General features: G+C 66.6%; 63 protein-coding genes and 2 riboswitches (2 of these 65 only partly in view). Of the genes, 48 read left to right on the forward strand and 15 right to left on the reverse strand.

Annotated elements, in window-relative coordinates; all coding sequences use genetic code 11:
• The 32 genes from rpsL to rplQ all read left to right on the forward strand — a co-directional run.
• Positions 1-235: the 3' portion of a 30S ribosomal protein S12 gene (gene rpsL / locus ACFQ4G_RS05540; protein WP_018044234.1), read on the forward strand. It extends 137 nt beyond the left edge of the window; 235 of the gene's 372 nt are visible here — the last part of the coding sequence; its start codon lies off the left edge, out of view; it ends in the stop codon at positions 233-235.
• A gap of 105 nt (positions 236-340) precedes the next feature.
• Positions 341-811 carry a 30S ribosomal protein S7 gene (gene rpsG / locus ACFQ4G_RS05545; RefSeq protein WP_238208805.1) on the forward strand — a complete coding sequence of 157 codons (471 nt, stop codon included), beginning with the start codon at positions 341-343 and terminating at the stop codon, positions 809-811.
• 30 nt (positions 812-841) lie between these two features.
• Positions 842-2,917 (forward strand): elongation factor G, encoded by a 2,076-nt coding sequence (gene fusA, locus ACFQ4G_RS05550; RefSeq protein ID WP_238208806.1) that lies wholly within the window; start codon positions 842-844, stop codon positions 2,915-2,917.
• A 63-nt stretch (positions 2,918-2,980) separates the two neighbouring features.
• Positions 2,981-4,171, forward strand: a complete 1,191-nt coding sequence (gene tuf / locus ACFQ4G_RS05555) for an elongation factor Tu (RefSeq protein WP_238209109.1) — start codon at positions 2,981-2,983, stop codon at positions 4,169-4,171.
• 85 nt (positions 4,172-4,256) lie between these two features.
• Positions 4,257-4,565 (forward strand): 30S ribosomal protein S10, encoded by a 309-nt coding sequence (gene rpsJ / locus ACFQ4G_RS05560; RefSeq protein WP_018044230.1) that lies wholly within the window; start codon positions 4,257-4,259, stop codon positions 4,563-4,565.
• 51 nt (positions 4,566-4,616) lie between these two features.
• Positions 4,617-5,360: a 50S ribosomal protein L3 gene (rplC, locus tag ACFQ4G_RS05565; RefSeq protein ID WP_018044229.1), complete on the forward strand. Its 744-nt coding sequence runs from the start codon at positions 4,617-4,619 to the stop codon at positions 5,358-5,360.
• Positions 5,360-5,980, forward strand: coding sequence for a 50S ribosomal protein L4 (rplD, locus tag ACFQ4G_RS05570; protein WP_238204517.1), 621 nt, complete (start codon positions 5,360-5,362; stop codon positions 5,978-5,980). The genes rplC and rplD overlap by 1 nt, the downstream gene beginning before the upstream one ends.
• Positions 5,977-6,273 (forward strand): 50S ribosomal protein L23, encoded by a 297-nt coding sequence (locus tag ACFQ4G_RS05575; protein WP_056091577.1) that lies wholly within the window; start codon positions 5,977-5,979, stop codon positions 6,271-6,273. The genes rplD and ACFQ4G_RS05575 overlap by 4 nt, the downstream gene beginning before the upstream one ends.
• A gap of 25 nt (positions 6,274-6,298) precedes the next feature.
• Positions 6,299-7,135 carry a 50S ribosomal protein L2 gene (rplB, locus tag ACFQ4G_RS05580; RefSeq protein ID WP_238204518.1) on the forward strand — a complete coding sequence of 279 codons (837 nt, stop codon included), beginning with the start codon at positions 6,299-6,301 and terminating at the stop codon, positions 7,133-7,135.
• A 5-nt stretch (positions 7,136-7,140) separates the two neighbouring features.
• On the forward strand, positions 7,141-7,419 hold the full coding sequence (gene rpsS / locus ACFQ4G_RS05585; protein WP_018044225.1) for a 30S ribosomal protein S19: 279 nt from the start codon (positions 7,141-7,143) through the stop codon (positions 7,417-7,419).
• A 1-nt stretch (position 7,420) separates the two neighbouring features.
• Positions 7,421-7,807, forward strand: a complete 387-nt coding sequence (gene rplV / locus ACFQ4G_RS05590) for a 50S ribosomal protein L22 (RefSeq protein WP_018044224.1) — start codon at positions 7,421-7,423, stop codon at positions 7,805-7,807.
• A gap of 10 nt (positions 7,808-7,817) precedes the next feature.
• A complete protein-coding gene (rpsC, locus tag ACFQ4G_RS05595) occupies positions 7,818-8,558 on the forward strand; it encodes a 30S ribosomal protein S3 (RefSeq protein WP_018044223.1) in 741 nt (246 codons plus the stop codon).
• Positions 8,559-8,607: 49 nt separating this feature from the next.
• Entirely contained in the window at positions 8,608-9,021 is a 414-nt protein-coding gene (gene rplP / locus ACFQ4G_RS05600) for a 50S ribosomal protein L16 (protein WP_018044222.1), read from the forward strand.
• A 14-nt stretch (positions 9,022-9,035) separates the two neighbouring features.
• Positions 9,036-9,251: a 50S ribosomal protein L29 gene (rpmC, locus tag ACFQ4G_RS05605; RefSeq protein WP_238204519.1), complete on the forward strand. Its 216-nt coding sequence runs from the start codon at positions 9,036-9,038 to the stop codon at positions 9,249-9,251.
• A 10-nt stretch (positions 9,252-9,261) separates the two neighbouring features.
• Positions 9,262-9,528 (forward strand): 30S ribosomal protein S17, encoded by a 267-nt coding sequence (rpsQ, locus tag ACFQ4G_RS05610; protein WP_238204520.1) that lies wholly within the window; start codon positions 9,262-9,264, stop codon positions 9,526-9,528.
• 462 nt (positions 9,529-9,990) lie between these two features.
• Complete coding sequence (rplN, locus tag ACFQ4G_RS05615) at positions 9,991-10,359, forward strand: 50S ribosomal protein L14 (protein ID WP_018044219.1); 369 nt, start codon at positions 9,991-9,993, stop codon at positions 10,357-10,359.
• Entirely contained in the window at positions 10,359-10,676 is a 318-nt protein-coding gene (gene rplX / locus ACFQ4G_RS05620; protein ID WP_238204521.1) for a 50S ribosomal protein L24, read from the forward strand. The genes rplN and rplX overlap by 1 nt, the downstream gene beginning before the upstream one ends.
• On the forward strand, positions 10,669-11,235 hold the full coding sequence (gene rplE, locus ACFQ4G_RS05625) for a 50S ribosomal protein L5 (RefSeq protein WP_238204523.1): 567 nt from the start codon (positions 10,669-10,671) through the stop codon (positions 11,233-11,235). Before rplX ends, rplE begins: the two co-directional genes overlap by 8 nt.
• A gap of 39 nt (positions 11,236-11,274) precedes the next feature.
• Positions 11,275-11,580, forward strand: a complete 306-nt coding sequence (gene rpsN / locus ACFQ4G_RS05630; protein WP_019904478.1) for a 30S ribosomal protein S14 — start codon at positions 11,275-11,277, stop codon at positions 11,578-11,580.
• A gap of 12 nt (positions 11,581-11,592) precedes the next feature.
• Positions 11,593-11,988 (forward strand): 30S ribosomal protein S8, encoded by a 396-nt coding sequence (rpsH, locus tag ACFQ4G_RS05635; RefSeq protein WP_056427374.1) that lies wholly within the window; start codon positions 11,593-11,595, stop codon positions 11,986-11,988.
• A 22-nt stretch (positions 11,989-12,010) separates the two neighbouring features.
• The gene (gene rplF, locus ACFQ4G_RS05640) at positions 12,011-12,544 is read left to right on the forward strand and encodes a 50S ribosomal protein L6 (protein WP_238204524.1); all 534 of its coding nucleotides are present in this window, start codon (positions 12,011-12,013) and stop codon (positions 12,542-12,544) included.
• A gap of 12 nt (positions 12,545-12,556) precedes the next feature.
• On the forward strand, positions 12,557-12,919 hold the full coding sequence (gene rplR, locus ACFQ4G_RS05645) for a 50S ribosomal protein L18 (RefSeq protein ID WP_238204526.1): 363 nt from the start codon (positions 12,557-12,559) through the stop codon (positions 12,917-12,919).
• Positions 12,920-13,013: 94 nt separating this feature from the next.
• The gene (gene rpsE / locus ACFQ4G_RS05650) at positions 13,014-13,601 is read left to right on the forward strand and encodes a 30S ribosomal protein S5 (protein ID WP_238204528.1); all 588 of its coding nucleotides are present in this window, start codon (positions 13,014-13,016) and stop codon (positions 13,599-13,601) included.
• A 12-nt stretch (positions 13,602-13,613) separates the two neighbouring features.
• The gene (rpmD, locus tag ACFQ4G_RS05655) at positions 13,614-13,805 is read left to right on the forward strand and encodes a 50S ribosomal protein L30 (RefSeq protein WP_238204530.1); all 192 of its coding nucleotides are present in this window, start codon (positions 13,614-13,616) and stop codon (positions 13,803-13,805) included.
• An 11-nt stretch (positions 13,806-13,816) separates the two neighbouring features.
• Entirely contained in the window at positions 13,817-14,314 is a 498-nt protein-coding gene (rplO, locus tag ACFQ4G_RS05660) for a 50S ribosomal protein L15 (protein ID WP_238204538.1), read from the forward strand.
• A gap of 150 nt (positions 14,315-14,464) precedes the next feature.
• Positions 14,465-15,802, forward strand: coding sequence for a preprotein translocase subunit SecY (secY, locus tag ACFQ4G_RS05665; RefSeq protein WP_238204540.1), 1,338 nt, complete (start codon positions 14,465-14,467; stop codon positions 15,800-15,802).
• A gap of 120 nt (positions 15,803-15,922) precedes the next feature.
• Positions 15,923-16,525 (forward strand): adenylate kinase, encoded by a 603-nt coding sequence (locus tag ACFQ4G_RS05670; RefSeq protein ID WP_238204542.1) that lies wholly within the window; start codon positions 15,923-15,925, stop codon positions 16,523-16,525.
• A gap of 210 nt (positions 16,526-16,735) precedes the next feature.
• Complete coding sequence (gene rpsM / locus ACFQ4G_RS05675; RefSeq protein ID WP_238204544.1) at positions 16,736-17,104, forward strand: 30S ribosomal protein S13; 369 nt, start codon at positions 16,736-16,738, stop codon at positions 17,102-17,104.
• Between the two features lie 169 nt (positions 17,105-17,273).
• A complete protein-coding gene (gene rpsK / locus ACFQ4G_RS05680; protein ID WP_238204546.1) occupies positions 17,274-17,663 on the forward strand; it encodes a 30S ribosomal protein S11 in 390 nt (129 codons plus the stop codon).
• A 41-nt stretch (positions 17,664-17,704) separates the two neighbouring features.
• On the forward strand, positions 17,705-18,580 hold the full coding sequence (locus ACFQ4G_RS05685; protein WP_238204547.1) for an MBL fold metallo-hydrolase: 876 nt from the start codon (positions 17,705-17,707) through the stop codon (positions 18,578-18,580).
• 102 nt (positions 18,581-18,682) lie between these two features.
• The gene (locus ACFQ4G_RS05690; protein WP_238204689.1) at positions 18,683-19,720 is read left to right on the forward strand and encodes a DNA-directed RNA polymerase subunit alpha; all 1,038 of its coding nucleotides are present in this window, start codon (positions 18,683-18,685) and stop codon (positions 19,718-19,720) included.
• A 238-nt stretch (positions 19,721-19,958) separates the two neighbouring features.
• The gene (gene rplQ / locus ACFQ4G_RS05695; RefSeq protein WP_238204549.1) at positions 19,959-20,369 is read left to right on the forward strand and encodes a 50S ribosomal protein L17; all 411 of its coding nucleotides are present in this window, start codon (positions 19,959-19,961) and stop codon (positions 20,367-20,369) included.
• Between the two features lie 257 nt (positions 20,370-20,626).
• Here rplQ and ACFQ4G_RS05700 read toward each other — a convergent pair whose 3' ends face one another.
• The 8 genes from ACFQ4G_RS05700 to ACFQ4G_RS05735 all read right to left on the reverse strand — a co-directional run bounded on the left by ACFQ4G_RS05700 (position 20,627) and on the right by ACFQ4G_RS05735 (position 31,984).
• Entirely contained in the window at positions 20,627-22,492 is a 1,866-nt protein-coding gene (locus ACFQ4G_RS05700; protein WP_238204551.1) for a response regulator, read from the reverse strand.
• Between the two features lie 2 nt (positions 22,493-22,494).
• Positions 22,495-24,231: a response regulator gene (locus ACFQ4G_RS05705; RefSeq protein ID WP_238204553.1), complete on the reverse strand. Its 1,737-nt coding sequence runs from the start codon at positions 24,229-24,231 to the stop codon at positions 22,495-22,497.
• Between the two features lie 8 nt (positions 24,232-24,239).
• Complete coding sequence (cheB, locus tag ACFQ4G_RS05710; RefSeq protein WP_238204691.1) at positions 24,240-25,313, reverse strand: chemotaxis-specific protein-glutamate methyltransferase CheB; 1,074 nt, start codon at positions 25,311-25,313, stop codon at positions 24,240-24,242.
• A gap of 65 nt (positions 25,314-25,378) precedes the next feature.
• A complete protein-coding gene (locus ACFQ4G_RS05715; RefSeq protein WP_238204556.1) occupies positions 25,379-27,682 on the reverse strand; it encodes a hybrid sensor histidine kinase/response regulator in 2,304 nt (767 codons plus the stop codon).
• Between the two features lie 26 nt (positions 27,683-27,708).
• Entirely contained in the window at positions 27,709-29,379 is a 1,671-nt protein-coding gene (locus ACFQ4G_RS05720; RefSeq protein ID WP_238204558.1) for a methyl-accepting chemotaxis protein, read from the reverse strand.
• A gap of 54 nt (positions 29,380-29,433) precedes the next feature.
• Positions 29,434-30,009, reverse strand: a complete 576-nt coding sequence (locus tag ACFQ4G_RS05725) for a chemotaxis protein CheW (protein ID WP_238204560.1) — start codon at positions 30,007-30,009, stop codon at positions 29,434-29,436.
• The gene (locus tag ACFQ4G_RS05730; RefSeq protein WP_238204561.1) at positions 30,006-31,475 is read right to left on the reverse strand and encodes a CheR family methyltransferase; all 1,470 of its coding nucleotides are present in this window, start codon (positions 31,473-31,475) and stop codon (positions 30,006-30,008) included. Before ACFQ4G_RS05730 ends, ACFQ4G_RS05725 begins: the two co-directional genes overlap by 4 nt.
• 8 nt (positions 31,476-31,483) lie before the next feature.
• Positions 31,484-31,984, reverse strand: a complete 501-nt coding sequence (locus tag ACFQ4G_RS05735) for a chemotaxis protein CheW (protein WP_379039883.1) — start codon at positions 31,982-31,984, stop codon at positions 31,484-31,486.
• A gap of 734 nt (positions 31,985-32,718) precedes the next feature.
• Here ACFQ4G_RS05735 and ACFQ4G_RS05740 point away from each other — a divergent pair.
• From ACFQ4G_RS05740 to ACFQ4G_RS05770, 7 genes are all read left to right on the forward strand, one after another.
• On the forward strand, positions 32,719-34,494 hold the full coding sequence (locus tag ACFQ4G_RS05740; protein WP_238204573.1) for an acetolactate synthase 3 large subunit: 1,776 nt from the start codon (positions 32,719-32,721) through the stop codon (positions 34,492-34,494).
• Between the two features lie 25 nt (positions 34,495-34,519).
• Positions 34,520-35,062: an acetolactate synthase small subunit gene (ilvN, locus tag ACFQ4G_RS05745; protein WP_238204582.1), complete on the forward strand. Its 543-nt coding sequence runs from the start codon at positions 34,520-34,522 to the stop codon at positions 35,060-35,062.
• A gap of 127 nt (positions 35,063-35,189) precedes the next feature.
• Complete coding sequence (locus tag ACFQ4G_RS05750) at positions 35,190-35,417, forward strand: MazF family transcriptional regulator (protein WP_238204583.1); 228 nt, start codon at positions 35,190-35,192, stop codon at positions 35,415-35,417.
• A complete protein-coding gene (locus ACFQ4G_RS05755) occupies positions 35,404-35,772 on the forward strand; it encodes a type II toxin-antitoxin system PemK/MazF family toxin (RefSeq protein WP_238204585.1) in 369 nt (122 codons plus the stop codon). The genes ACFQ4G_RS05750 and ACFQ4G_RS05755 overlap by 14 nt, the downstream gene beginning before the upstream one ends.
• On the forward strand, positions 35,769-36,407 hold the full coding sequence (locus ACFQ4G_RS05760) for a glutathione S-transferase family protein (protein WP_238204587.1): 639 nt from the start codon (positions 35,769-35,771) through the stop codon (positions 36,405-36,407). The genes ACFQ4G_RS05755 and ACFQ4G_RS05760 overlap by 4 nt, the downstream gene beginning before the upstream one ends.
• 137 nt (positions 36,408-36,544) lie before the next feature.
• On the forward strand, positions 36,545-37,564 hold the full coding sequence (ilvC, locus tag ACFQ4G_RS05765) for a ketol-acid reductoisomerase (RefSeq protein ID WP_238204589.1): 1,020 nt from the start codon (positions 36,545-36,547) through the stop codon (positions 37,562-37,564).
• Between the two features lie 216 nt (positions 37,565-37,780).
• Complete coding sequence (locus ACFQ4G_RS05770) at positions 37,781-38,434, forward strand: pyridoxamine 5'-phosphate oxidase family protein (protein WP_238204591.1); 654 nt, start codon at positions 37,781-37,783, stop codon at positions 38,432-38,434.
• Between the two features lie 147 nt (positions 38,435-38,581).
• Here ACFQ4G_RS05770 and tam read toward each other — a convergent pair whose 3' ends face one another.
• Positions 38,582-39,364 (reverse strand): trans-aconitate 2-methyltransferase, encoded by a 783-nt coding sequence (tam, locus tag ACFQ4G_RS05775; protein ID WP_238204593.1) that lies wholly within the window; start codon positions 39,362-39,364, stop codon positions 38,582-38,584.
• 100 nt (positions 39,365-39,464) lie between these two features.
• Positions 39,465-40,535 carry a tryptophan--tRNA ligase gene (gene trpS, locus ACFQ4G_RS05780; protein ID WP_238204595.1) on the reverse strand — a complete coding sequence of 357 codons (1,071 nt, stop codon included), beginning with the start codon at positions 40,533-40,535 and terminating at the stop codon, positions 39,465-39,467.
• A 213-nt stretch (positions 40,536-40,748) separates the two neighbouring features.
• Here trpS and ACFQ4G_RS05785 point away from each other — a divergent pair, with 213 nt between their 5' ends.
• Positions 40,749-41,006, forward strand: coding sequence for a type II toxin-antitoxin system Phd/YefM family antitoxin (locus ACFQ4G_RS05785; RefSeq protein ID WP_238204597.1), 258 nt, complete (start codon positions 40,749-40,751; stop codon positions 41,004-41,006).
• Entirely contained in the window at positions 40,996-41,280 is a 285-nt protein-coding gene (locus tag ACFQ4G_RS05790) for a type II toxin-antitoxin system RelE family toxin (protein ID WP_238204599.1), read from the forward strand. Before ACFQ4G_RS05785 ends, ACFQ4G_RS05790 begins: the two co-directional genes overlap by 11 nt.
• 55 nt (positions 41,281-41,335) lie before the next feature.
• Here the strand turns inward: ACFQ4G_RS05790 and ACFQ4G_RS05795 are convergent, their stop codons facing one another.
• On the reverse strand, positions 41,336-42,097 hold the full coding sequence (locus ACFQ4G_RS05795) for an endonuclease III domain-containing protein (RefSeq protein ID WP_238204601.1): 762 nt from the start codon (positions 42,095-42,097) through the stop codon (positions 41,336-41,338).
• A gap of 133 nt (positions 42,098-42,230) precedes the next feature.
• A riboswitch (glycine riboswitch) is annotated at positions 42,231-42,345 on the forward strand.
• A gap of 1 nt (position 42,346) precedes the next feature.
• Positions 42,347-42,442, forward strand: a riboswitch (glycine riboswitch).
• Positions 42,443-42,498: 56 nt separating this feature from the next.
• On the opposite strand from ACFQ4G_RS05795, the gene gcvT reads away from it, so the two are divergent.
• From gcvT to gcvP, 3 genes are all read left to right on the forward strand, one after another.
• Positions 42,499-43,629, forward strand: a complete 1,131-nt coding sequence (gene gcvT / locus ACFQ4G_RS05800; RefSeq protein ID WP_238204602.1) for a glycine cleavage system aminomethyltransferase GcvT — start codon at positions 42,499-42,501, stop codon at positions 43,627-43,629.
• Positions 43,630-43,678: 49 nt separating this feature from the next.
• The gene (gcvH, locus tag ACFQ4G_RS05805; protein ID WP_238204604.1) at positions 43,679-44,041 is read left to right on the forward strand and encodes a glycine cleavage system protein GcvH; all 363 of its coding nucleotides are present in this window, start codon (positions 43,679-43,681) and stop codon (positions 44,039-44,041) included.
• 174 nt (positions 44,042-44,215) lie between these two features.
• The gene (gcvP, locus tag ACFQ4G_RS05810) at positions 44,216-47,062 is read left to right on the forward strand and encodes an aminomethyl-transferring glycine dehydrogenase (protein WP_238204606.1); all 2,847 of its coding nucleotides are present in this window, start codon (positions 44,216-44,218) and stop codon (positions 47,060-47,062) included.
• 101 nt (positions 47,063-47,163) lie between these two features.
• Here gcvP and ACFQ4G_RS05815 read toward each other — a convergent pair whose 3' ends face one another.
• A complete protein-coding gene (locus ACFQ4G_RS05815) occupies positions 47,164-47,703 on the reverse strand; it encodes a helix-turn-helix domain-containing protein (protein ID WP_238204608.1) in 540 nt (179 codons plus the stop codon).
• A 346-nt stretch (positions 47,704-48,049) separates the two neighbouring features.
• Complete coding sequence (locus ACFQ4G_RS05820; RefSeq protein ID WP_238204610.1) at positions 48,050-49,051, reverse strand: helix-turn-helix domain-containing protein; 1,002 nt, start codon at positions 49,049-49,051, stop codon at positions 48,050-48,052.
• A 333-nt stretch (positions 49,052-49,384) separates the two neighbouring features.
• On the opposite strand from ACFQ4G_RS05820, the gene ACFQ4G_RS05825 reads away from it, so the two are divergent.
• Complete coding sequence (locus ACFQ4G_RS05825) at positions 49,385-49,942, forward strand: methylated-DNA--[protein]-cysteine S-methyltransferase (protein ID WP_238204612.1); 558 nt, start codon at positions 49,385-49,387, stop codon at positions 49,940-49,942.
• Positions 49,943-49,950: 8 nt separating this feature from the next.
• On the opposite strand, the gene ACFQ4G_RS05830 is transcribed toward ACFQ4G_RS05825, so the two are convergent.
• Entirely contained in the window at positions 49,951-50,661 is a 711-nt protein-coding gene (locus tag ACFQ4G_RS05830) for a GyrI-like domain-containing protein (protein WP_238204615.1), read from the reverse strand.
• A gap of 254 nt (positions 50,662-50,915) precedes the next feature.
• On the opposite strand from ACFQ4G_RS05830, the gene dapF reads away from it, so the two are divergent.
• Both dapF and mtaB read left to right on the forward strand, forming a co-directional pair.
• On the forward strand, positions 50,916-51,803 hold the full coding sequence (dapF, locus tag ACFQ4G_RS05835; protein ID WP_238204619.1) for a diaminopimelate epimerase: 888 nt from the start codon (positions 50,916-50,918) through the stop codon (positions 51,801-51,803).
• Positions 51,804-52,027: 224 nt separating this feature from the next.
• Complete coding sequence (gene mtaB / locus ACFQ4G_RS05840; protein WP_238204627.1) at positions 52,028-53,275, forward strand: tRNA (N(6)-L-threonylcarbamoyladenosine(37)-C(2))-methylthiotransferase MtaB; 1,248 nt, start codon at positions 52,028-52,030, stop codon at positions 53,273-53,275.
• Between the two features lie 138 nt (positions 53,276-53,413).
• Here mtaB and ACFQ4G_RS05845 read toward each other — a convergent pair whose 3' ends face one another.
• Complete coding sequence (locus ACFQ4G_RS05845; protein ID WP_238204629.1) at positions 53,414-54,127, reverse strand: RluA family pseudouridine synthase; 714 nt, start codon at positions 54,125-54,127, stop codon at positions 53,414-53,416.
• Between the two features lie 41 nt (positions 54,128-54,168).
• Here ACFQ4G_RS05845 and ftsY point away from each other — a divergent pair, with 41 nt between their 5' ends.
• Positions 54,169-54,425, forward strand: the start of a protein-coding gene (gene ftsY, locus ACFQ4G_RS05850) for a signal recognition particle-docking protein FtsY (RefSeq protein ID WP_238204631.1). Its footprint extends 1,111 nt past the window's final position; the window shows 257 of its 1,368 coding nt (coding positions 1-257); its start codon is at positions 54,169-54,171; its stop codon lies beyond the right edge, outside the window.

A 54,425-nucleotide genomic window follows, 5' to 3' on the forward strand; every position in this document is an offset into this window, starting at 1 on the left:
CTCGGCACTTCGTAAGGTCGCCAAGGTCCGTCTCACCAACGGCTTCGAAGTGATCGGTTACATCCCGGGTGAAGGCCACAACCTTCAGGAACACTCCGTGGTGATGATCCGCGGCGGCCGTGTGAAGGATCTTCCGGGCGTTCGCTACCACATCCTGCGCGGCGTGCTCGACACGCAGGGCGTCAAGGGCCGCAAGCAGCGTCGTTCGAAGTACGGCGCCAAGCGCCCGAAGTAAGACTGATATTCGCGCACCCCGCAAGGATGTCGCCGGCCTCCATGAGGCTCAAGGCGGCCTGCGTGGGGTGGTTTCAAGAAGTGACGACCCAATACGGAGCGCGCGATGTCCCGCCGCCATTCTGCCGAAAAGCGTGAGATCATCCCCGACGCCAAGTACGGCGACATCGTCCTGACCAAGTTCATGAATTCGATCATGTACGAGGGCAAGAAGTCGATCGCCGAGAGCATCGTCTACGGCGCTTTCGACATCGTCGAGAACCGCGCTCGTGCGAACCCCATCGAGGTGTTCCGCGCCGCTCTTGAGAACGTCGCTCCGGCGATCGAGGTCCGGTCCCGCCGCGTCGGTGGTGCCACGTATCAGGTCCCCGTCGAGGTGCGTACCGAGCGTCGCCAGGCACTGGCCATCCGTTGGCTAATCCAGGCCGCCCGCGGCCGCAACGACCGGACCATGATCGAACGCCTTTCGGCCGAGCTCCTCGACGCTGCCAACAACCGTGGCAACGCAGTCAAGAAGCGGGAAGACACCCACCGGATGGCGGAAGCCAACCGCGCCTTCTCGCACTACCGCTGGTAAGCGGCCCCGGACCCTTTCAGGAGCAATCCGATGCCACGCACGCATGCGATCGAGGACTACCGCAATTTCGGCATCATGGCTCACATTGATGCCGGCAAGACCACGACCACTGAGCGGATCCTCTACTACACCGGCAAATCCCATAAGATCGGCGAAGTCCATGACGGCGCCGCGACGATGGATTGGATGACGCAGGAGCAGGAGCGTGGCATCACGATCACCTCCGCCGCGACCACCTGCTTCTGGCGCGACAAGCGCCTGAACATCATCGACACCCCCGGCCACGTGGACTTCACGATCGAGGTGGAGCGCTCGCTCCGCGTGCTCGACGGTGCCGTCTGCGTGCTCGACGGCAACCAGGGCGTCGAGCCCCAGACCGAGACCGTCTGGCGTCAGGCCGACAAGTACGACGTGCCGCGCGTCGTGTTCGTCAACAAGATGGACAAGATCGGTGCCGATTTCTTCAAGTGCGTGGCCGACATCATTGACCGTGTTGCCGGCAAGCCGGTCTGCCTCCAGCTGCCGATCGGCGCCGAGACGACCTTCAAGGGCGTCATCGACCTCATCAAGATGAAGGCCATCGTCTGGACGTCCGAGAAGCTCGGCGCCGATTTCTCGGAGACCGAGATCCCGGCCGACCTCGCCGACCAGGCTGCGGAATACCGCATCAAGCTCGTCGAAGCCTGCGTCGAGATGGATGACGATGCCATGTCGGCCTATCTCGACGGTGTCGAGCCGGATGCCGAGACGATGCATCGCCTCGTCCGCACCGCCGTCCAGCGCCGCGCCTTCCACCCGGTGCTCTGCGGCTCGGCCTTCAAGAACAAGGGCGTGCAGCCCCTGCTCGACGCGGTCGTCGATTACCTGCCCTCTCCCGCCGATCGCGGCGAGATCAAGGGTCTCGACTTCAAGACCGAGGAAGAGACCGTCCGTCATCCGTCGGACAGCGATCCGTTCTCCATGCTCGCCTTCAAGATCATGGACGACCCGCATGTCGGTACGATCACGTTCTGCCGCGTCTATTCCGGCAAGATCGAGTCGGGCGCCAACGTCATCAACTCGTCGCGCGACAAGAAAGAGCGTGTCGGCCGCATGCTGCTCATGCACGCCAACAACCGCGAGGACGTGAAGGAAGCTTTCACGGGTGACATCGTCGCCTTGGCCGGCCTCAAGGAGACCCGCACGGGCGATACCCTGTGCGATCCGAAGGACGCCGTCATCCTCGAGAAGATGGAGTTCCCGGAGCCCGTCATCGAGATCGCCGTCGAGCCGAAGTCGAAGGCCGATCAGGAGAAGCTCGGCATCGCCCTTGCCAAGCTCGCTGCGGAAGATCCGTCCTTCCGCGTCTCCACGGATCAGGAATCCGGCCAGACCATCCTTCGCGGGATGGGCGAACTCCATCTCGACATCAAGGTCGACATCCTGCGCCGCACCTACATGGTCGACGCGAATATTGGCCAGCCGCAGGTGGCGTATCGTGAGAAGCTCACGAAGCGCACCGAGATCGACTACACCCACAAGAAGCAGACCGGCGGTACCGGTCAGTTCGCACGGGTGAAGTTCGTCGTGGAGCCCAACGAGCCAGGCAAGGGCTTCGAGTTCTCCTCGAAGATCATCGGCGGCACGGTGCCGAAGGAGTACATCCCGGGCGTCGAGAAGGGCCTCAATTCGGTCCTCGGCGCCGGTATCCTGGCGGGCTTCCCGGTGGTCGACATCAAGGTCGAGCTCATCGACGGCGCCTACCACGACGTCGACTCGTCGGCTCTCGCCTTCGAGATCGCCTCTCGCGCCGCTCTCCGCGAAGCCCTTCAGAAGGGTGGGTCGGTGCTGCTCGAGCCGGTGATGAAGGTCGAGGTCGTGTCGCCGGAGGAATATACCGGATCGGTGATCGGCGACCTCAACTCCCGCCGCGGCCAGATCCAGGGCCAGGACATGCGTGGCAACGCGAACGTCATCAACGCGATGGTGCCGCTCGCCAACATGTTCGGCTACGTGAACCAGCTGCGCTCCTTCTCTCAGGGTCGCGCGAACTTCACGATGCAGTTCGACCATTACGAAGAGGTGCCGCGCGGCGAGGCCGAAAAGGTCGTCGCGAAGTACGCTTAAGGCTTCCCGCCTTTTCCGGACCGCAGCAGCATCACCTGAAACACGAAGATTACGGAGGCTAAGATGGCCAAAGAGAAATTCGCGCGCACGAAGCCGCATTGCAACATCGGCACGATCGGTCACGTCGACCACGGCAAGACGTCGTTGACGGCGGCGATCACGAAGGTTCTGGCCGAGACGGGCGGAGCGACGTTCACGGCCTACGACCAGATTGACAAGGCGCCTGAGGAGAAGGCCCGCGGCATCACGATCTCGACGGCGCATGTCGAGTACGAGACCGCCAATCGCCACTACGCCCACGTCGATTGCCCGGGTCACGCCGATTACGTGAAGAACATGATCACCGGTGCGGCGCAGATGGACGGCGCGATCCTGGTGGTCTCGGCCGCCGACGGCCCGATGCCCCAGACCCGCGAGCACATCCTGCTCGCCCGTCAGGTCGGCGTGCCGGCGCTGGTGGTGTTCCTCAACAAGGTCGATCTCGTCGACGACGAGGAGCTCCTCGAGCTCGTCGAGATGGAGGTGCGCGAACTGCTCTCCAAGTACGACTTCCCCGGCGACGACATCCCGATCACCAAGGGTTCGGCCAAGGTGGCGCTGGACAACGGCGACAAGGCCGTCGGCCACGACGCGGTCATCGCCCTGATGGCCTCGGTGGATGCCTACATCCCGCAGCCCGAGCGTCCGATCGACAAGCCGTTCCTGATGCCGATCGAGGACGTGTTCTCGATCTCGGGCCGCGGCACCGTGGTGACGGGTCGCGTCGAGCGCGGCATCGTCAAGGTCGGCGAGACCGTGGAGATCGTCGGCATCCGCGACACCCAGACCACCACGGTCACGGGCGTCGAGATGTTCCGCAAGCTGCTCGACCAGGGCCAGGCCGGCGACAATGTCGGCGTGCTCCTGCGCGGCACCAAGCGCGAGGACGTCGAGCGCGGCCAGGTCGTGTGCAAGCCCGGCTCGGTCAAGCCCCACACCAAGTTCAAGGCCGAGGCCTACATCCTCACCAAGGAGGAGGGCGGCCGCCACACCCCGTTCTTCACCAACTACCGCCCGCAGTTCTACTTCCGCACAACGGACGTGACCGGTGTCTGCGTCCTTCCCGAGGGCACCGAGATGGTGATGCCCGGTGACAGCGTCACCATGGACGTCACCCTCATCGTCCCCGTCGCCATGGAAGAAAAGCTGCGCTTCGCCATCCGCGAAGGCGGACGCACCGTCGGCGCCGGCGTCGTCGCCGCCATCAACGATTAAGTTCAGAACGCTCAGTCTGCTGGGATCGACAGAGGGGCGGGTCCTCGCGCCCGCCCCTTACTAAGTCCCGCCAAGGTTTCAGGTCATGAACGGTCAGAATATCCGCATCCGCCTCAAGGCGTTCGATCATCGCATCCTCGATGCGTCGACCCGTGAGATCGTGTCGACGGCCAAGCGCACCGGTGCGACCATTCGTGGTCCGATCCCGCTGCCGACGCATATCGAGAAGTTCACCGTCAACCGCTCGCCGCACATCGATAAGAAGTCGCGCGAGCAGTTCGAGATGCGCACCCACAAGCGCGTGCTCGATATCGTCGATCCGACGCCACAGACCGTGGACGCGCTGATGAAGCTCGACCTCGCCGCCGGCGTGGACGTGGAGATCAAGCTCTAAGTCCCGCGGGGATTTAGAGCTTACCGTAGAATCGCGCGAGGGGAGACACCTATGCGCTCAGGCGTCATCGCACAGAAGGTCGGCATGACCCGCATCTTTACGGATGCAGGCGAACATGTGCCCGTCACAGTGCTTAAAATCGATCAATGCCAGGTGGTTGCCCACCGTACCGTCGAGAAGAACGGCTACGTCGCCCTTCAGGTCGGCGTCGGCAAGGCCAAGGTGAAGAACGTGTCGGCCGCCGAGCGCGGCCGGTTCGCGGTCGCCAAGGTCGAGCCTAAGCAGAAGCTCGCCGAGTTCCGCGTGTCCGAGGATGCGCTGATCCCGGTCGGCGCCGAGATCACCGCCGACCACTTCATCCCGGGTCAGTTCGTCGACGTGACGGGCACCACCACGGGTAAGGGTTTCGCAGGCGGCATGAAGCGCTGGAACTTCGGCGGTCTGCGCGCCACCCACGGCGTGTCCATCTCGCACCGTTCGATCGGTTCGACCGGTGGCCGTCAGGATCCGGGCAAGACCTTCAAGAACAAGAAGATGCCCGGTCATATGGGTGTCGACCGGGTCACCACCCAGAACCTGCGCGTCGTGCGTACGGATCCCGAGCGTGGCCTCATCCTCGTCGAGGGCGCCGTTCCCGGTGTCGCTGGCGGCTGGATCCAGATCCGCGACGCGGTGAAGCGCAAGCTTCCCGCCGACGTGCCGCAGCCGGGCAAGTTCCGTGAGAACGGTTCCTCCGCTGCTCCCGCCACCGAAGCTCCGGCTCCCGAGGCTCCCGCTTCCGAGGAGAACGCGTGATGAAGCTCGATATCACCACTCTCGACGGCGCCGGCGCCGGGTCGATCGACCTGGACGAGACCATCTTCGGTCTCGAGCCCCGCGCCGACCTGCTCCAGCGCATGGTGCGCTGGCAGCTCGCCAAGCGTCAGGCCGGCACCCATGCGGTGAAGAACCGCTCGGACGTCAACCGGACCCGCAAGAAGCTGTACAAGCAGAAGGGCACGGGTAACGCCCGTCACGGCGCCGCCTCCGCTCCGCAGTTCCGCGGTGGTGGACGTGCCTTCGGTCCGGTCGTGCGCAGCCATGCTCACGATCTGCCGAAGAAGGTCCGAGCGCTGGCGCTCCGTCACGCTCTCTCCGCGAAGGTGAAGGCCGAGACCCTCATCATCGTTGACGACGTGACGCTCGCCGAGGGCAAGACCAAGAACCTGGTCGAGCGCTTCGAGAAGATGGGCCTGTCCAGCGCGCTGATCATCAGCGGTGCCGAGGTCGACGTGAACTTCGGTCGCGCCGCTCGCAACATCCCGCAGATCGACGTCCTGCCGGTTCAGGGCATCAACGTCTACGACATCCTGCGTCGCGACAAGCTCGTGCTGACGCGCGCAGCGATCGATGCGCTGGAGGCGCGATTCAAATGAGTGCCGATCCGCGCCACTACGACATCATCGTCTCTCCGGTCATCACCGAGAAGGCGACGAACCTCACCGAGCAGAACAAGGTCGTCTTCCGGGTTGCCCCGAAGGCCACCAAGCCGCAGATCAAGGAAGCGGTCGAGAAGCTGTTCGACGTCAAGGTCACGGGCGTGAACACGCTCGTCACCAAGGGCAAGAAGAAGATTTTCCGCGGGCTTCGCGGACAGCGTTCGGACGTGAAGAAAGCGATCGTGACCCTCGCCGAGGGTGAAACGATCGACGTCACGACCGGCCTCTGACACGAAAAGCGTTAGGATCAAGCCGATGGCCTTGAAGACATTCAAACCGGTCACGCCGAGCCTTCGCCAGCTCGTGCTCGTCGACCGCCGTGAGCTCTACAAGGGCAAGCCGGTCAAGAAGCTCACCGAGGGCAAGTCGTCGTCCGGCGGCCGCAACAACCTCGGTCGCATCACCGTCCGTTTCCGCGGCGGTGGACACAAGCGCACCCTGCGCAACGTCGATTTCAAGCGTCGCGAGCAGCTGGGCGTCGCCGCCACCGTGGAGCGGATCGAGTACGATCCCAACCGCACGGCGTTCATCGCGCTGATCACCTACCCCGACGGCGTGCAGAGCTACATCCTGGCTCCCCAGCGCCTTTCGCCGGGCGACAAGGTGATCGCGGCCGAGCAGGTCGACATCAAGCCGGGTAATGCCGGTCCGGTCGGCAACATGCCGGTCGGCACTATCGTGCACAACGTCGAGCTCAAGATCGGCAAGGGTGGCGCGATTGCCCGCTCGGCCGGCAACTACGCTCAGATCGTCGGGCGCGACCAGGGCTACGTGACTCTGCGCCTGAATTCGGGCGAGCAGCGTCTGGTCCACGGCCAGTGCTTCGCCAGTGTCGGTGCGGTGTCGAACCCGGACCACATGAACATCTCGCTCGGCAAGGCCGGCCGCAATCGCTGGCTCGGCAAGCGTCCGCACGTTCGCGGCGTTGCCATGAACCCGGTCGATCACCCGCACGGCGGCGGTGAGGGTCGTACCTCGGGCGGCCGGAATCCGGTCACGCCCTGGGGCGTGCCCACCAAGGGGAAGAAGACCCGCTCGAACAAGCGGACCGACGTCTTCATCCTCGCCAGCCGTCACAACCGCAAGAAGTAACCCTCATGGCACGCTCGCTCTGGAAGGGGCCGTTCATCGACGGCTACCTCCTCAAGAAGGCTGAGACCGCTCGCGGATCCAGCCGCAACGAAGTCATCAAGATCTGGAGCCGTCGCTCCACGATCCTGCCGCAGTTCGTCGGGCTCACCTTCGGTGTGCACAACGGACAGAAGCATATCCCGGTCTACGTGTCCGAGGAGATGGTCGGCCACAAGTTCGGCGAGTTCTCGCCGACGCGGACCTTCCACGGCCACGCAGCCGACAAGAAGGCGAAGAGGCGCTGAGATGGGCAAGCAAGCCACCCCCCGCGCGCTCCCCGAGAACGAGGCGAAGGCCGTCGCGCGCATGCTGCGCGTGAGCCCTCAGAAGCTCAATCTCGTTGCGCAACTCATCCGCGGTAAGAAGGTCGAGTCGGCTCTGGCCGACCTGGAATTCTCCCGCAAGCGGATCGCCCGCGAGGTCAAGAAGTGCCTCGAGAGCGCCATCGCCAATGCCGAGAACAACCATGACCTCGATGTCGACGATCTCGTCGTCTCCGAGGCCTTCGTCGGTAAGGCGCTCGTGCTCAAGCGGTTCCACGCCCGTGCGCGTGGCCGCGGCGCCCGCATCCTGAAGCCCTTCGCGAACCTCACCATCGTGGTGCGCGAAGTCCCGACCGCCGAAGCGGCGTGAGGAGGACCTGATGGGCCAGAAAGTCAATCCGATCGGTCTGCGGCTCGGTATCAACCGGACCTGGGACTCCCGCTGGTTCGCCCAGAAGGGTGAATACGCCAAGTTGATGCACGAGGACGTCGCCATCCGCGCCGCACTCATGAAGCAGCTCAAGCAGGCCGCTGTCTCGAAGATCGTCATCGAGCGTCCGCACCGGAAGTGCCGCGTCACCATCCATTCGGGTCGCCCCGGTGTGGTGATCGGCAAGAAGGGCGCGGATATCGAGAAGCTGCGCAAGCTCGTCGGCACCCTCACGAAGGCCGACGTGACCATCAACATCGTCGAGGTGCGCAAGCCCGAGATCGATGCGACCCTGGTGGCCGATTCGATCGCCCAGCAGCTGGAGCGTCGCGTCGCCTTCCGCCGTGCCATGAAGCGTGCGGTCCAGTCGGCCATGCGCCTCGGTGCCGAAGGCATCCGGATCAATTGCTCGGGTCGTCTCGGCGGGGCCGAGATCGCGCGCCAGGAATGGTACCGCGAAGGTCGCGTTCCGCTGCATACCCTGCGTGCGGATGTCGATTACGGCGTGGCGACTGCCTTCACGACCTACGGGACGTGCGGAATCAAGGTGTGGGTGTTCAAGGGCGAAATCCTCGAGCACGACCCGATGGCGCAGGACAAGCGCGCTCAGGAAGAAGGCGGCCGTTCGGGCGGACGTCGCGAGCGCGATGGCGAGGGTGGCCGCGAGCGCGGCCGTCGCGAACACGCCTGAGGCGTGATCGCGTACGCCCATTAGCCAGAGAAGGTGTTGAGAGGCTGCCATGTTGCAACCCAAGAAGACCAGGTTCCGTAAGCAGTTCAAGGGTCGCATCCACGGTGCGGCCAAGGGCGGCTTCGACCTCAATTTCGGGACGTTCGGCCTCAAGGCCATCGAACCGGAGCGTGTCACCGCGCGGCAGATCGAGGCGGCTCGCCGCGCGATCACCCGCGAGATGAAGCGCCAGGGCCGTGTCTGGATCCGGATCTTCCCGGATGTGCCGGTCACGGCGAAGCCCACCGAAGTCCGCATGGGCTCCGGTAAGGGCGCACCCGAGTTCTGGGCTGCCCGCGTGCATCCCGGACGTATCATGTTCGAAGTCGACGGCGTCGCCGAGGACATCGCCAAAGAGGCTCTCCGCCTCGGTGCGGCGAAGCTCCCGATCCGCACGCGCGTCGTTCAGCGCATCGCTGATTAAGGGAGGAGGGGATCATGAAGTCGTCGCAAAGACAGTCGGATCTGTCCGCCCTGTCGCCGGATCAACTGAACGACGAGCTGCTGAACCTGAAGAAGGAGCAGTTCAACCTGCGCTTCCAGGGCGCGACCGGTCAGCTCGAGAACGTCGCCCGGGTCCGTGAGGTCCGCCGCGATATCGCCCGCGTTCGCACGCTTCAGCGTCAGAAGACGCTGAAGTCCGCGCAGGCTTGAGGAGTACATCATGCCGAAGCGCGTATTGCAGGGCGTCGTCGTCAGCGACAAGGGCGAGAAGACCATCGTCGTGAAGGTGGAGCGTCGCTTCACCCATCCGGTGATGAAGAAGACCGTCCGTCGTTCGAAGAACTACCACGCCCATGACGAGACCAACGTCGCCAAGGTCGGTCAGACAGTGTCGATCGAGGAATGCCGTCCGTTCTCGAAGACCAAGACCTGGAAGCTCATCGAAGGCGGCGCAGCCGCTCCGGAAGCGACCGCCGCCGAAGCGTGAGCGGGATGCGGGTTTTTTAGAGCGGGCGCAGCTTCTGCGCCCGCTTTTTTGTGCCTGGTCCATCCTCGGCCGGATCTGCCGCCAGGCCGCGGAATTCGCTTGCGAATCGGACTTGCGAATCGATCCGCTCGAATCGTTGCCTGCTCTTCGCAGTAGCGGGGCGTAGGAATGCGGGTCCTCGCTCCGTAAAAGTCCGTCGCGATGATGGTCACCGAGCCGGGAATGCATCGTCCGGTCTGATTTCTCTTGCGCATGTCCGCTACCCATAGTATCGGACCGTCCTTCGCGACATTTGAGAGGGGTGCTCGCACCCTTCGTACGCGGCGACCGCGCCGGTGTTCAAAACACCGATTGCGCGGTGCTTCATATGAGCCGGGGACATCAGATCCCCATCAGGCGTCGTCCGCCGGACAATACCGTCCGTGTGCGGAAACCCGCCTGAAACAAGGAAAGGTCACTCTCGTGATCCAGATGCAGACGAATCTGGACGTCGCCGACAATTCTGGTGCGCGTCGCGTGATGTGCATCAAGGTTCTCGGCGGGTCGAAGCGCAAGTATGCCGGCGTGGGCGATATCATCGTCGTGTCGGTGAAGGAGGCCATTCCCCGCGGCCGCGTGAAGAAGGGCGACGTCATGAAGGCCGTCGTCGTTCGCACCGCCAAGGAAGTGAAGCGCGCCGACGGATCCGTGATCCGGTTCGACAAGAACGCCGCCGTTCTGATCAACAATCAGAAAGAGCCGATCGGCACCCGTATCTTCGGACCCGTGCCGCGCGAATTGCGCGCCCGGAACCACATGAAGATCATCTCGCTCGCTCCGGAGGTGTTGTGATGGCTGCCAAGGTCAAGAAGGGCGACAAGGTCGTCGTTCTCACGGGTCGCGACAAGGGTCGCTCCGGCGAGGTCATCTCGGTGATGCCGAAGGAAGATCGTGCGCTCGTGCGCGGGATCAATCTGGTCAAAAAGCACCAGAAGCAGACGCAGAACCAGGAAGGCGGCATCGTCTCCAAGGAAGCCGCAATTCATCTGTCCAATATCGCGATCGCCGACCCGAAGGACGGTCAGCCGACGCGCGTTGGTTTCCGCATTCTCGACGACGGCCGCAAGGTCCGGTTCGCCAAGCGCTCGGGGGATCAGATCGATGGCTGAGAAGAACAACGACGCGTACACCCCCCGTCTGCGCAAGCATTACGACGAGGTCGTGCGCCAGAAGCTGATCGAAGAGTTCGGCTACAAGAACCCCATGCAGGTTCCGGTCATCGAGAAGATCGTGATCAACATGGGCGTGGGCGAGTCCACCGCCGATTCCAAGAAGGCCTCCGTCGCCGCCGGCGACCTTGCGCTGATCGCCGGCCAGAAGCCGGTCATCACCAAGGCCCGCAAGGCCATCGCGACCTTCAAGGTCCGCGAAGGTATGCCGATCGGCTGCAAGGTGACGCTGCGCAAGCATCGGATGTACGAGTTCATGGACCGCCTCATCACCATCGCGCTCCCGCGCGTGCGTGACTTCCGCGGCCTGAACCCCCGTTCGTTCGACGGCAACGGCAATTACGCGTTGGGCCTCAAGGAGCACCTGGTGTTCCCGGAGATCTCCTACGACAAGGCCGACGCCACGTGGGGCATGGACATCGTCATCCAGACGTCCGCCCGCACCGATGCCGAGGCGCGCGCGCTCCTCGCGCAATTCCGATTCCCGTTCCGGCAGTAAGTGCTGAAAAGCTCTTAGACGCGGACACCGGAGAGAGACATGGCAAAGAAAAGCTCAGTCGAGAAGAATAATCACCGCAAGGAGTTGGTGAAGCGGTTCGCCGCCAAGCGTAAGGCCCTCCTTGCTACCGCCAACAACGAATCCCTCGAGATGGAGGAGCGCTTCGAGGCGCGCCTCAAGCTCGCGGAACTGCCCCGCAACTCGTCTGCGACCCGTATCCGCAATCGTTGCGGCATCACGGGACGTCCCCGCGCCTTCTACCGCAAGATGGGCATCTCGCGCGTGGCGCTTCGGGAACTTGGCAACCGGGGTCTCATCCCCGGCCTGGTCAAGTCGAGCTGGTAAGGAGCAGGCACCATGGTCAACGATCCCGTGGGTGATATGCTCACCCGCATCCGCAACGGTCAGATGCGCCGCCGCAACGTCGTTCAGACGCCTGGCTCGCGTCTCCGTGCAAGCGTTCTCGACGTCCTCAAGGCCGAGGGCTACATCCGCGATTACGCCACGACCGATTTCGGCAACGGCCGCACCGAGTTCTCGATCGAGCTGAAATACTACGACGGCCAGCCCGTCATCCGCTCGATCCAGCGCGTCTCGAAGCCCGGCCGCCGCGTCTACTCGGCCGTGAGCGAACTTCCCCGCGTCGCCGATGGCCTCGGCGTCACCATCGTGTCCACCCCGCAGGGCGTTATGGCCGACCACGAGGCGCGTGAGCGCAACGTCGGCGGCGAAGTGCTCTGCAAGGTGTTCTGATCTCGGACTTGGAGGAAAGGCAATGTCTCGCGTAGGCAAGAAGCCCGTTCCCGTCCCGTCCGGCGTGACGGCCACGGTGACCGGTCAGACGGTGAAGATGAAGGGCTCCAAGGGAGAGCTCCAGTACGTCGTTCCCAACGTGGTCGACGTGAAGTTCGAGGACGGTGCCGTCTCGGTACAGCCCAGGAACCAGACCAAGGAGGCCCGCTCGCTGTGGGGCACCTCCCGGGCCCAGGTGGCGAACCTCGTCGAGGGCGTCTCCAAGGGGTTCGAGAAGAAGCTCGAGATCACCGGCGTCGGCTATCGTGCCGCCATGGCCGGCAAGGCCCTCAAGCTCTCGCTCGGCTACAGCCACGACATCGAGTACGCGATCCCGGTCGGGATCACGATCGCGGTGCCCAAGCCCACCGAAATCGTCATCTCTGGTATCGACCGGCAGGTGGTCGGCCAGGTGGCAGCCGAGATCCGCGACTATCGCGGTCCCGAGCCCTACAAGGGCAAGGGCGTGAAGTACGCGGGCGAGTTCATCTTCCGCAAGGAAGGCAAGAAGAAGTAAGGGCCGGCCATCATGTCACGCAAAATCGATGCACTCGACCGCCGCAAGGCGCGTGTGCGCCGCGCGCTGCGGGCGGCGGCGAATGGACGGCCCCGGCTTTCGGTGTTCCGTTCCTCCAAGCAGATCTACGTCCAGGTCATCGACGACGCAGCGGGCAAGACCCTCGCTGCCGCCTCGACCCTCGACAAGGACCTGCGTTCGGGCCTGAAGACCGGCGCCGATGCGGCCGCTGCGGCCGCCGTCGGCAAGCTCGTCGCCGAGCGCGCCAAGGCCGCCGGAGTCACCAAGGTGATCTTCGACCGCTCGGGCTACATCTACCACGGGCGCGTCAAGGCGCTCGCCGATGCCGCCCGTGAGGGTGGCCTCGAGTTCTAAGACCAGGCGGGGAGGGACGGCGTCTGCCGTCCCTCGGACAAGCTATCAAGCGAGCGGGCTCCGCCGCCCGCGTCAGTGAGACAGGATTTCAGATATGGCACGTGAACGGGAAGGCGGTGGCCGCGGCCGCCGCGACGAGCGCGAGGAGCGCGACAGCGAATTCGTGGACAAGCTGGTCCACATCAACCGTGTCGCCAAGGTGGTGAAGGGCGGCCGTCGCTTCGGCTTTGCTGCCCTCGTCGTCGTCGGCGACCAGAAGGGCCGCGTCGGCTTCGGCCATGGTAAGGCGCGCGAAGTGCCGGAAGCCATCCGCAAGGCGACGGAAGCCGCCAAGCGTGGTCTCGTCCGCGTAGCGCTCCGCGAGGGCCGCACCCTCCACCACGACGTCTACGGCCGTCACGGTGCCGGCAAGGTCATCCTCCGCGCTGCGCCCCAGGGTACTGGCATCATCGCCGGCGGCCCGATGCGCGCCGTCTTCGAGACGCTCGGCATGCAGGACGTGGTGGCCAAGAGCCTCGGCTCTTCGAACCCCTACAACCTCGTGCGCGCGACCTTCGAGGCGCTGAAGAACGAGGACAGCCCGCGCTCGGTCGCTGCCCGCCGCGGCCTCAAGGTCTCGGCCCTGCAGAGCCGTCGTCGCGACGCTGATCCGTCCGACACGTCCGAAGCCGCAGTCGCGTAAGGGGAGGGTGCAATGGCAACGAAGACTCTCCGCATCGAGCAGATCGGTTCGCCGATTCGCCGTGAGGGCGACCAGCGCGCGACGCTGATCGGCCTCAAGCTGAACAAGCTGCACCGGGTCTCCACGCTGGAGGATACTCCCTCCGTCCGTGGCATGATCCGCAAGGTGCATCACCTCGTGCGCGTCCTCGACGACGCGGCCTGAGGGAGGGCATCATGAAACTGAACGAACTCCACGACAATCCAGGCGCAACCAAGAACCGGATGCGCGTCGGCCGAGGCATCGGCTCCGGCAAGGGCAAGACCGCTGGTCGCGGCGTCAAGGGTCAGAAGGCCCGTACCGGCGTCTCAATCAAGGGCTTCGAGGGCGGCCAGATGCCGCTTCACCGTCGTTTGCCCAAGCGCGGCTTCAACAACCTGTATTCGACGGACCTGAACGAGGTGAATCTCGGCCGCGTCCAGCAGGCTGTCGATGCCGGTCGTCTCGACGCCGCGGCCGTCGTCACGGTCGAGACCCTCGTTACCGCCGGTGTCATCGCCCGTCCCCGCGACGGCGTGAAGCTGCTCGGCGTCGGCGAACTGACCGCGAAGCTGTCCTTCGAGGTCACCCGCGCGTCGAAATCGGCCGTCGAAGCCGTCGAGAAGCTCGGCGGCACGGTCAGTGTCGCCTACGGCGCCGGCGTTTCCACCCGCGGCAAGTCCGCCGAGGCATAAGTCTTCCGACGCCGCTGTTGCGTAGCGTCGGGGCAGACTTTAAGTCGAAGCTCTGAGCGGCGGCCCGTGCGACCTGCGCGCGGCCGCCGTTTCAGTTTTTTCCGGGGGTGCTTCGGCCCTCCATCTGGATCGATCTCAGGAACCGGTGCCATGGCCTCAGCCGCCGAGCAGCTTGCCGCGAACCTCAATTTCGGGGCCATCGCCAAGGCCGACGAGCTCAAGAAGCGCATCTGGTTCACGCTGGGTGCGCTCGTCGTGTTCCGGCTCGGTACCTACATCCCGATTCCCGGCATCGACCCCGAACAATTCGCGCGGAACTTCCAGCAGCAGGCCGGCGGCGTACTCGGCCTGTTCAACATGTTCTCCGGCGGTGCCGTCGAGCGCATGGCGATCTTCGCGCTCAACATCATGCCGTACATCTCGGCCTCGATCATCATCCAGCTCCTGACCTCGGTGATCCCGAGCCTCGAATCCCTCAAGAAGGAAGGCGAGTCGGGCCGGAAGGTCATCAACCAGTACACCCGATATCTCACCGTGGTGCTGGCCCTCGTGCAGAGCTGGGGCATCGCCTTTGGCCTCCAGAGTTCGAGCGCCGCGATCGACCCTGGCCCGTTCTTCATCCTGTCGACGGTCATCACGCTCACCGGCGGCACCCTGTTCCTGATGTGGATCGGCGAGCAGATCACCTCGCGCGGCATCGGAAACGGGTCGTCGCTGATCATCTTCGCCGGCATCGTCGCCCATCTGCCGACCGCCATCGTCGGCGCGCTCGAACTGAGCCGGACCGGCGCGCTCTCCGCCGCCGTCATCCTCGGCGTCGGCATCGCCGCCATCGGCCTCGTCTACTTCATCGTCTTCATGGAGCGGGCCCAGCGCCGGCTGCTGATCAACTATCCCAAGCGCCAGGTCGGCAACCGCATGTACGAGGGCCAGACCTCGTTCCTGCCGCTGAAGCTCAACACCGCCGGCGTGATCCCGCCGATCTTCGCCTCGTCGCTGCTGCTGCTGCCCGCCACCGTGGCGAGCTTCTCGGCCAATAACGGTGGCACCGGCGTGCTCGCGACGATCACCACCTATCTGGGCCACGGGCGGCCGCTCTACATGGTGCTCTATGCGGCCCTGATCATCTTCTTCGCGTTCTTCTATACCGCGGTCGTGTTCAATCCGCAGGAGACCGCCGACAACCTGAAGAAGCAGGGTGGCTTCATCCCCGGCATCCGGCCAGGTGAGCGCACGGCGGCGTTCATCGACAAGGTCCTGACCCGGATCACGCTCATCGGCGCGCTGTATTTGACTTTTGTCTGCCTTGTGCCGGAGATCCTCGCCTCGTACGCCTCGGCGAGCCTCGGATTCGGCGGCACGTCCCTGCTCATCGTCGTCTCGGTGACGATGGACACGGTGGCGCAGGTCCACGGGCACCTGATGGCGCACCAGTATGAGGGCCTCGTCAAGAAGGCCAAGCTGCGCGGCGCCACGCGGCGTCGCTGACGACGCGCCGACACCAACCGAACGAGCAGGGCGATGTCGGGGAGAAGCATCGTCTCCACCGCGCCCTGAACGCCCGACCCTCAACGCCTGAAGCGGCCACCGGACGAGGACAACGACGCTATGCGGATCATTCTGCTCGGACCACCTGGAGCCGGTAAGGGAACCCAGTCGGCCCGGATCGTCGAGCGGTTCGGAATACCGCAGCTGTCGACGGGCGACATGCTCCGCGCCGCTGTGGCCGCCGGTACGCCGGTAGGCCTGGAGGCGAAGTCGATCATGGAGAGCGGCGGGCTGGTGCCCGATTCGGTCGTGGTCGGGATCGTCGCCGATCGGATCGAGGAGCCCGATGCCCGTGGCGGCTTCATCCTCGATGGCTTCCCCCGCACGGTGGAGCAGGCTGCGGCTCTCGACAGGATGCTGGCCGACAAGAACCTCTCGCTCGATACGGTCATCGAGTTCGCCGTGAACGAGGAGATCCTCGTGGACCGCATCGCCAAGCGCGCGGCCGAGACGGCGGCCCGCGGCGAGCCGGTCCGCAAGGACGACACGCCCGAAGTGTTCAAGACCCGCCTCGCTGCGTTCCGCGCTCAGACCGCTCCGCTCTCCGCCTATTATTCGAGCCTCGGGATGCTGAAGACCATCGATGGGATGAATCCCGTCGACGAGGTCACCAACGAGCTGATGGGCGCGCTCGAACCGTTCGCGAGCGCGCCCGCCTCCTGAAGCCGCCGTCCGGCTTGGGTTGACATCACCGGCGGCTCGCGCTAGCAGGCCGTCATTCGTCCATGCGTGATGGGTCTGGAGCGCCTCGGTTCAAGGGGCGCTGCGGGCCGATTTGTCGTTATGGGCGGCGCGCAAGGGCCGGCCTCCACCGGACGCGCGTGACACAGCAGGGCCGGACCGACGCGTCCGAGCGCCCGATGGAGAGTGACCTTGGCCCGTATCGCAGGCGTAAACATCCCGACCAACAAGCGCGTCGTCATCGCGCTCCAGTACATCCACGGCATTGGCTCGAAGAAGGCCGAAGAGATCATCGGCAAGGTCGGCATTCCCGCCGAGCGCCGCGTGAACCAGCTCACCGATGCCGAGGTGCTGTCGATCCGCGAGACGATCGATCGCGATTACATCGTCGAGGGCGATCTGCGCCGCGAAGTGTCGATGAACATCAAGCGCCTGATGGATCTGGGCTGCTACCGGGGCCTGCGTCATCGCCGCAATCTTCCCGTCCGCGGCCAGCGCACGCATACCAACGCACGCACCCGCAAGGGCAAGTCCAAGCCGATCGCCGGCAAGAAGAAGTAAGTTTCTGTCTTCGGGAGGCCGTGTTTCGCTCGGTCTCCTGACTTCGCTCCGGATGTCCTGATCAGGGGTTCGGTTTGAAGGCGCCCCGTCCGCGGACGGGCCGCAAATTTCCAGAGAAATCCCGAGCGCCTGGAATGACGGGCGCGCCTGAAGGACGAGACGAAAGACAATGGCCAAGGAAGCAACCCGCGTTCGCCGTCGCGAACGCAAGAACATCGTGTCGGGCGTCGCCCATGTGAACGCCTCGTTCAACAACACGATGATCACCATTACCGATGCCCAGGGCAACACCATCTCGTGGTCGTCGGCCGGCGCCATGGGATTCAAGGGTTCCCGCAAATCGACCCCTTATGCCGCCCAGGTGGCTGCGGAAGACGCGGCGCGGAAGGCCTCCGAGCACGGCATGCGTACCCTCGAAGTCGAGGTCTCCGGCCCCGGTTCGGGCCGTGAATCGGCGCTCCGGGCACTCCAGGCAGCAGGTTTCACCGTGACCTCGATCCGCGATGTCACCTCGATCCCGCATAACGGCTGCCGCCCGCGCAAGCGTCGTCGCGTCTGAGTCTGGTCATCCATCGGCCTGTGTCGAATGCGGAGAAGCGTGTGTCCGATGCCGTGAAGGCGCTCCCCGGCGTGCTGCGCTGGAGCCTTGGCGATCTGACCGTCACCGTTCTGAATGACGGTTACCTTCAAGGCTCCCTCGATCTCGTCACCGGGATCGAGGCGGGCGAGGCCGGCTCGCTTCAGGCGGCCGGCTTTCGTGCGCTGGCCCCTCGGATCACGCTGAACGCCTACCTAATCGAGGCGCCCGGCGCGAAACCGATCCTGATCGATTCGGGAATGGGCCATTTCGGCGGCGATACCCTCGGCCGCGTACCCGTCGCGCTCGCGGCGACGGGTGTGAAGCCGGAGGATATCGGGACGGTGCTGCTCACGCATCTCCATCCCGACCATGCCGGCGGGCTGATCCATGACGACGGGTCGGCCGCCTACCCGAATGCGGAACTCGTTCTCCATGAGGCCGAGACCACCTATTGGCTGGCGGACGACGCGGTATCTCGGGCTCCGGAAGGGGCCCGTCCGTATTTCGTGAACGCGCAGAAGGCGGTCGCTCCCTATTCCGGTCGGGTTCGGAGCATGACCGTCGGTGAGGTTCTGCCGGGCATCACGGCGGTTCCGTTGCCGGGACATACGCCGGGGCATACCGGCTTCCGCATCGTATCGGGCTCCGCATCGCTCCTGATGTGGGCGGACATCGTCCATCTGCCGGCGATCCAGTTCAAGCGCCCGGAGGCCACGATGGTCTTCGACGTCGACGCGGATCAGGCGAGGGCGGTGCGCAAGCGCATGCTGGACGAGGTGTCCGCCGAACGGACCTTCGTGACCGGAGGCCATCTGGAATTCCCGGCGCTCGGCTACGTTGCACGGGACAATGGGGCCTACAGCTTCGTCCCGGAGCTCTGGGTCGCGGCTAACTAACCGCCCGCGGCCATCGCGGGCATATGATTTTCGAGGTCGATCCACGCAAGGCGATGCGGGGAGCGGGCTCAAGGACCAGCCACTGCAGTGGCTCGTGTCAGAATTGCGAGAGGTAGGACCGTGGTCATACAGAAGAACTGGCAAGAGCTCATCAAGCCGAACAAGCTCCAGGTCTCGACCGGGCACGACCCCAAGCGGGTCGCCACCGTCGTCGCCGAGCCTCTCGAGCGCGGCTTCGGCACCACCCTCGGCAACTCCCTGCGTCGGGTTCTCCTCTCGTCGCTCCAGGGCGCGGCCGTCACCTCGGTGCAGATCGACGGCGTGCTGCACGAGTTCTCGTCGATCCCCGGCGTGCGCGAGGACGTGACCGACATCGTCCTCAACATCAAGACCATCGCCATCCGTTCGCAGACGGAGGCGCCCAAGCGCCTCACCCTGCGCAAGACCGGACCGGGTACCGTGACTGCCGGCGACATTGCCGCCGTCGGCGACATCCAGATCCTCAATCCCGAACTCGTCATCTGCACCCTCGATGACGGCGCCGAGATCCGGATGGAATTCACGGTCGCCACCGGCAAGGGCTACGTCCCAGCCGAGCGCAACCGTCCCGAGGACGCCCCCATCGGCCTGATCCCGGTGGACGCCCTGTTCTCGCCCGTCACCAAGGTGTCCTACCGCATCGAGACCACCCGCGAGGGCCAGGATCTCGACAAGGACAAGCTGACGATGACGATCGAGACCAACGGCGCCGTGTCGCCGGAAGATGCCCTGGCCTATGCTGCGCGCATCATCCAAGACCAGCTCCAGGTGTTCGTGAACTTCGAGGAGCCCCGCAAGGAAGAGGCGCAGCCGCTCGCCCCGCAGCTTCCCTTCAACCCGGCCCTGCTCAAGAAGGTCGACGAGCTCGAACTGTCGGTCCGTTCGGCGAACTGCCTGAAGAACGACAACATCGTCTATATCGGCGACCTCATCCAGAAGTCCGAGGGCGAGATGCTTCGCACCCCGAATTTCGGCCGCAAGTCGCTCAACGAGATCAAGGAAGTCCTCGCGGCGATGGGTCTCCATCTCGGCATGGACATCCCCGGCTGGCCGCCGGAGAACATCGAAGACCTCGCCAAGCGCTTCGAAGAGCATTACTAGCCGATCGGACGTCCATTCTGGGGCTGCGCAGCAGAGCCCGGAATACAGAAACGCCCGGGGTGCCGACTGGATCGGAACCTGAGTGTCTGGATCCCGGACTCGCCGTCGGCGCCCCGGGATGACAGGGCGATAGATATCCCGCCGCGGGGTCATGCGGAATCAACAGCCCCGATGAACAGGTCATCCGGGCGCTTGGCCGTACCGTGGCACGGCGGCCATCAGACAAGGAAAAGCCATCATGCGTCATGGATTTCGCGGTCGCCGTTTCAACCGCACCACCGAGCACCGCAAGGCGATGTTCGCCAACATGTCCGCCGCGCTGATCAAGCACGAGCAGATCATCACCACCCTGCCGAAGGCCAAGGACCTGCGTCCGGTCATCGAGAAGCTGATCACGCTCGGCAAGACCGACAGCCTGCATGCACGTCGCCTCGCCATGTCGCAGATCCGCGACGAGGCCATGGTCCGCAAGCTCTTCGCTGTGCTCGGCCCGCGCTACAATGCCCGTCCGGGCGGCTATTGCCGCATCATGAAGGCCGGCTTCCGTTACGGGGACAATGCTCCCCTCGCGGTGATCGAATTCGTCGATCGCGACGTCGATGCCCGCGGCCAGGATTCGGGCCCCTCGCAGGTCGCCGACGCCGCGTGAGCTTCGGTTTCCGGTAACCAACGGTGATGAAGGCGGCCGAGAGGTCGCCTTTTTTCATGGTCGCTTCCGAGAGTGGGAGAGCCCGGCGCCTCCGCTTCGCGGATATCGCCGGTGAAGCGGAAGGTCCCCGGACCGAGCGACGTCCGTCGCCCCTATGGGCGGCCCGACGGATGCGGATGCCTCGCGGCCTTCCGTGTCGAGGATTGGGTAGCGTTTCATCGTCGTGGCGGTCGGCCCTAGGGTGCCGACCGCCGGGTTCACGCGGCAGGCGCGAGCATCTCCGACACCAATGCCGCAAGATCGGCGGAGTCGAACGGCTTGCGCAGGACCGGCAGGTCGTCGGGGATCGGGATCGCCTCGGCATGGCCGGTGACGATGAGGATCGGCACGCCCGACCAGCGGCGCCGGACGATCTCCGCAAGTTCGACCCCGGTCATGCCGGGCATGGCGAGATCGGCCACGATGAGATCGAAGGACGAGCCCTCCATCATGGCGAGTGCCGCCGCGCCGTCGGCCGCTTCCGTCTCGGAATAGCCGAAGGTGTTGAGAAACGACGCGGTGACGTGGCGGACCTCGGCGTCGTCGTCGACCACGAGGATGCGCGCCGGACTGGCCGCGCCGGTGGTCATGCCGGCAGGAAGCGGTGCCTTCTCCTCGGCCGCATCGGCACGGGGGAGAAACAGGTCGACGCGGGTGCCCTTGCCCACTTCGCTCTCGATACGAAGCTTGCCCTGCGATTGCTGAGCGAGGCCGAACACCATGGCGAGACCGAGACCGGTGCCCTGACCCACGGACTTCGTGGTGAAGAACGGCTCGCAGACGCGTGCCAGGATTTCGGGCGGGATCCCCATGCCGGAATCGGCGATCGAGACGGTGACGTAATCGCCAGACGGCAGGTCGGGATCGTCGGCGACCGTCACCGTGCCGGTGGAGACGAGGATCGTACCGCCCTCGGGCATGGCATCGCGAGCGTTGATGCAGAGATTGAGGATCGCCAGTTCGAGCTGGTCCGGGTCGACGAGGGCCGCCGGATCGGCCGCGACGAGATCGGTGGCGATGGTCACCAGCCCGCCTAGGCTGCCGCCGAGCAGCGCGTCCATTCCGGCGACGAGGGCATTCACGTCGACGGAGCGGGGACGCAGGTCGCGTGCACGACTGAAGCTGAGGAGGCGCTTCGTGAGGGACGCCCCGCGCTGCGCCGCCTGGGCCGCGTTGGTGACGAGACGCTGGACCCGTGGCTGATCCACGATCTTGGGGCCGACGAGTTCGAGGCTCCCGAGGATCGCGGTGAGGAGGTTGTTGAAATCGTGGGCGATGCCGCCGGCCAGGGTGCCGAGCGCCTGCATCTTGTCGGATTGGCGCAGGCGCGCCTCGAGATTCTTCTGTTCGGTGACGTCGCGCTCGATGGTGGCGAGGTGGGTGATGATCCCCGCCGCACCTCGAATGGGCACGCGGGTGACGTGGCTCCACCGCTCCGCCCCGATCGGACCTTCCGCCGTCACCGTCTCGGAAATGACCCCGCTGGCGATGGCGGCGCGGTCGGCGATCCGCGCAGGACTCTCGACCTTCGGCCCGCCCTCGATCTCCTCCCTCGTCCGCCCGAGGCACTCGGCGACGGTATGGCCGAGCCGTCCGGCCTTGCGCGCGTTGAGGCGCACGAAGCGACCCTCGACATCCTTGAAGGCGATGGCGTCCTCGGCATTGTCGAGAAGCCCGAGCAGAAGAGCGCGTTCGGTGGCGAGATCGCGGGCGAGACTGTGGCGCTCGAAGGCCTGGCGCACGGTGGAGCGCAGCAGGACCGGGTCCCAGGGCTTGGTGACGTAGCCGGTGATGCCGCCGCGGTTGAGCGCGGCGATGACGGCGCTCATATCGGCATAGCCGGTGAGCAGGATCGCCTGCGCTTCGTGAAAAGCCCTCGCCTCGGCCAGCATGGCGTCGCCGGTCATGCCGGGCATCCGCTGATCGGACAGGATCACAGCGATGTCCGGGGTCGCTCTGAGGATGTCGAGCGCCTCGGACGGCTTCGTACTGGTGACGATCGTGTATTCGTCCTCGAACAGATCTTCGAGGGCGATCAGGATGTCGGGCTCGTCATCGACGGCGAGGATCGTGCCTTTGACCATATCTACGCCGCCTGCCGCGGAATACCGATCACGAAACAGGCTCCACCCCCTGCGGCCGTCTCTACGCTGAGCGAGCCGCTATGCGCTTGAACCACGCTGTACGCAATCGCGAGACCGAGGCCCGTGCCCGATCCGACGGGTTTCGTGGTGAAGAACGGCTCGAATATCCTCTCCCGCAACGCTTCGGGGATACCCGGTCCGGTATCGCTGATCCGGATTACATCGGTCTCGGGCAGGCTCTGCGTGACGATGGCGATCGTGCCGGATTCCGGCATGGCGTCGGCCGCATTGCCGAGGATGTTCATCACGACCTGATTGAGAAGGGCGGGGGTGCAGTGAATCTCGGGCCGGCCCGAGAAATCGCGTTCGACCGCGATACGCGTCCCGAGCTTGTGCTGAAGCAGAGCGAGGACGGTCTCGATCGATTCGGGCACGTTGACGAGAGTACGCTCGCCCTCGTCGAGGCGCGAGAACTTGCGCAGGTTCAAGACCAGATCCTGGATGCGGGTGAGACCCATCCGCATGGAGCCGACGCGGTCGCGAGCCTTGGTGAGGGCGCGCTGCGACCCGGGCTCCTCCTCCGACGCGACGATCTCTCCGAGCAACCGCTCCACCGTGCCCTGATGCGCGAGGATGAAGGCGAGCGGGTTGTTGATCTCGTGGGCGATGCCGGCCACGAGCTCGCCGAGCGAGGCCATCTTGGCCGCCTGGACCAGCTTCGCCTGCGCGTCGGTGAGCTTACGGTTGGCGGTGGCGAGATCCTCGTTCGCCTGTTCGAGGGCGCCGGCCAGGGCGGCCCGCGCCTCGGCCGCCTCCGCCTCGGCGCGGGCCCGTTCGAGAGCGCGCTCACGGGCACCGAACTCGCCGGCGATGCGACGATCGTCTTCTTCGAGGAGTTTGCGCCGGATCAGACCTCTGACACGGATGACGAGCACTTCGCCGTCGGCCTTCGAGACGACGTCGTCGGCCCCTGCCGCGAAGGCCTCCACCAGGAAGTCCTTGGCCGGGGTGCTTCCACCGATGCCGACGAGGTGAAAGGTCGGTGCGCCGGCCTCCCGCGCCTCGATCCCCGCCGCCCGGCGTCGGTCGACGGCCCTGCACAGGGCGAGACCGTCATAGGCGGGGCCGAGGAGGTCGATGGTCACGCAATCGAAGGCGGCATCGGCCTCGTCCAGGGCAGCGAGGGCCGCGTCGTAGGTGGCGGCGGTGCGGACCTCATGCCCTTCATGCGCCAGGAGGCCGGCGAGGAAGGTGCGATAGGTGGCGCTCCCATCGACAACGAGGACGCGTCCGCGCCGGAAGGCGGAGACGCCGAGTCCGTCGCCGGGCGCATTGCCGCCCTGGCGCTCACGCAGGAGCGCGCGGATGCGCAGGATCAGGATGTCCCGATCGGCGGATTTCGCCACGTAGGCGTCCGCACCGCTCTCGAGCCCCTGGCGTTCGCCGTCGCGGGCGCCTGTCAGCATCAACAGGGGCAGCGCGCGGGTGCGCAGCGACAGGCGGAGCTGCCGGGTGAACTCGTCGCCGTTCATGCCGGGAAGGTGATGATCGGCCACCACGAGGTCGGGCAGGCGGGTGTTGAGATGGTCGAGGGCCATTTCCGCCGTGGGGCAGCGCTCCACCGCGAAGCCGTGCCCCTCCAGCAGCAGGCGCAATTCCAGCGCCTGCGTCTCGGAATCCTCCACGAGCAGGATGCGCGGCCGGGCTGCGTCGCTGTCGGGACCTCCCGTCCCGCTCATGTGCCCGCTCATATGTAGGTATCCGCCGCCGCGAGGCCGGGCAGGGCGAGGCGGACGAGATGAGGCGCGACCCGGTCGAGCGGGAGAATGGCGGTGGCCGCCGAGAGCCGGATCGCGGCGGCCGGCATCCCGAACACCACGGCGGTGCTCTCGTGCTCGGCCACGGTCTGTGCGCCGGCCCGGCGCATGTCCAAAAGGCCCGTCGCGCCGTCTTCGCCCATGCCGGTGAGAAGCGCGCCGACGCCGCGCGCGCCGGCATGGCGCGCCACCGAGGAGAACATCACCGTCGCCGCCGGGCGCTGGCCGCCAACCGGCGCCGCATCCGAGAGACGCAGGTTTCCGCCCGGCGCCCATTCGAGATGACGATCGCCCGGTGCCACGTAGACATGTCCGGGCTCGGCCCGCTCGCCATCGGCGGCGAGTTTCACCGGCAGGGACACGACGCCGTTCAGCCAGGAGGCGAAGCCCTCCATGAAGGCCGCACCCATATGCTGGACCACGAGAACGGGGAGGGGGAAGCCGTCGGGAAGCCCGCCTATGACCCGGGCGAGGGCGGGGGGGCCGCCGGTGGAGGCGGCGATCGCGAGCACGCTGGCGGCATCCGAGGGGGGCTGCGGTGCGGCGAGGCTCGATGCCGAGACGTTCGACGCCCGGCGCCCGGCCCATTCCGAACCGATCGGCCGCCGCCGTATCACCGGCACCTCGGCCATGATCCGCAGCTGCGTGCAGATCTCGGCGGACACGGCATCGTAGCCGGCATTCGTCGTCGCCACCGGCTTCTCCACCACGGAGAGCGCTCCGGCGCGCAGCGCGTTCATGGAGATGCGCAGGGAGGAATCCTCCACCGAATCGGCGATGACGACGATCGGCGTCGGCCGCTCGGCCATGATCCGCCGTGTCGTCTCGAGTCCGTCGATCCCGGGCAGGCGGATGTCCATCGAGATCACATCGGGGCGGACATTCGGAAGGGCTGCCAGGGCCTCTTCGCCGGAGGCAACGGCCGCCACCACTTCGAGACGCGGATCGCGGCCGACGATGTGGCGGAGCAACTCGCGGACCACCAGCGAATCTTCCACCAGCATCACGCGCAAGCGCGTCGCTTGCTTCGCTGCCGGAAGGATGTCGGCGGGGCTCGGTTCGGTGTCACTCACAACAATTGCCCGATCGTGTCGAGAAGCTGGCGCTGGTCGAACGTCTGTTTCGTCAGATAAGCATCGGCACCGAGACCGAGCCCCCGTGCGACATCGTCCGCATCTCCCCGCGAGGTCATCAGAATCAGGGGAAGGCGGGCGAAGGCCTCGTCCGTCCGCAGGGCCTGCAGCAGACCGAACCCGTCGAGACGCGGCATTTCCACATCGGCGACGACGAGATCGACGCGCTCGATGCCGGCGCGCAGGCGGTCGAGGGCGTCCTGCCCGTCGACACAGACGACGACGCGATAGCCCGCCGCCTCCAGGATGCCCTTCTCCAAGGTCCGCGTGGTGATGGAATCGTCGACGACGAGGATTGTCGAACGTCGCGGGGCCGCAGCTGTTCCAGCGCTTTCGCTGCGCGGCTCGGGTGCGACATGGCTCGTTTCCCCGGCCCGTGCTGCGAGCCCGTCGGGATCGAGAACCAGGATGGGGATATCGCTGCCGAGCACGACGGTGCCGGAGATCAGGCGCGGGTCCGCGCCGAAGGGCGGCGCCGGCAGGACGAGGAGGTTGCGAACATCGCGGAGCGCATCGATCCGGATGGCCCATGCGCGCCCGCCCGCCCGCATCAGGACCGCCGTCACCGGACGGGTATCGTCCCGGCGGCTCTCATCGCCCGATACACCGATCAGGTTCGCCAGATCGACCAGGGGAAGGGAGAGGTCTTCTCCACCCTCCCTCGGCAGGCGCGCCACGCTCCGCCCCATGGCCGTACCGAGACGCGACGGGTCGAGGCGCAGCAGGCGCTTCACGCTGGCGCTCGGCAGGGCGAAGGTCGACGTGCCGACATCGACCAGCAGCATCGTCCTTCGCGCGGCCGAGAGCGGCAGGTGCATGATCAGCGACGTGCCGGCCGGAACCCTGGGTTCCAGTCGGACGCTGCCGCCGAGGCGCCGGACCGTGTCGGCGACGACCGAGAGGCCGATGCCCCGTCCAGACAGGGTATCGATGGCGGACGCCGTCGAGAAGCCGGGCTCGAACACCACGGCGAGCAGAGCGTCCGGATCGCCGTCGGCGGTGCCGATCAGGCCGCGGGCCCGCGCCGTCGCCTCGATGGCCCGCAGGTCCGGCCCGCGTCCATCGTCATGGATGCCGATGACGAGACGGCCGCCGCGCACCGCGACGTCGAGGGTGATCGAAAGAGCCGGCGGCTTGTCCTGGCGCTGGCGCTGCTCGGGCGTTTCGGCACCGTGGCTCAAGGCGTTGCGCAGGGCATGAAGGACCGGGTCCTTCAGGGATTGAAGCATGGCGCGGTCGACGGGAAGGTCGAGGCCGCGCGCCACGACGTCGATCTCGCGGCCGGCCTCGCGGGCCATGTCGCGCAATGCACGCGGGAACGCACCGAACACCGTCTCCGCCGGCACCAGGGCCAGGCGCTCGGCTTCCCGTCCGATCCGGGCCGAGGCGGCATCGGCCGCGGCGATGGCGCCGGTACGGGTCTGGGCCAGCAGAGCAGCGTCTCGCGACAGAGCGAGGAGCGCCGTCTCGAAGCCGCGCAGCTCCGCCTTCATGGCATCGAGGGCGGACGTCTCCTCCTCCCCGTCGGGGCGCCGAGGCCGGATCGATCCGGGGCGGTCCTTACCCGCGCGAAGGGTCTCCGCCCGACGACCGAGGGCCGCCGCGTCTCGCCGGAGCCTCGCGAGACCCTCCGCCATCACCGATTCCGCACCGAGCGCACTCGTGAGCTCGTGCGAGGCGCGTGTCAGCGCCTCCACGGCATCGGCCGGCACGCGCAACAGCGATCCCGACTCCGCAATCATTTCGCCTTGGCTCGGCGGCGACTTGGGCTGAGACGACCTTGCGGACATTCCGTCCGCCGGGGGCTGGGGCCGCAACGGCGTGGCTTCGACGGGAGAGACGGGGACATCGGCCGGAGGCCGGGAGGGGCCGGCAAGGCAGCGGTCCAGGGCGGCGAGGGCATCGGGCGGCATCGGCGGGTCGGCCTCGCCCTTCAAGGCCGCCACATGAGCCTCGATCCGGTCGAGAGCGAGGTCGACCGCCCCCGTCGCCTCGCGATCGAGGGCGGCGTCACCGGCGACGATTCGCTCGAAGAGGGTCTCGAGCCGATGCGCCACCGCCTCGACCTTCGGCAGGTCGACGGCCCGCGAGGCACCCTTGAGGCTGTGAGCCCGGCGGAACACGTCGTTCCAGTCGGGCGGCACGTCCTCGGCGACACCGGCCAAGGCCGCGCGGATCGCGTCGATATGCTCGCGATGCTCGACCTCGAAGGCCGCGAGGAGCTGCTGGCGGATGTCCATGTCTCGGCTGCTCGGTCAGGCTCCCGTCAATGTCGGTATCGATCGGCGAGGGTGAGGAGCGCCTGGGCGAGTTCCGTGAGATTGGCCGAGGCCGCCTCGACCTCGCGCGTTCCGGCGGCGGTCTGCTGGCTCGCCTGCCGGATGTTCTGGAGGGCACCCATCACCTGCTCGATCCCGAGCTGCTGCTGGTTGGTGGAGGCGACGATCTGCTGGAAGGTCTGGACGCTCTCCTCCACCTTGGCGGTGATCTCCTCGATGGTCCGCTGGGTCGTGTCCGAGCGGGCCTTCCCGGTACCGGTACGCTTCACCGCCTCCTCGGTGAGCATGACCGAGGTGTTGATGCCCCGCTGGATCTCCGAGAGGATGGTGCGCACCTGAGCGGTCGCCGCCTTGGCCTGATCGGCGAGCAGCTTCATCTCCGAGGCGACGACGGCGAAGCTCCGGCCGCTCTCGCCCGCCGCCGCCGCCTCGATCGCCGCGTTGAGGGCCAGGAGGTGGGTACGCTCCGAGATGTCGTTGACGGTGGTGATGATCTCGCCGATCGCCTGGGTCTTCTCGCTGAGCGATACGATGTTGCCGGCGACCGCCTCGGCCTGCTCGCGGATGGAATCCATGGCCTTGGCCGTATCGGCCACGGCCCGCAGGCCCGCCCGCGAAATCTGAGCGGTGGATTGAGCGGTGGCGATGACCTCGCTGGCGCGCTTGCCGATCTGCGCGCCCGAATGGGTGATCTCGTCCACCGTGGCGGCGGTCTCCTGCACGGCCGCGAACTGCTCCTCGACGCTGGCGGCCTGCTCCTGGGCGGAGGCGCGGATCTCGGCGGCAGCGGCATTGAGATCGGCGGTGGCGGCACGGTTGGTGCGCGCGAGGTCGGCGAGGCCGGAGACCATCGCGTTCAGGGTCGCCGCGAGGCGGCCGATCTCGTCGCCGCCGGTCCGCGGAAGGGTCCGCGTCAGGTCGCCCGAGCCCACCTGCTCGGCGAAGGCCATGACCTCTTCGAGGGGTTTGACCACACCACGGCGGATGAGGCTCGTGACGATCATGCTCAGGAGTACGCAGAGACCGACGATCAGCACGATGGAGAGGAGGCTGCGCTCGTAGATGTCGGTGGAGCGACGCTGGCCCGCATCGATCCCCTGGTCGAGCACGTCGCGGGTGCGGTCGAGATCACGCAGGAACTCGTCCTGGAGGCGGTTGAGATCGTCGTTGCGGGCTTCCACCCCATCGACGTCCTTGGCCGAGATGGCAGCGAGCTGCACGTCGCTGGCGGTGCGCAACTTCCGGAAATCGGCGGCGCCCGAGGTGGCGGATTCGCCGAGCCTCTTCCAGATCGCGGCGCGCTCGGGCGACGGGGCCGTGGCAGAATAGCCATCGGCGGTGCGGATGATGTCGACGAGGATCGCCTCGGATTCGGACGCCACCCGGCGCCAGATGTCGATGATCGCGGCGATCTCGGCATCGGGGCGGTTGCGCATCAGCGCGGCGACGACCCCGTTGCGGCGAAGATTGCCGAGATCGCGCGACTTGTTGCCGAGATCATCGAGCTTGCGCGCGATGGTCAGGTCGCGCGTGACGATCATCGTGGTGTTGTCACGAACCGCCCCGATCTGGCCGAGCGCGTAGACGCCCAGCCCCACCATCACCAGGGTGACGGTGACGAAGCCGAGAAGTATCCGTTTTCCGATCGAGATCGACACTCTGGGCGACGCTCCGAAACCGCTCGACGACGAAGGCTCGTGAGAGCCTGGCCGTCAGCTTTGAGGCAGGTATCGCCGCAGGAGACGCGGCAGATCGATCACGACGAAGCCGGCGTCACCGCCCTCGAGGGCGGCCTCCTGGCCGGCACCCGGTGCATAGCCCGAAACCGCATCCGCACCCAAGCCGCCGAGATGCTGCGCGTCGGCAACGAGCGCGCCGTCCACATCCTCGACGGCCAGGACCCGGTCGACGGCGAGGGCCAAGGACGCGATGCCGCCGCGAAGGACGAGGATATGCCCCGTGGAATCGACGGCGCCCGGCGGCATCGGTCGCCCGAGAGCCCCGGCGAGACTGAGAACGCTGACGACACGGCCGGAAAGGGCGATGAGGCCGAGAAACTCCGGCGGTGCTCCGGGCACAGGCGTGCAGGCGCGAGCCGGCACCACCTGAGCGACGGCCGTCAGCGGCAGACCGTAGCGGTCCGCCCCGGAAAGACAGACGAGGAACGGCGTCCTCGAGACGGAATCGGTGCCCTTCGTTCCGCGGCGGGCCAGGGCGGCGGTGCGCTCGGCGAGGAGGGCGGATATCCGTGGCTCGACCTCGGCGGATCCGGCGGGCGGTTCGATCACGATGCGGAGTTCCTCATGCGCATGCGGGCGATATCGGCGCTTTCCACCAGTTGCCCGGCGGTCAGGCCGTCGCCTTCGGCGACGCGGGCATCCGTCGGCTGGGCGCGGCCGAAATGGATGGCGTTGTCGAGGGCCCGGTCGGCCTCCGCCTGCCGGCCGAGGGCCCCGAGCAGCAGGCCGAGCTGGTAATGCGCCATCACGAAGGTCCGGTCGAGATAGAGCGCTCCGCGCAAGGCCCGCTCGGCTTCGGCCTCACGTCCCAGTCCGTAGGCGAGGAGCCCGTCGTAGTAGTGCAGCCGGGCGTCCGTGGGCGTCGCGAGAAGCGCCCCGCGCACCAGGCGCCAGCCTTCGGCGATCCGGCCGGAATCCGCCATGGCACGCACGGCATCGAGCACCGCTTCGGGGTCCTCGGTCTCGACGGGCTCCGCTGGGGGCAGGGCGCATTCGAAGGGAGCGGGCGGGATCGGCTCGTGGGGAACCGGATCGAGAACCGGAATGGCCCATTCCGGGCCGGGTGAGGGAACCACCGGCTGCGCGGGCGACGCTTCGGCAAGGACCTCGGCACACCGAGGGCGGTAGGCCACGGTACCCGGCAGGTTCATCGCCCGCAGGATGCCGGAAAAGGCCGGGTTCGGCTCGGCATGGCCGATGAGCAGCCAGCCGTCCGGCGTCAACCGGCGACCGAGGCCACGCACGATGCCGAGGACGGAATCGGCCTGGAAATAGATCAGGACGTTGCGGCAGAGAATGAGGTCGAACTCGGTGAAGTGCGGAGGCGCCGTCCCGTCGAGGAGGCTCATCAGGTTGCCCTGCTCGAACCGGACCATCCTGCGGAATTCCGGGCGCAGGGTAAAACTGCCCTCGCGCGCGACACCGGGCACGGCGGGACCGAGGACGAAGTAGCGGGCGTGCTCCTCGGGCGGCAGGGTCCGCAGGGCCCAGCGGCCGAACACGGCCGCCCGCGCCGTCGCCAGGGCTTCGGTGCTGATGTCCGTGCCGGTGATGGCGATCCGCCATTGCGGCAGGGCGTCGCCGAGCAATTCGTGGAGCAGGATGGCGATGGAATAGGGCTCGGCCCCGGTCGAACAGCCCGCGCTCCAGATCCGCAGGGACTTCACCTCGGATCGCGCCGCGATGAGGCCGGGCAGGATGGTGCCGCGCAGGGCGGCGAACTGCTCGGCGTAGCGGAAGAAGAACGTCTCCCCGATGGTGATCTCGGCCTCAAGCGCGGCCCATTCCGAGGAGCCGGTCGCTTCCGCGTCCAGATGGGCGAGATAGGCGGCCGAATCCGCTAGACGGCAGGCCTTGAAGCGCTTGCGCAGCCGATCGAACAGCAGGTCGTCCTTGTCGGCATAATAGTGGTGCCCGGTGCGGGCGATCACCTTCGCCTTCAGAGCGGCAAAGGCGGGATCGCGATCGGGGCCGACCTTCGCCGGACGTGGCCTCGGCCCGGGAGATCCGCTCATGGGGTCACTCACGGGTCCGTCGTCGCGTCGAGGGCCGCCAGTCGCTCGGAAGCCGTGCGGGTGAGAGCGGCGAGACGCGCGCGTTCCTCCTCGCTGAGGAGTCGGGACGGGCTCAGCACGTGGACGATGCTCCGTTCCCGCTCGAATTCGGCCTCCACGCAGCCATTGAGCGTGCTGTCCCGCTCCACTGGGCGGATATCGGAATCGGGGACGACCACGAGATCCTCGGCCCGATCGACCAGGAAAGCGGTGGAGCGCCGCGCGTCGAGAACGAGGTGCCGGTTCACGGCGTGGGGATCGGGGGCCGTACTCGTCAATCCGAGGAGTCTGGCGAGGTCGATCACCGGCAGCGCTGTACCACCGAGGTTGAGGAAGCCGGCGAGGAAGCCTCCCGCCGTAGGCCGCTGGTGCAGCCGGGGCAGAGGCAGCACCTCGCTCACGCAGGTCCGGTTCAGGGCGCAGGCGGCACCCGCCACGTCGAGGATCAGAAAGGCCGTTGTCGCGGTCAGGGCATCGGTCCCGGCAGGCGGAGGAGGGCAGCATCGTCAGATAGGACGACGCTGCAAAGCGGCGCAAATGGATTCGGGTTCCCCGTATGGACGAGTTGCGGCGTCCTGCAGCGTCACGGCGTCCGCGGGTCCCGCCGACGGTCAGGTCTCGACCGGTCGGAGGACGGCCTGCAGGCTGCCCCCGGCGTCAGGCACGGCGCAGGCATGTGCGGTTCCGGCCGGCACTCTTGGCGCGGTCGAGCGCCCCATCGACGCGCCGGCAGATGTCGTCCGGCGTGGGAGAGTCGGCTCCGGCGGGCACGGCACTGGCGACGTGGTGTGCCGCTGGCTCGTTCCAAGCCTCCGCCGAAAGCCCGACCGCCGACGCCCATGAGACTCGGCCCGGGACCTTAGGCGTGTGAACGCTAACGGACAGGATGCACGAGCCTGGATCTCGCCCCGATGCGACCGGCACCGTTCTGCGGCACTATCTTGCGTCGGATGACGTTGACCGCCCCACCTCTTATCTCTAAACAACCCGACACGAGTTCCGATTCGCCTCTTCGGCGAAGGAAAAGGTTTCGATATCTCCATGCGAGTCATCCTTATCGTAACGGAAGCGCCACTGACCGGGCGGCCCTGATACAGGGGCCGCGATCCGGATGGTGGCGCTTGCAGGGTCCTTCGGGGCCCTTTTTTGTTGCCGCGACGAGACGTTTGACGCTGGGTTCAACCGGGTTTTGAGGAGCAGGACGATGAGCGGCGAGGTCATGACCGGGGCCGAAATGGTCATCCGGGCGTTCCGGGATCAGGGTGTCGATACGCTGTTCGGGTATCCGGGCGGCGCGGTGCTGCCGATCTACGATGCCCTCTTCCATCAGGAAGAATTGAAGCACGTCCTCGTCCGCCACGAGCAGGGCGCGGTCCATGCGGCCGAGGGCTATGCCCGCTCGTCGGGCAAGGTCGGCTGCGTCCTCGTCACCTCCGGCCCCGGCGCCACCAACATCGTCACCGGGTTGACCGATGCGATGCTGGATTCCATCCCGCTCGTCTGCATCACCGGCCAGGTCCCGACGCATCTCATTGGCACCGACGCGTTCCAGGAATGCGACACGGTCGGCATCACGCGCCACTGCACGAAGCACAATTACCTGGTCAAATCGATCGACGACCTGCCGCGCATCCTGCACGAGGCCTTCTTCGTCGCCTCGAACGGACGACCGGGCCCCGTCGTCGTCGATCTGCCGAAGGACATCCAGTTCGCGAGCGGGATCTACGAACGCCCCACCCGGAACGGCCACAAGACCTACCGCCCCGCCTTCAAGGGCGATGCGCAGGCGATCCGATCCGCCGTGGAGCTGATGGCGAATGCCCGCCGTCCGATCTTCTACACCGGCGGCGGCGTCATCAATTCCGGCCCGCACGCCTCGGCACTGCTGCGGCAATTGGCTGAAGTGACCGGCTTCCCGGTCACCTCGACGCTGATGGGTCTCGGCGCCTTCCCGGCCTCTAACCCGCAGTTCCTCGGCATGCTCGGCATGCACGGGACCTACGAGGCCAACCTCGCCATGCACGAATGCGACGTGATGATCTGCGTCGGCGCACGCTTCGACGACCGCATCACCGGCCGTCTCGACGCGTTCTCGCCGTTCTCGAAGAAGATCCACATCGACGTCGACGCCTCCTCGATCAACAAGGTAGTGAAGGTCGATGTCGGCATCGTCGGCGATTGCGGCTCGGTGCTGGAAGACATGCTGGCGGCCTGGAAATCCCTGCCGAAGCAGCCCGACACGGGCCGGTTCGACGAGTGGATGGCCAAGATCCGCACCTGGAAGGCGCGCGACTGCCTCGCCTACTGGCCGTCTGGCACGATCATCAAGCCGCAATACGCGGTGCAGCGGCTCTACGAGGCCTGCAAGGGCCGCGAGACCTACGTCACCACCGAGGTCGGCCAGCACCAGATGTGGGCGGCGCAGTACTTCAAGTTCGACGAGCCGAACCGCTGGATGAGCTCCGGCGGCCTCGGCACCATGGGCTACGGCCTGCCCGCGGCCATCGGTACGCAGCTCGCCCATCCCGACGGGCTCGTCATCGACATCGCCGGCGAAGCCTCGATCCTGATGAACATCCAGGAGATGTCGACGGCCGTGCAGTATCGCCTGCCGGTCAAGATCTTCATCCTGAACAACGAGTATATGGGCATGGTGCGCCAGTGGCAGGAGTTGCTGCACGGGTCGCGCTACTCGCAGAGCTATTCCGAGAGCCTGCCGGACTTCGTCAAGCTGGCAGAGGCCTACGGCGCCAAGGGCATGCGTTGCGACAAGCCCGGCGAACTCGACGGGGCGATCGCCGAGATGCTGGCCCATGACGGCCCGGTCATCTTCGATTGCATCGTGGACAAGACCGAGAACTGCTTCCCGATGATCCCGTCGGGCAAGGCGCATAACGAGATGCTGCTCTCCGACTATCTCGGCGAGACCGGAATGGACCTCGGCGACGTGATCTCCGAGGAAGGCAAGATGCTGGTCTGACCGGCGGCACGGAGGAGACAGGTCCATGAACGCCATGAACACACACTACCCCGATGCCGGCAGGGTCGAGCCCATCAACCGGCACACGCTCGCGGTCATCGTCGACAACGAGCCGGGCGTCCTCGCGCGAATCGCGGGGATGTTCTCGGGGCGCGGCTACAATATCGAGAGCCTGACGGTGTCGGAGACCGAGGTGGCGCGCCACATCTCGCGCATCACCATCGTCACCACCGGCACCGATGCGGTGATCCAGCAGATCAAGGCGCAGCTCGACCGGCTCGTGCCGGTCCACCGCGTCGTCGACCTGACCCTCCAGGGCCGTTCCCTGGAGCGGGAGCTCTGCCTCGTGAAGGTGGCCGGCACCGGCGAACACCGCACCGAGTCGCTCACCCTGGCCGCTGCCTTCGGCGCCAAGACCCTCGACGCCACCCTCAACTCCTTCGTCTTCGAGGTGACCGGCACCACCGAGGAGATCGACCGCTTCATCAGCCTGATGACGGTGATCGGCCTCGTGGAGATCTCCCGCACGGGGATCGCCGCCATGGGCCGCGGGTCGGAGGCGATGTGAAGCTTTTTCGCGGGATCACGCTATGATTGGAGGTCTGAGACGGAGGCGGGCGATGGAAGCGAAGCTGGAGCGAGAGGGACCGGGCTATACGGTTCGATTGTCGGCCGATGACGTCCGGACCCTCGGCTTGGCGGAAGGTCAGATCGTCGAAGTGCTTCCGAAACTCCTCGCGTCGCGGGAAGCAGGAGACGCAGCGTCCAGCCCGGCGCGTCGCTTCGTGAATGGCTTTCCGGTCTTCACGATGGCGGAGATGATTGCGGAAGCGCAGCGTCTCGGTCCCGACTTCGAACCTGCGACGGTCGATTGGGGGCCTGACGTCGGCTCCGAGATCATCAATGACGATGATCCGTACTGAGCGGTCCCGCCGTCCGGGCGAAATCCTGCTGGTCGATCTGGAGCCGGTGCGCGGCACCGAGCAGAACGGCCGTCGGCCCGCTCTCGTCATCTCAAACGACCAGATGCATCTGCTGGCCCCAAGAGTGATCGTCTGCCCGATCACCCGCAACCTCAATCCGTGGCCGACGAAGGTCCTGCTGCCGCCGGGCCTGCCGGTTGATGGGGCAGTCCTGGTCGATCAGGTCCGCTCGATCGACTGGGATACGCGCATCCTTCGCTCCCTCGGTTTTGTCCCAGACGTCATCCTCGCCGAGGTTCGCAGCAGACTCGCGACACTGATCGGCATGACCCCGAACGGTTCCCCGTCTCCATGACAACCCTCTACTACGCCCCCGGCGCCTGCTCGCTCGCCTCTCACATCGCCCTGGAAGAAACCGGCGCGACCTACGAGACCGTTCGGCTCGACCTCGCCAAGGGCGACCAGCGCGCACCCGACTACCTCGCCCTCAACGAGCGCGGCCGCGTGCCGGCTTTGGTCGAGGAGGATTGGGTCCTCACGGAGAACACCGCGATCCTGCGCCACGTCGCACGGCTCCATCCGGAGGCCGGGCTGTGGCCCGAGGCGCCGCGCCAGCAGGCACAGGCCGAGGAATGGCTCGCCTGGATGGCGACCGGCCACCACATCGCCTACGCGCATGTCCGCCGACCCGAGCGCTACACCACCGACGAGGAGGCTTTCCCCGCCATCCGCGCCAAGGGGGCGGATACCTGCGGCGACCTCTTCACCATGACCGACGTGCGGCTCTCGAATGGCGGCTGGGCGCTCGGCGAGCGCTACAGCGTCGTCGACCCCTACCTGCTGCTGTTCTGGACCTGGGGCCGTAGCCCGGCCCTCGGGTTCGACATGGCGGAGCGATTTCCGCACTGGACAGCTCATGCCCGCGCCATGGCGGAGCGCCCCGCGGTAAAGACCGTCTTCGCCCGCGAGGGCCTTCAGCTCCCGGCCTGAATCGCCGACGAGGCAATTGCCCCTTTCGTCAAGGGGATCACCCCGCTAAAAGCCGGCCATCGCACGGCCGCGCGGATGTCGTTTCAGATGAGGGCGCCGGGGCGCACTCATGTCTAAACATAAGAGAAGGTACCGCCATGCGGGTCTATTACGATCGTGACGCCGACCTCAACCTGATCAAGGGCAAGAAGGTCGTCATCGTCGGCTACGGCAGCCAGGGCCATGCCCATGCGCTCAACCTGCGCGATTCGGGCGTGAAGGGCATCGTCATCGCCCTGCGCGAGGGTTCGGCCACCGCCAAGAAGGCGGAGCACGAGGGCTTCACGGTGATGAACGTCGCCGACGCCGCAAAGCAGGCCGACGTCGTCATGATGCTCACCCCCGACGAGTTGCAGGGCGACATCTACAAGGAATCGCTCGAGCCGAACATGAAGCAGGGTGCCGCCCTCCTGTTCGCGCACGGCCTCAACGTCCACTTCAACCTGATCGAGCCGAGAGCGGATCTCGACGTGCTCATGGTCGCTCCGAAGGGCCCCGGCCACACCGTGCGCGGCGAGTACCTCAAGGGCGGCGGCGTGCCGACCCTGATCGCCATTGCCCAGGACGCGTCCGGCAACGCCCACGACCTCGGCCTGTCCTACGCTTCGGCCAATGGCGGCGGCCGCGCCGGCATCATCGAGACCACCTTCAAGGAAGAGTGCGAGACCGACCTGTTCGGCGAGCAGGCCGTGCTCTGCGGCGGCCTCGTCGAGCTCATCAAGGCCGGCTTTGAGACCCTCGTCGAGGGCGGCTACGCCCCCGAGATGGCCTATTTCGAGTGCCTGCACGAGGTGAAGCTCATCGTCGACCTCATCTACGAGGGCGGCATCGCCAACATGAACTACTCGATCTCGAACACCGCCGAGTACGGCGAGTACGTCACCGGCCCGCGCATCGTGACGCCGGAGACCAAGGCCGAGATGAAGCGCGTCCTCAACGACATCCAGTCGGGCAAGTTCACCCGCGACTGGATGCTGGAGAACAAGGTCGGCCAGACCTCGTTCAAGGCCACCCGCGCCAAGCTCGCCGCCCACCCGATCGAGGAAGTCGGCGCCAAGCTGCGCGGCATGATGCCTTGGATCTCCGAGAAGGCCCTCGTCGACAAAGCCAAGAATTAATTTGCGATTGGGAGGCCGGCTTCGCTCGGCCTCCGATTGCGGAAGATGCCGGCGTCGCGAAAGCGGCGCCGGCTTTTTCGTGCTCGGATCGCCGACGCGCGTGCCTCACCGAGCCGATCGCCGCGTCGGGCGCCTGTTGAACTCGGACAGCTTTCCCACGATCATGCACGGCAACGGCCGCCCACCTCGAGAGCGGCCGAAAAGCGGAGGACCACCATGGCATCGCTCTACTATGACGCGCATCGCGCGCTGCAGGAGGAGTACAACACCGTCAAGCTCGCCGAGCGCCTGGATACAGGCTGGGTCCAGGAGCGGATCGGCGAGAACGAGGCCACCTTCATCGGCAGCCGAGACATGTTCTTCCTCTCCACCGTCGATCCGGACGGCATGCCGACCGTCTCATACAAGGGCGGCAGCCCCGGCTTCGTGAAGGTGGTGGACGACAACACGCTCGTTTTCCCCGGCTTCGACGGCAACGGCATGTGGTACTCGATGGGCAATATCGAGGGTCAGTCCAAGGTCGGTCTGCTGTTCATCGATTTCGAGACCCCGCACCGGGTCCGCGTCCAGGGCCATGCCCGGATGCTGCGCGACGATCCGCTGATGGCCGAATACACCGAGGCCAAGTATCTCGTGAAGATCGAGGTGACGAAGGCCTGGGTCAATTGCCCGCGCTACATCCACAAGTACCAGAAGGTGGCGCAGAACAGGTACGTGCCGACCCCCGACAAGGAGACGCCGCTGGCCCTGTGGAAGCGCCTCGACATGGTCGGCGACGTGATCTCGGACGAGGACAAGGCGAGGGTCGAGAAGGAAGGCCAGCTCGCCCTGCCGGAATACGAGGCACGGGTAGCGCGCGGCGAGAGCTGAAGCCCGGCCGACCACAGTCCCGGCCATCGCATCCGGGGCGGTGCACTAAGCAGGTTCGCGTGGCAAGCCAACGCTTCACCTCGCTTAGGCCCGTGAAGTATCGCAGGTTTTAGGACGCAGAACCGGCGACCACTTTTGCGAACCTGCTTAGTCCGCCCGGCGGGCGACGATGAAGACCCGCGGGAAGGCGAGGAGGCGTCGCCCCCCGGCACGGGGCGGATAAGCGGCATCAATCGCCGTCGCATAGGCGGCGAGGAACGCGGCCGTGTCCTCGGAGTCCAGCGGGTCGAGGAAGGGCCGGAGCCCGGTGGCCCTGACCCACTCGACGATGGCGGCGGTATCCGCCATCGGGTGGTGGTAGGCGGTGCGCCAGACATCCACCTCGGCGGCGAGCGGCGCCAGCAGGTCGTAATAGCCGGCCGGATCCAGCATCCGCCCGAGCCGCCCAGCCACGGCCGGGTCGCCGATGGCCCCGGCCCAGGGATCGGCACCGGCGACTTCGCGCATCAGGCGGTGCGAGGGCTCGGCAAGGTTGTCGGGCATCTGCACGGCGAGCACGCCGCCGGGTGCCAGAAGGCCGAGGAGCCGAGGCAGGAGCACCGGATGGTCGGGCAGCCATTGCAGCACGGCATTGGCGTAGATCATGTCAGGCGCCCGCTCGGGGATCCAGGTCGCCGCATCGGCCAGCGCGAAGGCAAGGCCGGGCAAGCGACTGCGCGCACGCTCCAGCATCGCCGGCGAGGTGTCGAGGCCGATCACCTCCGCCTTGGGAAAGCGCGCGGCGATGAGCGCGGTGGAATTGCCGGGCCCGCAGCCGAGATCGTAGACAAGGCGTGGGGCTTCGAGAGGCACACGGGCCAAGAGCTCGGCCGCCGGACGGGTGCGCTCGTCCTCGAAGCGGGTGTAGAGGGCGGGGTTCCAATCGGCCATCGTGGGTTTCCCCTATCGCGGGGGACCGGCGAATGATCGCCCCGGCGTCCTATAAGTCATCGTCGATCCGCACGCGTCTCGCCGACGCGCGCGGGGTCCCTCACGATACCGTCCGCAACCGCGGCCCGCGGCGGACGAAGCCGACGATGTCCTTGACCGCGTCGAGGGTGGGAGCCGCGATGGCCTCGGCCCGCTCGGAGCCGTCGGCGAGGACGGAATCGATGTAGTCCGTATCGCCCACGAGGCGCTTCATCTCGGAGCCGATCGGCGCCAGGACCTCCACCGCCAGTTCCACCAGGGCGCCCTTGAAGGCCGAGAACTGCGCGCCGCCGTAATCGGCGAGCACGTCGTCACGCGTCACGCCCTTCAGCGCCGCGAAGATGCCGACCAGGTTGTCGGCCTCGGGACGTCCGGCGAGACCCGCGATCTCGGAGGGCAAGGGCTCAGGGTCGGTCTTGGCCTTGCGCACCTTGTTGGCGATGGCATCCGCCTCGTCGGTGAGGTTGATGCGCGAATTGTCGGACGCGTCCGATTTCGACATCTTCTTGGTGCCGTCGCGAAGCGACATGACACGGGCGGCAGGGCCGCCGATCAGCGGTTCGGTGATGGGGAAGAAGCCGGCGCCGTCATCGAAACCATGGGCCGCGATCGACCCCGCGAAGTCGTTGTTGAACTTCTGGGCGATGTCGCGGGTCAGTTCGAGGTGCTGCTTCTGGTCCTCGCCCACCGGCACGTGGGTGGCGCGATAGGCCAGGATGTCGGCGGCCATCAGCACCGGATAGGCGTAGAGCCCGATCGAGGCGTTCTCGCGGTCCTTGCCGGCCTTGTCCTTGAACTGGGTCATGCGGTTGAGCCAGCCGAGGCGGGCGACGCAGTTGAAGATCCAGGCGAGCTCGGCATGCGCCGCCACCTGGCTCTGGTTGAAGACGATGCTCCGCTTCGGGTCGATGCCGGCGGCGAGGAACGCGGCCGTGACCTCGCGGATCTGGCCCTTCAGCGCAGCCGGGTCCTGCCACAGCGTGATCGCGTGCATGTCGACGACGCAGTAGAGGCACTGCGCGTCGCGCTCCTGCATTTCCACGAAGCGCTTGATGGCACCGAGATAATTGCCGAGATGCAGGTTGCCCGTGGGCTGGACGCCCGAGAACACGAGTTCTGTGAACGCGGTCATCGCGCGTGGTCCCTATGCGTGATGGCGAGGAAGAAGGCGGCGCTCGGATTGGGCTACCGGCGCTTGCGTTCTGAACGGCTCACCAAAGGCGGTCAAGGTCCTTGACATGTCGGCAAAGGCCGCAACGAACACCAAAAAAATCGAATTCGTGTACGGAATTTGGTATTGTATTATGATCGCCTCGACCGTCCCAGGGAGGCGGTGAGGTGGTGAATGGAAGCTCAGCTGCAAAGTGTCATGGCCGATGTGGCCGTGAGCGTGTCGGAGTTGAAGAAGAGTCCGACATCGGTGATGAACCGTGCCGACGGAGCGCCCGTGGCGATCCTGAACCACAACCGCGTCATGGGCTACATGGTCCCACCGGAGACCTTCGAGGCCATGATGGAAGCCATCGACGACGACGTGCTGGCGGCGATCGTGAAAGCCCGCGCCGGGGAAGTGCCCGTGCGGGTCACTCTGGATGCCCTTTGAGCTTCAGTTCCTGCCGTCCGCGCTCAAGGAGTGGCACAAGCTCGGCGAGACGCTCCGGGCCCAGTTCAAGAAGAAGTTGGCGGAGCGTCTGCTGACCCCGAGGGTCGAAGCGGACAAGCTCCGCGATGCTGACCTGAAGGATTGCTACAAGATCGAGCTAAGGGCGTCAGGCTATCGGCTGGTTTACCGCGTCGACGACACCGAGATCACAGTGACGGTGGTGGCGGTCGGAAAGCGGGAGCGAAGCGCGGTGTACGGAGCCGCGAAGCGGTAGCTCCGCCGAGGACGATCCGCTGCGCCGCGAGGGCATCCTCCCGCTCCTGCCCAAGCTAACTCCGCTCCCGTTTCTGCCCGGTGGGGCACAGATCGAGCAACACGCAGCGCCCGCAGGCGGGATTGCGGTGATGGCACACGGCCTGTCCGTGCAGCATCAGGATTTCGTGGTTGTCGTAGAGAGCCTGCGCGCTCCAATCCGCGGGCAATTGCGCCCGCAGGATCGGGTGCGACGGACCGACATCGACCTTCGCGCCGATGAGGCCGGTGCGCTGCGCGACACGATGATGGTGGCTGTCGACGGGAAGCGCCGCCATCCGCAGGATGCTGAACGAGAGCACCGCCGCGCTGGTCTTCGGCCCGATCCCGGGGATCGCCTCGAGCCAGGCGCGCGCCGTATCCACCTCCATATCCCGGAGGAAGTTGAGGGACAGCGAGCCGTGGCGTTCGGCAACTGCGGCGAGGACCGCCCGGATACGCGGCGCCTTCAGTTCGGGCCAAGTCACGCCGGAAATCGTCGCCTCGATCTCCTCCACCCGAGCCTCGACGACCTCGGCCCAGTCCGGGAAACGCGCCCGCAGGGCCTTGAAGGCACGGCCGGAATCCGCGTTCCGGGTGCGGTGGGAGAGGAGCGAGGAGACGAGCTCGCTCAAGGGGTCGAGGCTGTGGAAATAGGGGATCGGACAGCCGTAGACCGGGCAGAGCCGATGGTGGACCTCCAGCGCCTTGTCCGTCAGACTCGCGTCGGCGAGGGAAGCGGAACGCTTGGTCTGCCGGGGGCGAGGGCCAGCGAGGTCGTGCCCGGATGCGATGGTCATATCGGGCGAATCCGCGACGAGTCCCGCCGGTTCCGCGTGCTCCCGCGACTGTCGGGTGCGACACAGAATCGTGCCTTTGAAACCCGCAGCCTTGCGCCACCCCGGCCGACGTGACACCTTGTGACGGTCAGCAAATGACGATGCGGGAGAGCCCAGACACGTCCGAGACCTTCACGTCCTGGACTGTCATGGCGCCGACGGAGCAACCACCCCCGGAAACTCTCAGGCACAATCACCGTATCGTTTTGACAATCTGGAGAGAGGCGCCTTCGCGGTGCCCACCGAAGGAGAAATCCCGGTCCCCTCGCGGGTCGGGAGAAGCTCTCAGGTAACCGTGACAGATGGGGGCAACCGGACCACTCGATCGAGTGTCCGGGGACACTCTGTCATGGGACGACCAGATGCCGCTCGACGCTTCCAGCACGCCGCTTCACGCGCTCCACCTGCGCCATGGCGCGCGCATGGTGCCATTCGCGGGCTACGCCCTTCCGCTGCATTATCCGGCCGGCCTGATCGCCGAACATCTTCATACCCGCAAGGCCGCGGGTCTGTTCGACGTGTCGCATATGGGCCAGATCCGGCTGAGGGCAGGCCCTGGCGGCATGGCGGAGCTCGCTTGTGCCCTCGAAACGCTCCTTCCCATCGATGTACTGGGGCTGGCACCGGGCCGGCAGCGCTACGGCTTCCTCACCGATGAGGCCGGCGGCATCCTTGACGATCTCATGGTCGCGCGGCTCGACGACAGCCTGATCCTCGTCGTCAACGCCGCGAACAAGGTGGCCGACGAGGCCTATCTCCGCGCCCATCTCACCGGCCTGTGCGAGATCACGGTGCTGCCCCGCGCGCTCCTCGCCCTCCAGGGACCGCTGGCGGAGCACGCCCTGGCGCGGTTCGCTCCTGAGACCGCCGGGATGCGCTTCCTCGACGTGCGGGTCGTCGACATCCTCGGAGCCTCCGCCATCGTCAGCCGCTCCGGCTATACCGGCGAGGACGGGTTCGAGATCTCGCTCCCCGAAGAGGCGACGGATGCCGTGGCCGAAGCCCTGCTGCAGGACGGGGACGTGGAGCCGGTGGGCCTCGGTGCCCGCGATTCCCTGCGACTGGAGGCCGGCCTGTGCTTGCACGGCGCCGACATCGATCCCGGCACCAGCCCGGTGGAAGCGGGTCTGACCTGGGCGATCCAGCCGGTCCGTCGCAAGGGCGGCGCGCGGGCGGGAGGGTTTCCCGGCGCCGAGCGCATCCTCGCGGAGATCGTTGACGGTCCCGCATCGCGGCGCGTCGGCCTGCTGCCGGAAGGACCGACACCGGTGCGCGGAGGCGCCGCGCTCTTTGCCGAGGAAGCCGGCGAAAGCATCGGCCGCGTCACCTCCGGCGGCTTCGCACCAAGGCTCAAGGCGCCCATCGCCATGGGCTATGTGCCCGTCGCCCTGTCCGAGCCCGGTACCCGCCTCTTCGCGGAGGTGCGGGGCCGACGCCTGCCGGTCTCGGTCGCGGCGCTTCCGTTCGTGCCGGCGCGCTTCAAGCGCGTTTGAGCCCGACCTTCGATCCCCTTCAAGATCCTCATATTCTTCGGAGCGCATCATGCTGAGATTCACGGACGAGCACGAGTGGCTGGCCCTCGACGGCGAGGTCGCCACGGTGGGCATCACCACCCATGCGGCCGAGCAGCTCGGAGACCTCGTCTTCGTCGAACTGCCCAAGGTCGGCGCCAAGCTGGTGAAGGGTGAGGCGGCGGCGGTGGTCGAGTCGGTCAAGGCCGCCTCCGACGTCTTCGCGCCGATCTCGGGCGAGGTGACGGAGGTCAACGAGGCCGCAATCGCCGATCCGGCCAGCGTCGGCACCGACCCGCAGGGTGCCGGCTGGCTCTACCGCGTCCGTCTCGACGACGTCTCGGCCCTGGACGGGCTGATGGACGAGGCCGCCTACGCTGAATTCACGAAGTAGCGCTCGATCCACCCTCTCCCCTCTGCGGGAGAGGGTGCCTGCGGAGCAGGCGGGAGAGGGGGCGACCTCTCCGGAACCGGTGCTCCCTTCTCCCGACCCGCATTCGCGGGCCACCCTCTCCCGCAGAGGGAAGAGGGACGCGCACAGCCGTCAATTGCACCTCCGAGGCCCATCATGCCCAACGACCGCTACGATCCCTACGATTTCGCCAACCGCCGCCATATCGGCCCGACCGCCGGCGAGATCGAAGCCATGCTCGCCGTGGTCGGCGCGCCGACGTTGCACGGTCTCGTCGACGAGACATTGCCGGCGGACATCCGGCAGGCGGAACGCATCGATTTCGGCACGTCCCTCACCGAGCGCCGGGTGCTGGAACACATGCGCGGCATCGCCGACAAGAACCGGCTCCTCGTCTCGCTGATCGGGCAGGGCTATCACGGCACCACGATGCCGCCGGCAATCCAGCGCAACATCTTCGAGAATCCGGCCTGGTACACGGCCTATTCGCCCTACCAGCCGGAGATCAGCCAGGGCCGGCTCGAAGCGCTGCTGAACTTCCAGACCCTGGTCTGCGATCTCACCGGCCTCGACATCGCCAACGCCTCGCTCCTCGACGAGGCGACCGCCGCGGCGGAGGCCATGGGCATGGCCTCGCGCATCGCCGGCAACGGCAAGACGGCGTTCTTCGTCGACGCGGAATGCCTGCCCCAGACCATCGCCGTCCTGAAGACCCGCGCGGCGCCGCTCGGCTGGACCATCGTCGTCGGCGACCCGGCGACGGACCTCGATCCGGCTGAGGTCTTCGGCGCGATCTTCCAGTATCCCGGCGTCTGCGGCGCCATCCACGATGTTTCCGAGATCATCGCCCGCCTGCACGCGGCCGGGGCCGTAGCGGTGATGGCGGCCGACCCGCTGGCGCTCACCCTCCTCAAGCCTCCAGGCGAAATGGGCGCCGACATCGCCATCGGCTCGATGCAGCGCTACGGCGTGCCGATGGGCTATGGCGGGCCGCACGCGGCCTACCTCTCCACCCGCGATGCGCACAAGCGCACCCTGCCGGGCCGTCTCGTGGGCGTCTCCGTCGATGCCCGCGGAAACCGCGCCTACCGTCTCTCCCTGCAGACCCGCGAGCAGCATATCCGCCGCGAGAAGGCGACCTCGAACATCTGCACCGCGCAGGTGCTGCTCGCGGTCATCGCCGGGATGTACGCGGTGTTCCACGGGCCGCGCGGATTGAAGGCCATCGCCGCGCGGGTCCATCGCGACGCGGTTCGCCTCGCCGAAGGCCTCGAAACCCTCGGCTTCGCCGTCGAGCCGAAGACCTTCTTCGACACGATCACCGTAGAGGTCGGCGCCTTCCAGGGTCTGATCCTGCAGAACGCGGTGAAGAACGGCGTCAACCTGCGGAAAGTGGGCGCGGACCGCATCGGCATCACGGTCGACGAACGAACCCGGCCAGACATCGTCCAGGCGGTATGGCGTGCCTTCGGCGGAGAGCATCTGACCTACGACGACGCCTGGCCGGCCCAGCGCCTGCCGGAGGCGAATCTCCGCACCTCCGCCTATCTGACCCACCCCATCTTCCACATGAACCGCGCCGAGAGCGAGATGACGCGCTACATGCGCCGCCTCGCCGACCGCGACCTGGCGCTGGACCGGGCGATGATCCCGCTCGGCTCGTGCACGATGAAGCTCAACGCCACCGCCGAGATGCTGCCGATCTCCTGGCCGGAATTCGCGGAGATCCACCCCTTCGTGCCGGCCGACCAAGCCGAGGGCTACCAGGAACTCCTGCGCGACTTCTCCGAAAAACTCTGCGCCATCACCGGCTACGACGCGATCTCGATGCAGCCGAATTCCGGCGCGCAGGGCGAATATGCCGGCTTGCTCGCCATCCGCGCCTATCACTTCTCGCGGGGGGAGGGGCATCGCACAATCTGCCTGATCCCGTCCTCCGCCCACGGCACCAACCCGGCCTCGGCCCAGATGTGCGGCATGAGCGTCGTCGTGGTCGGCGCGGATCAGCACGGCAACATCGATGTGGAGGATTTCCGCCGGAAAGCCGAGCTGCATTCCGAAAAACTCGCCGCCTGCATGATCACCTATCCGTCGACGCACGGGGTGTTCGAGGTGCGGGTCCGCGAGATCTGCGACATCGTCCATGCCCATGGCGGCCAGGTCTATCTCGACGGCGCCAACCTCAACGCCATGGTTGGCCTGGCGCGCCCCGGCGATATCGGCGCCGATGTCAGCCATCTCAACCTGCACAAGACCTTCTGCATCCCGCATGGCGGCGGCGGCCCCGGCATGGGCCCGATCGGCGTCAAGGCTCACCTGATCCCGTTCCTGCCCTCCGACCCACGGACGGGCGAGGAAGGTGCGGTCTCGGCCGCTCCCTACGGCTCGGCCTCGATCCTGCCGATCTCGTGGAGCTACTGCCTGCTCATGGGCGGGCGCGGCCTGACGCAGGCGACCCGCATCGCCATCCTCAACGCCAATTACATCGCGAGCCGGCTGAAGGGCGCCTATCCGGTGCTCTATGCCGGAGCGCAGGGCCGCGTGGCGCATGAATGCATCATCGACGTCCGGCCCTTCCAGAAATCGGCCGGGATCGGCGTCGAGGACATCGCCAAGCGCCTGATCGATTGTGGCTTCCATCCGCCGACCATGTCCTGGCCGGTGGCCGGCACCCTGATGATCGAGCCGACAGAATCCGAGACCAAGGGTGAGATCGACCGGTTCTGCGACGCCATGCTGGCGATCCGCGAGGAGATCCGTGCCATCGAGGAAGGGAGGATGGATCGGGCCAACAACCCGCTGAAACACGCGCCGCACACGGTGCAGGATCTGATCGGACCCTGGGAGCGGCCCTATTCCCGCGAGGCGGCCTGCTTCCCGTCCGGAAGTCTCCGGATGGACAAGTACTGGCCGCCGATCAACCGCGTGGACAACGCCTACGGCGACCGCAACCTCGTCTGTTCCTGCCCGCCTGTGGATGCCTATGGCGAGGCGGCGGAGTAGCGGCGCCACGGGCGGCCGGCCGAGAGGCGGCTCGGCCGTTCATGCGGGCAGGTCGAACCAATGGACCGATCCTCCATGGAGGCCATGTCGGCCAACAATTCTCACGCGGTGCGGTCGCGAACGGGATCGGTCGCTTTCGCCACAGCGATCGTGCCGTCGTCGAGCGTGAGAAAGCGTATGCCGCCAATCCGCAGAGTGGCGACGGTCAGGCGATAGCTCTGCATCGTCACGTTCAGCGGCTCCTGCTCGACGCGCTTGATCGTCGAGAGAGACAATCCGCTTTTCAGGGCAAGATCGGACATGGACCAGCCCAGCAATACCCGCGCGGCCCGCAGATGATCGACGGTCAGGATGCCGGCCCCGGCATCTCCGCGGATCGAGATCGACGACTGTCTTGCCAACGCTTTGTAGGGCGGCGAGACGACGAACTGGTCGAGATGTTGCCGTGCAACGTTCTCGAGATCGGCAGACCTGTCGATGTCCACCGACGCGATCGGTGCGTCCGTGGACTCGGCCGGTCGTGATTCGGCCGGTCGTGATTCGGCATTGTCGGTGAAAGCGCGCGGCGTAAAGCCCTTACGGCGGTTCAGCCAGTCGAGCCAAGCAAGAGGCGGTTCAGCATACGGCATTGAATGGCACATGCGGCTTCATCATCGATAGACATCCCACTACGCAGGTGCCGAAACGAGGTAGGAACGGCGTGATGAGGCCAGACATACCATCGGCAAACAGACGACATGCACTTTCTAGTTACGTGAACTTGTCCGCCGTCGCCGCGCGAATAGGATTTCTTAGGAATTTATACTTTATATAATCGCTACAACAAGCATGTGTGTCAAATTTGCGCAATATAGATACTGTTCTGCGTGATATCGATAGAACACCGGACGCCGGATAGAGTATCGGCGCCGCACGGATCCCCAAACGGGCGAGGCCTCGCTCCCGGGATGCGACGTCTCCCTCCGCATCTCGTCGCAGCCTCACAGATCATGCGGAGTGACGGCTGCCCTGCCGTGTTTCCTTGGGCGCGCGGCCGTACAGGCGGCGGTAGCGCTGTCCGAAATCGCCCATATGGACGAAGCCCCAGCTCCGCGCGATGTCGGCGATGGACAGGGTACTCTTGGCGGACGACATCAGATCAAGATGCGCTTTCGCCAAACGCCGATCGATGATGAACTGCACCGGCGTTAATCCGATCTCCCGGCGGAACTTGTCCTGGAGCGAGCGGACGCTGATCCCGGCCGCCGCCGCGACATCGGCCAGGACCAGGGCATTCGACAGGTTCGCCTCGATATAGTCGAGCGCCGCCCGGAGGCTGCGGGATGGAACGTCCCGCGTTCCGGAACGCGGGGACGCGATGCGCCTGGGCCAAGCCGAGAGGAGCTGATAGGTCAGGACCTCGCGGGCCAGCGGAAAGATCAGGTCGTCGTGCCGATCGATTCCCTGGATGCGACGCTGAACCTGTTGCAGAGACAGGAACAGGGCTTTCATGCCGGGCGTCGCGACCTCGGCGAGAGGTGCCAGCAACGGCAAACCGCGATCGTCGCCGCCCGTGAGCGCCTCGTTGGCGGCCATCAGGGTATCGACCGCGAAGGTCCCGCTGATCGCACTGAACGCGTTCGAGGCATGGACCTCGCGCAGATCGTCGAAATCGACGAGCGTGGCGTGTGTGGGCAAGCCGTCGATGTTGCCGGAGCGGCGCCGATAGACGATGTGCCCGCTCGACACGAACCGGATCGTGATGAGGCGCGCATCGAACTTCGGTTTGGTGACGAAACCACTGCTCGAACGGGTCTCCCAGAGGCTCAGTGTCTCGCTTTGGCTCCCGGCGATCGCGATGTTGGGCGAGACCGAGCGCATGGTATCGAAGTTGACCGCGATGCCGCCGCGGTCGTTGAACACCTGGAGCTGTCGAAGCGACGCGATGTTGGCGACGAACCGACCCTGGGGGCGCCAGATGGCCGGTTCGGGACGCGGATGACCGGTCATCGTGCCTGCCTGGAATTCTGCCTATCGCCGACGGGTCGACTGCCGATCTCATACCAGGGTGGGAAACTCAAGAATTGTGATCGACCAAGACGGACTTTCCCGTCATTCGTCGGCCAACCCGTCGCCGCTACACCAGAATAAACCGTGGAGGATGAGCGCCGCGCACATAACCTTGAGTTGATTTTCGGATATTATAGTTGCATTCGCATCATCAGATGCGCGAATGACCGCTTCAAGCATTCTCGCGCATTGCCTGTGACGCAAACGACCTTCCACGATCTGTTCCTGTCGTGGAATGTGAGGCGGCACGGATTTCGGCGACGAGGGTCGGCAATGCCTGGAACGCGCTATACGATCCTGTCGACCCCCATCGGTCCACTCGTTCTCGCCGGCGCGGACGAGCGACTGGCTTGCATCGGCTTTCCCAGCGGAAAGGGCGCGGTGACGCCGGGGATGGACTGGCACCGCGACGATGCGGCCTTCGCGCAGGCGCGGACGCAGCTCGGCGCCTATTTCGACGGACGCCTGACCCGGTTCGATCTCGCACTCGCCCCGCGCGGCACGCCGTTCCAGCATGAGGTCTGGCGGGCGCTCACCGAGATCCCGCCCGGTGAGACGATCTCCTACGGCGAGCTCGCCCGCAGAATCGGACGGCCGGGCGCCAGCCGGGCCGTGGGCGCGGCCAACGGCGCGAACCCACTGCCCATCGTCGTGCCCTGCCATCGGGTCATCGGCGCCGGCGGGGCGCTCACGGGCTTTGCCGGAGGCCTCGACACGAAGCGCTTCCTTCTCACGCTGGAACGTGGCCAGGACTCCGAAATTCAAGGCTCCGAAATCCAGAACGCCGAAATCCAGGACACCAAGCCGGCCGAACAGCTTCGACTGCTATAGGCCCCCGCCTATTTCGGCAGCGCGTAGATGTTCACGTCGAGCTTCTCGTCCGCCTTGTCGTTGAGGTCGGTGACGTATTCCTCGATGAAGCGGTCCTGGACCACCACGTCCTTGGCGTCGAGATAGGCGGTCAGCGTCTCGTAGGTGCCGTCGATCTCGTCGTAGGAACCCTTGTGCGGGAAGCGCAGGGCCTTACCGCTGGGGGTGGTGCCGAAGCGCAGGCCGCCGGTCTCGGCGGGCTTCGGGTCCGGCATGGATGCGATGGGGATCATCGCCTCGAACTGGAAACCGTCATCGTCGGTCTTGGCGAAGACGGCGAGCGGCCGGCCGGTTGGAGTGATCCCGTCTTTGGCGAGCGCCTCCTCGATCTTCGCGAAGGCGGCCTTCAGCGCTGGCACCGCCTCCTCCCAGCTCGCCCGTCCGGCGAGGATCGCGGCGGGCTTCGGCGGCAGGGAGACCTCGTCCACGTCATTGGCGTCGCCGGGGGTCTCCACCAGGGTCTGGCGCAGCGGTCCGGCCGGAATCGGCGGCGCGCCGGGGAGCGCCTGGGTCGGAACCGGACGGGAGGGCGCATCCGGGGCGGGATTGGCCGGATCGGGCGCTGTCGTCGTCGGCAGGGGATTGGTGGTCGCGGGCGAGGCCGGCTCCTGCGCGAGGGCCGAGGAAACCGCCAGGATGGCGGCGAGGCTGACGAGCGGCAATGGACGATGACGGGTCAAGGCAACGCTCCGGGCTCGCACGCCGCGACGAATCGCACGGCTGTGTCGCGCATTCTGCAAGGTAGGGACGAAGCCGCCCGGCGGCGAGGCGCGGGGCGCGTTTGCGCGCAGGAACGTGACCGGCGCGGCCCTTGTGCAACGCTCCCTTGATCCAGCGCCGCGTGCGCGGCCCCGCGCTTTGCCCTATATGCGGTGGTCGCTCGGAAGATGACCTTCCGAGCGCTCCCCCAGACGGCCACGAAACGCTGACGATCATGACGAGGCTCGCCAACCGACGGTTCCTGAAGATGCACGGGGCGGGCAACGCCATCGTGGTGCTGGACCTGCGCGGCACGGAATTGGTTGTGAGTGCCGAAGAGGCCCGAGCCATCGCCCGTCACCACCGCTCGGGCTTCGACCAGCTCATGGTCATTCACGACCCGCGCAGCCCCGGCACCGACGCCTTCCTGCGCATCTACAACACAGACGGGACGGAAGCCGGCGCCTGCGGCAACGGCACGCGCTGCGTCGCCTACGCCATGCTCGACGACCCTGCCATGGCGCGGCCGGCCGAGAGCGGCAGCCTGACCCTGGAGACCAGGGCCGGGCTCGTCGGCGTGAAGCGCGAGGCGCAGGCCTCCTTCACCGTCGATATGGGCCGGCCGCGCCTGAAGTGGGACGAGATCCCGCTTGCCGAGCCGTTCCCGGACACGCGACGGATCGAACTCCAGATCGGCCCGATCGATGCGCCCGTCCTGCATTCGCCGGGCGCGGTGAACATGGGCAATCCCCACGCGGTATTCTTCGTCGAGCGCGATCCCGACGGCTACGACCTTTCCCGCATCGGCCCGATGCTGGAGAACCACCCGATCTTTCCCGATCGCGCCAACATCTCCCTCGCGCAGGTGACGGGTCCGGAGACGATCAAGCTCCGGGTCTGGGAGCGCGGCGCCGGGCTGACGCTGGCCTGCGGCACCGCCGCCTGCGCGGCATTGGTCGCGGCCTCGCGCCTGCGCATGATCAGCCGCCACGCCACGGTGAGCCTGCCAGGCGGCGACCTCGTCATCGAGTGGCGCGCCGATGACCACGTGCTGATGACCGGCCCCGTGGCACTCGAATGGGAAGGCTTCCTGCCCACCGCGATCTTCGAGCGCATGGACTGAATGGCCGTCGTTATGACCACCCGCGCCATCTTTCCCGGACACCCGAAGGGTGATCCGGGATCCAGTCCAGAACGCGCCGCGTCGGCGGCCCCCTCGATGCGGAGCACGGTTTCGGCGCTTCGCGACGTTCCTTGCTGGGCCCCGGATCGGGCTTCGCTTCGCTTCGCCCGGCCGGGGAAGGGGTGCGGCGACGAACGCCGCCTCTCCTCTGGGCCCTTCGCCTGATGGCCATCGAAACCCTGACCTTCGGCTGCCGCCTCAACACGGTGGAATCCGAAGTGATGCGCCGCCATGCCGAGGTGGCGGGAGCCGGTGGCGACCTCGTCCTCGTCAATACCTGCGCCGTCACCGCGGAAGCTGGGCGGCAGGCCCGCAAGGCGATCCGCAAGCTCGCCCGCGAACGGCCGGACGCCGAGATCGTCGTCACAGGCTGCGGCGCACAGGTGGAGACGCAGGCCTATTCCGCCATGCCCGAAGTGGCGCGGATCGTCGGCAACGATGCCAAGACCCGGGCCGAGACCTGGACACCTGCGCCGACGGCGCGTCCGCGCCTCGGCATCGACGACATCATGGCGGTACGCGACGCCGCGCCGACGCGGTTCGCCTCGATCGCCGGGCATACCCGCGCCTTCGTGCCGGTGCAGAACGGCTGCGACCATCGCTGCACCTTCTGCATCATCCCCTTCGGCCGGGGAAACTCGCGCTCGGTGCCACTGGCCGACGCGGTCGATCAGGTCCGCCGCATCGTCGACCATGGCGGGCGCGAGGTGGTGCTCACCGGCGTCGATCTCACCGCCTATGGCCGGGATCTTGCCGAAGGCTTGAGCCTCGGACGATTGGTCCAGGCCATCCTGCGAGACGTGCCGGACCTCGCGCGCCTGCGCCTCTCCTCGATCGATTCCATCGAGGCCGACGCGGCGCTGATGGATGCGATCGCCGGCGAGGCACGGCTCATGCCGCATCTCCACCTCTCGCTCCAGGCCGGCGACGACGTGATCCTCAAGCGGATGAAGCGGCGGCACGGCCGCGCCGACGCGATCCGTTTCTGCGACGACGTACGGCGCCTGCGCCCAAACGCCGTCTTCGGCGCCGATCTCATCGCCGGCTTTCCCACCGAGACGGAGGAACAGTTCACCCGCTCCCTCGATCTCGTGGCCGAATGCGGCCTGACCCATCTCCACGTCTTTCCCTACTCGCCGCGCCCGGACACGCCCGCCGCGCGGATGCCGCCCGTCCCCGGAGACGTGATCCGCGAACGCGCCGCCCGTCTCCGTGAAGCGGGAGCGGCGGCGCTGACGGCGCATCTCGCGGGAGAGGTCGGCCGGACCCACCGCGTGCTCACCGAGCGCGGCGGAATGGGGCGCACGGAAGGGTTCACGCCGGTCCGGCTGGCGGCGGATACGTCTCCGGGCGAATTGCGCGACGTGGCGATCGCCGGACATGACGGCAGGGTGCTGATCGCGGCGGAGTAACCCTCCCCCCTCTGTGGGGGAGGGTGGTCGCGAAGCGGCCGGGAGAGGGGCAGCGCGACATCCGGCACCGTGACTCCCCTCATCCGACCCGCCAACGCGGGTCACCTCCTCCCGCAGAGGGGGACAATGAACCGCGCTTCATTCGCCGACCTGATGCCCGCAGATCTCCATCCGCTCGCGCATATGGCCCGGCGCCGGGGCCTCCACCACGATCGGCGACTTCTTCGGATAGAGCGGCAGGGTGAGCGAATGGGCGTGTAGCTGCAGCCCTGGGCCGCCCGAACGGGGCGCAGATCCGTAGATCGTGTCGCCGAGGATGGGCCAACCCATGGCGGCGCAGTGAACGCGCAGCTGATGCGTGCGACCGGTGACCGGGCTGAGGGCGAGCCAGGACAGGGTCAGGTCCGGGGAGCGGCCGAGGACGCGCCACGTGGTCAGCGACGGGTCTCCGGCCGGGTCCGCCTTCATCCACCACGAGCGCGGATCGTCCGAGCGGCGGGCGAGGGGGAGGTCGATACGGCCCTCGTCCTCGGTCGGGCCGCCCTCGACGATGGCCCAGTAGGTCTTGCCCACCGTGCCGCTCGCGGCGAACAGCTTGTTGAGGCGCGCTAGCGCCTTGGCGTGACGGCCGAGAGCGAGGCAGCCCGACGTGTCGCGGTCGAGGCGATGGGCCGCCTCCGGGCGACGCGGCAGACCGAAGCGCAGAGCGTCGAGATGGTCGGTCAGCGTCTCCCCGCCCCTCGGGCCGGGATGGACGGGCAGCCCTGCCGGCTTGTCGATGACGAGGACCAGGGCATCGCGGTAGAGGAGGCGCGCGCCTATGTCTGTTAGGAGGGCATCGGCTGAAGGCATCGCCCTGCGCTACTGATGCGGGGTCGGGGGAGCAAGTGGGAATGAGCGAAGACAAGAGGCCGGGCTGGCTGTTGCGGCGGATGTTCGGGAAACAGGAAGAATCCTGGCCGCCGAAGCCGGTACCGGTCCAGCCGCCCGATCCGAAGCCGGAGCGGGAGCCGGCGGCGCCACCGATCGCTTCCCCCGCCTCGGCCTCCGAAGGCCAACCCGATTTCGTCAGAGGTGCGGACGACGTCTCGGCCATCCCGCTCCCCCCCAGCGAGCCCGCCGCCGCAGATCCGGACAAGAACGCGACACC

Origin of the sequence: Methylobacterium marchantiae (genome assembly GCF_042679825.1) — a bacterium.
Classification (GTDB): Bacteria; Pseudomonadota; Alphaproteobacteria; order Rhizobiales; family Beijerinckiaceae; genus Methylobacterium; species Methylobacterium marchantiae.

Bases quoted from the DNA above. Each gene is read 5' to 3' on its own strand.
- rpsG (WP_238208805.1), top strand. From the start codon at position 341: ATGTCCCGCCGCCATTCTGCCGAAAAGCGTGAGATCATCCCCGACGCC.
- fusA (WP_238208806.1), top strand. From the start codon at position 842: ATGCCACGCACGCATGCGATCGAGGACTACCGCAATTTCGGCATCATG.
- tuf (WP_238209109.1), top strand. From the start codon at position 2,981: ATGGCCAAAGAGAAATTCGCGCGCACGAAGCCGCATTGCAACATCGGC.
- rpsJ (WP_018044230.1), top strand. From the start codon at position 4,257: ATGAACGGTCAGAATATCCGCATCCGCCTCAAGGCGTTCGATCATCGC.
- rplC (WP_018044229.1), top strand. From the start codon at position 4,617: ATGCGCTCAGGCGTCATCGCACAGAAGGTCGGCATGACCCGCATCTTT.
- rplD (WP_238204517.1), top strand. From the start codon at position 5,360: ATGAAGCTCGATATCACCACTCTCGACGGCGCCGGCGCCGGGTCGATC.
- ACFQ4G_RS05575 (WP_056091577.1), top strand. From the start codon at position 5,977: ATGAGTGCCGATCCGCGCCACTACGACATCATCGTCTCTCCGGTCATC.
- rplB (WP_238204518.1), top strand. From the start codon at position 6,299: ATGGCCTTGAAGACATTCAAACCGGTCACGCCGAGCCTTCGCCAGCTC.
- rpsS (WP_018044225.1), top strand. From the start codon at position 7,141: ATGGCACGCTCGCTCTGGAAGGGGCCGTTCATCGACGGCTACCTCCTC.
- rplV (WP_018044224.1), top strand. From the start codon at position 7,421: ATGGGCAAGCAAGCCACCCCCCGCGCGCTCCCCGAGAACGAGGCGAAG.
- rpsC (WP_018044223.1), top strand. From the start codon at position 7,818: ATGGGCCAGAAAGTCAATCCGATCGGTCTGCGGCTCGGTATCAACCGG.
- rplP (WP_018044222.1), top strand. From the start codon at position 8,608: ATGTTGCAACCCAAGAAGACCAGGTTCCGTAAGCAGTTCAAGGGTCGC.
- rpmC (WP_238204519.1), top strand. From the start codon at position 9,036: ATGAAGTCGTCGCAAAGACAGTCGGATCTGTCCGCCCTGTCGCCGGAT.
- rpsQ (WP_238204520.1), top strand. From the start codon at position 9,262: ATGCCGAAGCGCGTATTGCAGGGCGTCGTCGTCAGCGACAAGGGCGAG.
- rplX (WP_238204521.1), top strand. From the start codon at position 10,359: ATGGCTGCCAAGGTCAAGAAGGGCGACAAGGTCGTCGTTCTCACGGGT.
- rplE (WP_238204523.1), top strand. From the start codon at position 10,669: ATGGCTGAGAAGAACAACGACGCGTACACCCCCCGTCTGCGCAAGCAT.
- rpsN (WP_019904478.1), top strand. From the start codon at position 11,275: ATGGCAAAGAAAAGCTCAGTCGAGAAGAATAATCACCGCAAGGAGTTG.
- rpsH (WP_056427374.1), top strand. From the start codon at position 11,593: ATGGTCAACGATCCCGTGGGTGATATGCTCACCCGCATCCGCAACGGT.
- rplF (WP_238204524.1), top strand. From the start codon at position 12,011: ATGTCTCGCGTAGGCAAGAAGCCCGTTCCCGTCCCGTCCGGCGTGACG.
- rplR (WP_238204526.1), top strand. From the start codon at position 12,557: ATGTCACGCAAAATCGATGCACTCGACCGCCGCAAGGCGCGTGTGCGC.
- rpsE (WP_238204528.1), top strand. From the start codon at position 13,014: ATGGCACGTGAACGGGAAGGCGGTGGCCGCGGCCGCCGCGACGAGCGC.
- rpmD (WP_238204530.1), top strand. From the start codon at position 13,614: ATGGCAACGAAGACTCTCCGCATCGAGCAGATCGGTTCGCCGATTCGC.
- rplO (WP_238204538.1), top strand. From the start codon at position 13,817: ATGAAACTGAACGAACTCCACGACAATCCAGGCGCAACCAAGAACCGG.
- secY (WP_238204540.1), top strand. From the start codon at position 14,465: ATGGCCTCAGCCGCCGAGCAGCTTGCCGCGAACCTCAATTTCGGGGCC.
- ACFQ4G_RS05670 (WP_238204542.1), top strand. From the start codon at position 15,923: ATGCGGATCATTCTGCTCGGACCACCTGGAGCCGGTAAGGGAACCCAG.
- rpsK (WP_238204546.1), top strand. From the start codon at position 17,274: ATGGCCAAGGAAGCAACCCGCGTTCGCCGTCGCGAACGCAAGAACATC.
- rplQ (WP_238204549.1), top strand. From the start codon at position 19,959: ATGCGTCATGGATTTCGCGGTCGCCGTTTCAACCGCACCACCGAGCAC.
- ACFQ4G_RS05700 (WP_238204551.1), bottom strand. From the start codon at position 22,492: ATGGTCAAAGGCACGATCCTCGCCGTCGATGACGAGCCCGACATCCTG.
- ACFQ4G_RS05705 (WP_238204553.1), bottom strand. From the start codon at position 24,231: ATGAGCGGGACGGGAGGTCCCGACAGCGACGCAGCCCGGCCGCGCATC.
- cheB (WP_238204691.1), bottom strand. From the start codon at position 25,313: ATGCTGGTGGAAGATTCGCTGGTGGTCCGCGAGTTGCTCCGCCACATC.
- ACFQ4G_RS05715 (WP_238204556.1), bottom strand. From the start codon at position 27,682: ATGGACATCCGCCAGCAGCTCCTCGCGGCCTTCGAGGTCGAGCATCGC.
- ACFQ4G_RS05730 (WP_238204561.1), bottom strand. From the start codon at position 31,475: ATGAGCGGATCTCCCGGGCCGAGGCCACGTCCGGCGAAGGTCGGCCCC.
- ACFQ4G_RS05740 (WP_238204573.1), top strand. From the start codon at position 32,719: ATGAGCGGCGAGGTCATGACCGGGGCCGAAATGGTCATCCGGGCGTTC.
- ilvN (WP_238204582.1), top strand. From the start codon at position 34,520: ATGAACGCCATGAACACACACTACCCCGATGCCGGCAGGGTCGAGCCC.
- ACFQ4G_RS05755 (WP_238204585.1), top strand. From the start codon at position 35,404: ATGATCCGTACTGAGCGGTCCCGCCGTCCGGGCGAAATCCTGCTGGTC.
- ACFQ4G_RS05760 (WP_238204587.1), top strand. From the start codon at position 35,769: ATGACAACCCTCTACTACGCCCCCGGCGCCTGCTCGCTCGCCTCTCAC.
- ilvC (WP_238204589.1), top strand. From the start codon at position 36,545: ATGCGGGTCTATTACGATCGTGACGCCGACCTCAACCTGATCAAGGGC.
- ACFQ4G_RS05770 (WP_238204591.1), top strand. From the start codon at position 37,781: ATGGCATCGCTCTACTATGACGCGCATCGCGCGCTGCAGGAGGAGTAC.
- tam (WP_238204593.1), bottom strand. From the start codon at position 39,364: ATGGCCGATTGGAACCCCGCCCTCTACACCCGCTTCGAGGACGAGCGC.
- trpS (WP_238204595.1), bottom strand. From the start codon at position 40,535: ATGACCGCGTTCACAGAACTCGTGTTCTCGGGCGTCCAGCCCACGGGC.
- ACFQ4G_RS05785 (WP_238204597.1), top strand. From the start codon at position 40,749: ATGGAAGCTCAGCTGCAAAGTGTCATGGCCGATGTGGCCGTGAGCGTG.
- ACFQ4G_RS05790 (WP_238204599.1), top strand. From the start codon at position 40,996: ATGCCCTTTGAGCTTCAGTTCCTGCCGTCCGCGCTCAAGGAGTGGCAC.
- ACFQ4G_RS05795 (WP_238204601.1), bottom strand. From the start codon at position 42,097: ATGACCATCGCATCCGGGCACGACCTCGCTGGCCCTCGCCCCCGGCAG.
- gcvT (WP_238204602.1), top strand. From the start codon at position 42,499: ATGCCGCTCGACGCTTCCAGCACGCCGCTTCACGCGCTCCACCTGCGC.
- gcvH (WP_238204604.1), top strand. From the start codon at position 43,679: ATGCTGAGATTCACGGACGAGCACGAGTGGCTGGCCCTCGACGGCGAG.
- gcvP (WP_238204606.1), top strand. From the start codon at position 44,216: ATGCCCAACGACCGCTACGATCCCTACGATTTCGCCAACCGCCGCCAT.
- ACFQ4G_RS05815 (WP_238204608.1), bottom strand. From the start codon at position 47,703: ATGTGCCATTCAATGCCGTATGCTGAACCGCCTCTTGCTTGGCTCGAC.
- ACFQ4G_RS05820 (WP_238204610.1), bottom strand. From the start codon at position 49,051: ATGACCGGTCATCCGCGTCCCGAACCGGCCATCTGGCGCCCCCAGGGT.
- ACFQ4G_RS05825 (WP_238204612.1), top strand. From the start codon at position 49,385: ATGCCTGGAACGCGCTATACGATCCTGTCGACCCCCATCGGTCCACTC.
- dapF (WP_238204619.1), top strand. From the start codon at position 50,916: ATGACGAGGCTCGCCAACCGACGGTTCCTGAAGATGCACGGGGCGGGC.
- mtaB (WP_238204627.1), top strand. From the start codon at position 52,028: ATGGCCATCGAAACCCTGACCTTCGGCTGCCGCCTCAACACGGTGGAA.
- ACFQ4G_RS05845 (WP_238204629.1), bottom strand. From the start codon at position 54,127: ATGCCTTCAGCCGATGCCCTCCTAACAGACATAGGCGCGCGCCTCCTC.